Source organism: Microvirga lotononidis (assembly GCF_034627025.1).
Classification (GTDB): Bacteria; Pseudomonadota; Alphaproteobacteria; order Rhizobiales; family Beijerinckiaceae; genus Microvirga; species Microvirga lotononidis.
This window is the reverse complement of record NZ_CP141048.1, coordinates 3,933,893-3,990,931: the sequence shown is the minus strand read 5'-3', so window position 1 is coordinate 3,990,931 and position 57,039 is coordinate 3,933,893. Positions and strand designations below refer to the sequence as shown.

General features: G+C 64.7%; 50 protein-coding genes (2 of these 50 only partly in view). 31 read left to right on the top strand and 19 right to left on the bottom strand.

Features of this window, described 5'->3' with window-relative positions; translation table 11 throughout:
- The 8 genes from xylB to U0023_RS18835 all read left to right on the top strand — a co-directional run.
- Nucleotides 1–367: the final stretch of a xylulokinase gene (gene xylB / locus U0023_RS18870; RefSeq protein ID WP_009492587.1), read on the top strand. Its footprint begins 1,103 nt before the window's first position; the window shows 367 of its 1,470 coding nt (coding positions 1,104–1,470); the start codon falls outside the window, past its left edge; it ends in the stop codon at nucleotides 365–367.
- A gap of 248 nt (nucleotides 368–615) precedes the next feature.
- The gene (locus U0023_RS18865) at nucleotides 616–2,145 is read left to right on the top strand and encodes a sugar ABC transporter ATP-binding protein (RefSeq protein WP_009492586.1); all 1,530 of its coding nucleotides are present in this window, start codon (nucleotides 616–618) and stop codon (nucleotides 2,143–2,145) included.
- A 56-nt stretch (nucleotides 2,146–2,201) separates the two neighbouring features.
- Complete coding sequence (locus tag U0023_RS18860; protein WP_245273127.1) at nucleotides 2,202–3,173, top strand: ABC transporter permease subunit; 972 nt, start codon at nucleotides 2,202–2,204, stop codon at nucleotides 3,171–3,173.
- Between the two features lie 130 nt (nucleotides 3,174–3,303).
- The gene (locus tag U0023_RS18855) at nucleotides 3,304–4,239 is read left to right on the top strand and encodes an ABC transporter substrate-binding protein (protein ID WP_009492582.1); all 936 of its coding nucleotides are present in this window, start codon (nucleotides 3,304–3,306) and stop codon (nucleotides 4,237–4,239) included.
- A 79-nt stretch (nucleotides 4,240–4,318) separates the two neighbouring features.
- Entirely contained in the window at nucleotides 4,319–5,014 is a 696-nt protein-coding gene (locus U0023_RS18850; protein ID WP_009492580.1) for an L-ribulose-5-phosphate 4-epimerase, read from the top strand.
- Between the two features lie 48 nt (nucleotides 5,015–5,062).
- Nucleotides 5,063–6,664, top strand: coding sequence for a ribulokinase (locus U0023_RS18845; RefSeq protein ID WP_009492578.1), 1,602 nt, complete (start codon nucleotides 5,063–5,065; stop codon nucleotides 6,662–6,664).
- 63 nt (nucleotides 6,665–6,727) lie between these two features.
- Nucleotides 6,728–7,678 carry a carbohydrate kinase family protein gene (locus U0023_RS18840; protein ID WP_009492576.1) on the top strand — a complete coding sequence of 317 codons (951 nt, stop codon included), beginning with the start codon at nucleotides 6,728–6,730 and terminating at the stop codon, nucleotides 7,676–7,678.
- A gap of 17 nt (nucleotides 7,679–7,695) precedes the next feature.
- Complete coding sequence (locus U0023_RS18835) at nucleotides 7,696–8,952, top strand: AGE family epimerase/isomerase (RefSeq protein ID WP_009492574.1); 1,257 nt, start codon at nucleotides 7,696–7,698, stop codon at nucleotides 8,950–8,952.
- Here the strand turns inward: U0023_RS18835 and U0023_RS18830 are convergent.
- A complete protein-coding gene (locus tag U0023_RS18830; RefSeq protein WP_009492572.1) occupies nucleotides 8,943–9,878 on the bottom strand; it encodes a ribokinase in 936 nt (311 codons plus the stop codon). The two genes, U0023_RS18835 and U0023_RS18830, sit on opposite strands and share 10 nt — an antisense overlap.
- Nucleotides 9,879–10,290: 412 nt before the next feature.
- Between U0023_RS18830 and U0023_RS18825 the strand changes: the two genes are divergently transcribed.
- Nucleotides 10,291–11,025, top strand: coding sequence for a PhoH family protein (locus U0023_RS18825; protein WP_009492570.1), 735 nt, complete (start codon nucleotides 10,291–10,293; stop codon nucleotides 11,023–11,025).
- Nucleotides 11,026–11,291: 266 nt separating this feature from the next.
- On the opposite strand, the gene U0023_RS18820 is transcribed toward U0023_RS18825, so the two are convergent.
- Complete coding sequence (locus U0023_RS18820) at nucleotides 11,292–11,879, bottom strand: cold-shock protein (RefSeq protein WP_009492568.1); 588 nt, start codon at nucleotides 11,877–11,879, stop codon at nucleotides 11,292–11,294.
- Between the two features lie 224 nt (nucleotides 11,880–12,103).
- The gene (locus U0023_RS18815; RefSeq protein ID WP_040639418.1) at nucleotides 12,104–13,258 is read right to left on the bottom strand and encodes a zinc-binding metallopeptidase family protein; all 1,155 of its coding nucleotides are present in this window, start codon (nucleotides 13,256–13,258) and stop codon (nucleotides 12,104–12,106) included.
- Nucleotides 13,259–13,442: 184 nt separating this feature from the next.
- Here U0023_RS18815 and U0023_RS18810 point away from each other — a divergent pair, with 184 nt between their 5' ends.
- From U0023_RS18810 to U0023_RS18800, 3 genes are all read left to right on the top strand, one after another.
- The gene (locus tag U0023_RS18810) at nucleotides 13,443–13,571 is read left to right on the top strand and encodes a hypothetical protein (RefSeq protein ID WP_009492564.1); all 129 of its coding nucleotides are present in this window, start codon (nucleotides 13,443–13,445) and stop codon (nucleotides 13,569–13,571) included.
- Between the two features lie 508 nt (nucleotides 13,572–14,079).
- Entirely contained in the window at nucleotides 14,080–14,466 is a 387-nt protein-coding gene (locus U0023_RS18805) for a response regulator (RefSeq protein WP_009492562.1), read from the top strand.
- A 165-nt stretch (nucleotides 14,467–14,631) separates the two neighbouring features.
- A complete protein-coding gene (locus U0023_RS18800) occupies nucleotides 14,632–15,054 on the top strand; it encodes an SET domain-containing protein (protein ID WP_040639417.1) in 423 nt (140 codons plus the stop codon).
- Between the two features lie 191 nt (nucleotides 15,055–15,245).
- Here U0023_RS18800 and U0023_RS18795 read toward each other — a convergent pair whose 3' ends face one another.
- From U0023_RS18795 to uxaC, 6 genes are all read right to left on the bottom strand, one after another.
- Nucleotides 15,246–16,724, bottom strand: coding sequence for a mannitol dehydrogenase family protein (locus U0023_RS18795; protein WP_009492558.1), 1,479 nt, complete (start codon nucleotides 16,722–16,724; stop codon nucleotides 15,246–15,248).
- Between the two features lie 93 nt (nucleotides 16,725–16,817).
- Nucleotides 16,818–17,660, bottom strand: a complete 843-nt coding sequence (locus tag U0023_RS18790) for an ABC transporter permease (protein WP_009492556.1) — start codon at nucleotides 17,658–17,660, stop codon at nucleotides 16,818–16,820.
- Between the two features lie 5 nt (nucleotides 17,661–17,665).
- Complete coding sequence (locus U0023_RS18785) at nucleotides 17,666–18,577, bottom strand: ABC transporter permease (protein WP_009492554.1); 912 nt, start codon at nucleotides 18,575–18,577, stop codon at nucleotides 17,666–17,668.
- Nucleotides 18,577–19,662 carry an ABC transporter ATP-binding protein gene (locus U0023_RS18780; RefSeq protein ID WP_009492552.1) on the bottom strand — a complete coding sequence of 362 codons (1,086 nt, stop codon included), beginning with the start codon at nucleotides 19,660–19,662 and terminating at the stop codon, nucleotides 18,577–18,579. Before U0023_RS18780 ends, U0023_RS18785 begins: the two co-directional genes overlap by 1 nt.
- A gap of 35 nt (nucleotides 19,663–19,697) precedes the next feature.
- Entirely contained in the window at nucleotides 19,698–20,885 is a 1,188-nt protein-coding gene (locus U0023_RS18775) for an ABC transporter substrate-binding protein (protein WP_009492550.1), read from the bottom strand.
- Between the two features lie 54 nt (nucleotides 20,886–20,939).
- Entirely contained in the window at nucleotides 20,940–22,343 is a 1,404-nt protein-coding gene (gene uxaC / locus U0023_RS18770) for a glucuronate isomerase (RefSeq protein WP_009492548.1), read from the bottom strand.
- Between the two features lie 126 nt (nucleotides 22,344–22,469).
- On the opposite strand from uxaC, the gene U0023_RS18765 reads away from it, so the two are divergent.
- Both U0023_RS18765 and uxuA read left to right on the top strand, forming a co-directional pair.
- Complete coding sequence (locus U0023_RS18765; RefSeq protein ID WP_009492546.1) at nucleotides 22,470–23,198, top strand: GntR family transcriptional regulator; 729 nt, start codon at nucleotides 22,470–22,472, stop codon at nucleotides 23,196–23,198.
- Between the two features lie 68 nt (nucleotides 23,199–23,266).
- Entirely contained in the window at nucleotides 23,267–24,466 is a 1,200-nt protein-coding gene (gene uxuA / locus U0023_RS18760) for a mannonate dehydratase (RefSeq protein ID WP_009492544.1), read from the top strand.
- A gap of 193 nt (nucleotides 24,467–24,659) precedes the next feature.
- Here uxuA and U0023_RS18755 read toward each other — a convergent pair whose 3' ends face one another.
- The gene (locus U0023_RS18755; RefSeq protein ID WP_009492542.1) at nucleotides 24,660–25,808 is read right to left on the bottom strand and encodes an amidohydrolase; all 1,149 of its coding nucleotides are present in this window, start codon (nucleotides 25,806–25,808) and stop codon (nucleotides 24,660–24,662) included.
- A 504-nt stretch (nucleotides 25,809–26,312) separates the two neighbouring features.
- Here U0023_RS18755 and U0023_RS18750 point away from each other — a divergent pair.
- The 11 genes from U0023_RS18750 to U0023_RS18700 all read left to right on the top strand — a co-directional run bounded on the left by U0023_RS18750 (nucleotide 26,313) and on the right by U0023_RS18700 (nucleotide 38,133).
- Nucleotides 26,313–27,197: an SDR family oxidoreductase gene (locus U0023_RS18750; RefSeq protein WP_009492540.1), complete on the top strand. Its 885-nt coding sequence runs from the start codon at nucleotides 26,313–26,315 to the stop codon at nucleotides 27,195–27,197.
- 349 nt (nucleotides 27,198–27,546) lie between these two features.
- A complete protein-coding gene (locus U0023_RS18745; protein WP_009492538.1) occupies nucleotides 27,547–28,314 on the top strand; it encodes a FadR/GntR family transcriptional regulator in 768 nt (255 codons plus the stop codon).
- Entirely contained in the window at nucleotides 28,304–29,365 is a 1,062-nt protein-coding gene (locus tag U0023_RS18740) for an ABC transporter ATP-binding protein (protein WP_009492536.1), read from the top strand. Before U0023_RS18745 ends, U0023_RS18740 begins: the two co-directional genes overlap by 11 nt.
- On the top strand, nucleotides 29,362–30,462 hold the full coding sequence (locus U0023_RS18735) for an ABC transporter ATP-binding protein (RefSeq protein WP_009492534.1): 1,101 nt from the start codon (nucleotides 29,362–29,364) through the stop codon (nucleotides 30,460–30,462). Before U0023_RS18740 ends, U0023_RS18735 begins: the two co-directional genes overlap by 4 nt.
- 41 nt (nucleotides 30,463–30,503) lie before the next feature.
- Nucleotides 30,504–32,003 (top strand): ABC transporter substrate-binding protein, encoded by a 1,500-nt coding sequence (locus U0023_RS18730; RefSeq protein WP_009492532.1) that lies wholly within the window; start codon nucleotides 30,504–30,506, stop codon nucleotides 32,001–32,003.
- A gap of 76 nt (nucleotides 32,004–32,079) precedes the next feature.
- The gene (locus tag U0023_RS18725; protein ID WP_009492531.1) at nucleotides 32,080–33,027 is read left to right on the top strand and encodes an ABC transporter permease; all 948 of its coding nucleotides are present in this window, start codon (nucleotides 32,080–32,082) and stop codon (nucleotides 33,025–33,027) included.
- Nucleotides 33,024–33,899 carry an ABC transporter permease gene (locus U0023_RS18720; protein ID WP_009492529.1) on the top strand — a complete coding sequence of 292 codons (876 nt, stop codon included), beginning with the start codon at nucleotides 33,024–33,026 and terminating at the stop codon, nucleotides 33,897–33,899. The genes U0023_RS18725 and U0023_RS18720 overlap by 4 nt, the downstream gene beginning before the upstream one ends.
- Nucleotides 33,900–33,927: 28 nt before the next feature.
- Nucleotides 33,928–35,721 carry a gamma-glutamyltransferase family protein gene (locus U0023_RS18715; RefSeq protein ID WP_009492527.1) on the top strand — a complete coding sequence of 598 codons (1,794 nt, stop codon included), beginning with the start codon at nucleotides 33,928–33,930 and terminating at the stop codon, nucleotides 35,719–35,721.
- A 147-nt stretch (nucleotides 35,722–35,868) separates the two neighbouring features.
- A complete protein-coding gene (locus U0023_RS18710; RefSeq protein ID WP_009492525.1) occupies nucleotides 35,869–36,594 on the top strand; it encodes a DUF1028 domain-containing protein in 726 nt (241 codons plus the stop codon).
- Between the two features lie 170 nt (nucleotides 36,595–36,764).
- The gene (locus U0023_RS18705) at nucleotides 36,765–37,616 is read left to right on the top strand and encodes a sulfite exporter TauE/SafE family protein (RefSeq protein WP_009492523.1); all 852 of its coding nucleotides are present in this window, start codon (nucleotides 36,765–36,767) and stop codon (nucleotides 37,614–37,616) included.
- A gap of 46 nt (nucleotides 37,617–37,662) precedes the next feature.
- Nucleotides 37,663–38,133: an opioid growth factor receptor-related protein gene (locus tag U0023_RS18700; RefSeq protein WP_009492521.1), complete on the top strand. Its 471-nt coding sequence runs from the start codon at nucleotides 37,663–37,665 to the stop codon at nucleotides 38,131–38,133.
- Nucleotides 38,134–38,166: 33 nt separating this feature from the next.
- Here the strand turns inward: U0023_RS18700 and U0023_RS18695 are convergent, their stop codons facing one another.
- From U0023_RS18695 to U0023_RS18685, 3 genes are read right to left on the bottom strand one after another with little or no spacing between them, the layout of a single operon-like run.
- Nucleotides 38,167–39,888, bottom strand: a complete 1,722-nt coding sequence (locus U0023_RS18695) for an ABC transporter ATP-binding protein (protein ID WP_040639414.1) — start codon at nucleotides 39,886–39,888, stop codon at nucleotides 38,167–38,169.
- Between the two features lie 56 nt (nucleotides 39,889–39,944).
- On the bottom strand, nucleotides 39,945–40,751 hold the full coding sequence (locus tag U0023_RS18690) for an ATP-binding cassette domain-containing protein (RefSeq protein ID WP_040639413.1): 807 nt from the start codon (nucleotides 40,749–40,751) through the stop codon (nucleotides 39,945–39,947).
- A gap of 32 nt (nucleotides 40,752–40,783) precedes the next feature.
- Nucleotides 40,784–42,985, bottom strand: a complete 2,202-nt coding sequence (locus tag U0023_RS18685) for a TonB-dependent siderophore receptor (RefSeq protein ID WP_009492515.1) — start codon at nucleotides 42,983–42,985, stop codon at nucleotides 40,784–40,786.
- 559 nt (nucleotides 42,986–43,544) lie between these two features.
- Here U0023_RS18685 and U0023_RS18680 point away from each other — a divergent pair.
- Genes U0023_RS18680 through U0023_RS18670 form a run of 3 tightly spaced genes read left to right on the top strand, consistent with a single transcriptional unit; the run spans nucleotide 43,545 to nucleotide 47,521 of the window.
- The gene (locus U0023_RS18680) at nucleotides 43,545–44,447 is read left to right on the top strand and encodes an iron-siderophore ABC transporter substrate-binding protein (protein ID WP_009492513.1); all 903 of its coding nucleotides are present in this window, start codon (nucleotides 43,545–43,547) and stop codon (nucleotides 44,445–44,447) included.
- Between the two features lie 4 nt (nucleotides 44,448–44,451).
- Nucleotides 44,452–46,407 (top strand): Fe(3+)-hydroxamate ABC transporter permease FhuB, encoded by a 1,956-nt coding sequence (gene fhuB, locus U0023_RS18675; RefSeq protein ID WP_040639247.1) that lies wholly within the window; start codon nucleotides 44,452–44,454, stop codon nucleotides 46,405–46,407.
- 28 nt (nucleotides 46,408–46,435) lie between these two features.
- On the top strand, nucleotides 46,436–47,521 hold the full coding sequence (locus U0023_RS18670) for a siderophore-interacting protein (protein WP_009492509.1): 1,086 nt from the start codon (nucleotides 46,436–46,438) through the stop codon (nucleotides 47,519–47,521).
- 55 nt (nucleotides 47,522–47,576) lie between these two features.
- Here the strand turns inward: U0023_RS18670 and U0023_RS18665 are convergent, their stop codons facing one another.
- The 6 genes from U0023_RS18665 to U0023_RS18640 form a co-directional block, all read right to left on the bottom strand.
- Complete coding sequence (locus tag U0023_RS18665) at nucleotides 47,577–49,100, bottom strand: carboxypeptidase M32 (protein ID WP_040639412.1); 1,524 nt, start codon at nucleotides 49,098–49,100, stop codon at nucleotides 47,577–47,579.
- A 17-nt stretch (nucleotides 49,101–49,117) separates the two neighbouring features.
- Nucleotides 49,118–50,122, bottom strand: a complete 1,005-nt coding sequence (locus tag U0023_RS18660) for an ABC transporter ATP-binding protein (RefSeq protein WP_009492506.1) — start codon at nucleotides 50,120–50,122, stop codon at nucleotides 49,118–49,120.
- Nucleotides 50,074–51,093 (bottom strand): ABC transporter ATP-binding protein, encoded by a 1,020-nt coding sequence (locus U0023_RS18655; RefSeq protein WP_009492504.1) that lies wholly within the window; start codon nucleotides 51,091–51,093, stop codon nucleotides 50,074–50,076. The genes U0023_RS18660 and U0023_RS18655 overlap by 49 nt, the downstream gene beginning before the upstream one ends.
- Nucleotides 51,090–52,001 (bottom strand): ABC transporter permease, encoded by a 912-nt coding sequence (locus tag U0023_RS18650; RefSeq protein WP_009492502.1) that lies wholly within the window; start codon nucleotides 51,999–52,001, stop codon nucleotides 51,090–51,092. Before U0023_RS18650 ends, U0023_RS18655 begins: the two co-directional genes overlap by 4 nt.
- Nucleotides 51,998–52,972: an ABC transporter permease gene (locus tag U0023_RS18645; protein ID WP_009492500.1), complete on the bottom strand. Its 975-nt coding sequence runs from the start codon at nucleotides 52,970–52,972 to the stop codon at nucleotides 51,998–52,000. Before U0023_RS18645 ends, U0023_RS18650 begins: the two co-directional genes overlap by 4 nt.
- A gap of 153 nt (nucleotides 52,973–53,125) precedes the next feature.
- The gene (locus U0023_RS18640; protein WP_009492498.1) at nucleotides 53,126–54,706 is read right to left on the bottom strand and encodes an ABC transporter substrate-binding protein; all 1,581 of its coding nucleotides are present in this window, start codon (nucleotides 54,704–54,706) and stop codon (nucleotides 53,126–53,128) included.
- 96 nt (nucleotides 54,707–54,802) lie between these two features.
- Here U0023_RS18640 and U0023_RS18635 point away from each other — a divergent pair, with 96 nt between their 5' ends.
- The 3 genes in view from U0023_RS18635 to U0023_RS18625 are tightly spaced (each overlapping or abutting the next) and all read left to right on the top strand, a layout consistent with a single transcriptional unit that may run on beyond the window.
- The gene (locus tag U0023_RS18635) at nucleotides 54,803–55,879 is read left to right on the top strand and encodes a GntR family transcriptional regulator (RefSeq protein WP_009492497.1); all 1,077 of its coding nucleotides are present in this window, start codon (nucleotides 54,803–54,805) and stop codon (nucleotides 55,877–55,879) included.
- Complete coding sequence (locus U0023_RS18630; RefSeq protein ID WP_009492496.1) at nucleotides 55,876–56,571, top strand: creatininase family protein; 696 nt, start codon at nucleotides 55,876–55,878, stop codon at nucleotides 56,569–56,571. Before U0023_RS18635 ends, U0023_RS18630 begins: the two co-directional genes overlap by 4 nt.
- Nucleotides 56,571–57,039, top strand: the 5' end (the start) of a protein-coding gene (locus U0023_RS18625; protein WP_009492495.1) for a ketopantoate reductase family protein. It continues 548 nt past the right edge of the window; 469 of the gene's 1,017 nt are visible here — the first part of the coding sequence; its start codon is at nucleotides 56,571–56,573; its stop codon lies beyond the right edge, outside the window. The genes U0023_RS18630 and U0023_RS18625 overlap by 1 nt, the downstream gene beginning before the upstream one ends.

Below are 57,039 nucleotides of genomic sequence, written 5' to 3'. Positions count from 1 at the left end.
CATCCTCGAAGGGGTCGCCTTCAGCTTCGCCGATGCGAAGGAATGTCTCGCGCAGGCCGGTACGCCGCTGACTTATGCCGGCATGATCGGCGGCGGGTCGAGAAGCGTGTTCTGGGCCTCTATCTTCGCCAATGTGCTGGACGTTCCGATGGTGCGCTATCATGGCAGCGACAAGGGTCCCGCCTTCGGTGCGGCGCGGCTGGCGCGCCTCGCGACGACCGGTGAGATGCCGGAAGCGGTGTGCATGCCGCCCGCCGTGCTCGAAACCATCGAGCCACAGGCGCATCTCGTCGACCTCTACCGTCCGCGAATCGAGGCTTTCCGCGCGCTTTACCGAGCCTTGAAGCCGGAATTCGTGCGCTCCTAAGGGAAGCGCCAGAAATGAAACTCTGTATCAGCGCATCGGCCAGCTGAATTCTGCGGAAGGTGACGCCGCGCAACAAATGTTGTGGAGTGTGTTCCACGGTTCAAAGGAGGGATTGAAACCCGATTGAGTTGAAACATTTACGGCATCCACGATCTCTTCTGATCCGGTCCGAAATTTGGCATGATAGAGTCTTCAGAGTTCAAGGCTGAAAACGGCCGATCCAATAATACGCCTTTAGGGAAACGCCCATGACAGGATCCACCCCGATCCTCGAAATGAGAGACATCTCCAAGACGTTTCCCGGCGTCAGGGCGCTGACGAACGTCTCTCTGACGGTCTACCCAGGAGAAATCCACGCGCTGATGGGCGAGAACGGCGCCGGCAAGTCGACGCTGATGAAGATCCTCTCCGGCGCCTACCAGGCCGATCCGGGAGGAGAGATCCGGATCAACGGCCAACCTGTCGTGATCGACGGCCCGCTGACTGCGCGGCACCACGGCATTTCGATCATCTACCAGGAGCTCTCCCTCGCCCCCAACCTGACGGTCGCCGAGAACATGCTTCTCGGCCGGGAGCACAAATCCGGTCCCATGGTCGACCGGCGATCCATGGAGAAGGCCTGCAGGACGGTTCTCGAACGGCTGGGCGTTCAGTTCAAGGCGACCACGAAGGTCAGCGAATTGTCGATGGCCGAGCGGCAGCTCGTGGAGATCGCCCGCGCGCTCATCGCGAACTCCCGCATCCTGGTCATGGACGAGCCCACGACGTCCCTCTCCTCGCGTGAAACCGAGGCGATGTTCGCTCTGATCCGGCAGCTGCGGGCGGAGGGCCTCGCCATCATCTATATCAGCCACCGCATGGCCGAGATCTACGAGCTGGCCGAGCGCGTCTCGGTGCTCCGGGACGGCTCCTATGTCGGCACCCTGGTAGGCGACGAAATCTCGGCCGAGCGCCTCGTTCAGATGATGGTCGGCCGTGACCTGTCGTCCTTCTACAAGAAGGACCACGACGCCCATCAGAGCCGCGGCCCCGTGATGTTCGCGGTGCGCAACATGGGCGACGGCGTGCGCGTGCACGATTGCTCCTTCGAGCTGCATGAAGGGGAAGTCCTCGGCATCGCCGGCCTCGTCGGCGCGGGACGCACGGAGCTGGCGCGCCTCATTTACGGAGCCGATCCGCGCACCAGCGGCGAAGTCTTCCTCCAGGGCAACCGCCTTTCGATCGACGAGCCCGACGACGCCATCCATTCCGGCGTGGTCTACCTCACGGAAGACCGCAAGCATCTCGGTCTTTTTCTAGACCTGACCGTGCGCGACAACGTGAACGTGAACGTGCTGAGCCGGGATTCCCGCGCGGGTGGCGTGCTCAACATGAAAGTCGCCAAGCAGCGGGCCGCAGCCGCGATCCGGGCTCTGGGCATCCGTGTAGCAGGTGACGTTGTGCCGGTCGGTTCTCTGTCCGGCGGCAACCAGCAAAAAGTCCTTCTCTCGCGCCTGCTCGAGACGAAACCCAAAGTCCTCATCCTCGACGAACCGACCCGCGGCGTGGACATCGGGGCCAAATCGGAAATCTACCGCCTGATCGACAGCCTCGCCCGCAACGGTGTCGGCGTCATCGTCATCTCCAGCGAACTGCCGGAGGTCGTCGGTATCTGCGACCGTGTGCTGGTGATGCGCGAGGGGCGGCTCGAGGGCGAGGTCGGCGGCGCCGGCCATCCACCCATGACCCAGGAAAACATCATTGCTATCGCGACAGGCGTAAGGGAAGCGGCCGAATGACATCCCCGAATGAGACCAGCGCAGGCATGCAATCGACCGGGGTGAAGGGCGCCGATATGGCGTCGGAAAGCCTCCAGCGCCGTCTTGCCTGGCGTTCCACCCTCCAGGCTATCGGCATGTTGCCGGTGCTCATCATCCTCGGCATCGTGTTCGAGCTCATGTCGGGCCGGTTCCTGAGCTTCCAGAACCTCTCGATCGTGATGCAGCAGGCCTCGATCAATACAGTGCTCGCGGCTGGCATGACCTTCGTCATTCTCACGGGCGGCATCGACCTGTCGGTCGGATCGATCCTGGCCGCTGCCGCCATGGTGGCGATCCTGGCCTCGAAGATCCCGGATTGGGGCATGCTCGGCATCCCGGCCGCCCTGCTGATGGGCCTCGGCCTGGGCCTCGTGAACGGCGCGCTCATCGCCTACGCGAAGCTGCCGCCCTTCATCGTGACCCTGGGCTCCCTGACGGCGGTGCGCGGATTCGCGCGCCTTCTCGGTGAAGACACCACCCAGTTCAACCCGGAGCTGCCCTTCGCCTTCATCGGCAACGGCACCCTGTTCGGACTGCCCTGGCTGGTATGGATCGCTTTCGCGGTGGTCATCATCTCGTGGTTCATCCTGCGAAGAACGGTGCTGGGCGTCCACATCTACGCGGTCGGCGGCAATCCGGATGCGGCGCGCCTCACCGGCATCAAGGTCTGGGCGGTCCTGCTGTTCGTCTATGCCTTCTCGGGACTGGCGGCAGGCCTCGGAGGCGTCATGTCGGCAGCGCGCCTGTTCGCCGCGAACGGGCTGCAGCTCGGACAATCCTACGAGCTCGACGCCATCGCGGCCGTCATCCTCGGCGGCACCAGCTTCGTCGGCGGCATCGGGTCGATCTGGGGCACGCTGATCGGCGCGCTCATCATCGCCATCCTGTCGAACGGCCTCATCCTGGTGGGCGTCTCCGACATCTGGCAGTTCATCATCAAGGGGCTCGTGATCATCGGGGCCGTGGCGCTCGACCGCTACCGCCTCAAGGGATCGGCGCGCACCTGATCGAGAGATACCAGCGCCCGCCCCGGGCGCTCGTATGGACGCCCGCCCGGAAAGCAAGCACAGGCTCCGGGAGGCGTGGAGCACAAAGACACCTTGCAAAGGAACTTGCAAAGGACACTTGGAGGAACCAATGGCACTTTCCCGTCTTACGCTGAGCCTTGCCGTCGTTGCCGGCCTGGCCGCCCCAGCCTACGCCAAGGACGTCAAGAACGTCGGAATTTCGGTCGGCCTGCTGGGCAACCCGTTCTTCGTCGCGACCATCAAGGGCATCGAGGCCAAGGCGAAGGAGATCACCCCCGGCGCCAAGATCACGTCCGTCTCGGCTGATTACGACCTGAACAAGCAATTCACGCAGATGGACAACTTCACGGCGGCCGGAACGGACATCGTGATGATCAATGCGGTCGACCCGAAGGCCATCGAGCCTTCCGTCAAGCGTGCCCAGGCCGCGGGCCTCGTGGTCGCCGCCTTCGACGTGGCCGCGGCCGGAGCCGACGTCACCGTGATGACGGACAACGTCAAGGCAGGCGAGCTCGCCTGCCAGTACATCGCCGATCACCTGAAGGGCAAAGGCGACGTCCTGATCGTGAACGGCCCGCAGGTTTCGTCGATCACGGATCGCGTGAAAGGCTGCAAGAACGTCTTCTCCAAGTTCCCGGACATCAAGATCCTGTCGGACAACCAGGACGCCAAGGGCTCCCGCGAAGGCGGCTTCGCCGTCGGCCAGAGCCTGCTGACCCGGTTCCCGAAGGTGGACGCCGTCTTCGCGATCAACGACCCGACGGCCATCGGCATCAATCTGGCCGCCAAGCAGCTGAACCGCAACGAGTTCATCATCACGGCGGTCGACGGCGCCCCGGATATCGAGACCGAGCTGAAGTCCGGCAACTCCCTGATCAAGGCCTCGGCCTCCCAGGACCCGTACATCATGGCCGCTCAGTCCTATGAGCTCGCCGTCGGCATCGTGAACGGCAAGAAGCCCGAGAAGAACGTGATCCTTCTCGAGCCGAAGCTGATCACAGCAGACAACATCAAGGACTACAAGGGCTGGCAGGCCGTCCGCTGATTTCGTTTGACATCCGGCGGCCATGGCGCGAGCTGTGGCCGCCGTTTTCCGTTCATGGGCCTTTTTTGGGAAGAATCCGATGTTGAAGCAGCTGCGCGAGCAGGTTCTGGAAGCCAATCTGGAAGTGGTTCGCCGCGGGCTCGTTCTTTACACCTTCGGCAATGTCAGCGGCATCAGCCGCGAGGACAACCTCGTCGTCATCAAGCCGAGCGGCGTCCCGTACGAGCGCATGAAGGCCGACGATCTCGTCATCACGGACCTCGAAGGCAAGGTCGTCTGGGGTGAGCTGCGCCCCTCCTCCGACCTCGACACCCATATCCATCTCTACAAGGCCTTCCCGGAGATCGGCGGCGTGGTGCACACCCATTCGGAACATGCCGTGGCCTGGGCTCAGGCCGGACGTCCGATCCCGGCTCTCGGCACCACCCATGCCGACTATTTCTACGGCCCGGTTCCCGTCACCCGCGAGCTGACCGCGGACGAGATCAAGAACGATTACGTCCGCGCGACGGGTGTTGCCATCGCGGAAGCGTTCGGCAATCGCGACCCCATGGAAGTGCCGGCCGCCCTGGTCGCAGGACATGGTCCCTTCGCCTGGGGGCGGACCCCCGACGACGCCGTGCACAACGCCGTCGTCCTGGAAGCCGTCGCTCGCATGGCGATGTATACCTTCTCGCTGCAGCCGAACGCGCAGGGCGTCTCGCAGGCTCTGCTCGACCGGCATTATTTCCGCAAGCATGGCGCGGCGGCGACCTATGGCCAGTCCGAGAAATAACCTCCCGCCTCCTTTTCAACCGCACACGACCCGATTTGGGAGATACAGATGGCCGTTGTAGCAGGTGTCGATTTCGGCACTCTGAGCGTCAGGGTCACCCTCGTCGACGATCGCAAGGGACCGCTCGGCCTTGCGAAGGCGGAATACCCGCTTCACCGGAAACGGGAGAATCCCGCCTATGCGACGCAGGCGCATGCCGATCACATGGATGCGCTGACGCGCGCCATGCGCGGCGCCCTGGATTCGGCGGGCGTGAGAGGCGACGAAGTGGCCGCGCTCGCCATCGACACCACGGGTTCCAGCGTCGTGATGGTCGGAGAAGGCCTCGAGCCGCTCGACGAGTATTATCTCTGGTGCGATCACCGGGCGAAAACCGAAGCCGAGGAGATCACCCGGCTCGCGCATCAGGAGGGCCTCGAAGCCATCGAATGGTGCGGCGGCGTCTATTCGCACGAATGGGGCTTCTCCAAGCTCCTGCACTGGCTGCGCAACAATCCCGGCAAGCGCGACCGGCTGGTGACGGCCCTCGAACATTGCGACATGGTGGCCGCCACCCTCACCGGCGTCACGAATCCTAGACAGCTCAAGCGCAGTATCTGCGCCATGGGCCACAAATGGATGTGGAATCCCCGCTGGGGCGGCCTGCCCCCGCAGGAATTCCTCTCCAAGGTCGATCCGCTGTTCGACGGCATTCGCGAGAAGCTCGCGGGCGAATACGTCACATCCGACGTCGTCGCGGGCCGCCTCACCCCCTATTGGGCCGAGCGCCTCGGCCTGAAGGCCGGGATTCCGATCCCGGTCGGAGCCCTCGACGCCCATTGGGACGCCATCGGCGCCGGCTGCCGGGTCGGCGATGTGGTGAACGTGGTCGGCACCTCCACCTGCATCATCGCGATCGCCGATGAAACCAGCCTGATCCAGGGCGTCTGCGGTGTCGTGCCCGGCAGCGTCGACCCCAACCTCGTCGGCATCGAGGCGGGTCTGTCCGCGACCGGCGACATCTTCGAGGCGATTGCCCGGCGCGCCAATACCGCCATTCAGGATCTCTCCAAGGGACTGGAGCATTACCGGGCCGGCCAGACCGGTCTTCTGCGCCTGACCTGGGACAACGGCGACCGTACCGTTCTCGTAAACGCCGATCTCGGCGGCATCACCCTCGGCTGGAACCTGCTGCACACGGCCCAGGACGAATTGTTCGCCGCCATCGAAGGCACGGCCTTCCACACACGTATCATTCTCGAGCGCATGGCCGAGGGCGGCGTCCCGGTCGAGCGGGTCATCAATGCGGGCGGGATCCCTCAGCACAACGCGGTGCTGAACCAGGTCTACGCCAATGTGCTGGGCCGGCCGGTGCTGGTGCCCAACGGCATCCCGACGGGTCTCGGCTCCAGCATCTTCGCGAGCCTCGCCGCCGGATCGCATCCCGATCTCGACAGCGCGCGGGCGGCGATCTGCCTGCCCTTCAGGACTTTCGAGCCGGATCCGAAGGCGCATGCTGTCTATGAGCAGCTCTTCGCCCATTACAGGACGCTCTATTTCGGCTTCGGCGGTGTCTCTGGACCCGTTTCACTGGATCATATATTGCGCGATCTCAAACGGATCGCGGCTCTCCCCTCGGAGCCGGTTCCGCCCGATGCGATGCCCGCGTAAGCTCACGCGGATTGGGCCGGTCGGGGCCATGAATGTCATTGAGGTTTTGTCCGGAGGCTGTTCATGATCCTGGTTTGCGGCGAAGCCCTGATCGACCTCTTTATCGGGGCGGCGAGCCCGACCGGCTTTCCGGCGGAAGCCGTTGCCGGTGGGTCACCCTTCAACGTGGCCATCGGGATCGGCCGCCTCGGTCGCCCGTCGGCCTTCCTGTCGACCCTGTCGGACGACGTATTCGGCACCTTCCTGGCGGAAAAGCTCGCCGAATCCGGCGTGAGCGCCGCCTATCTTCGGCGTTGCCCGAACTATACGACCCTCAGCGTGGTCGCGACGAACGCGTCGGGGCAGCCGCAATATTCCTTCTATGCGCCCAATTCCGCCGACCGCGCCCTTTCGCCCGACATGCTCCCGGCCCAGCTGCCGAACGAGGTGAACGCCATCGCGGCCGGATCCTATGCCCTGGGCGTCGAGCCCATCGCCGGCGCCATCGAGGTGCTGCTTCGCCGCGAAGCGGGATCGCGCGTGATTTCCCTCGATCCCAATGTCAGGCCGCGGGTCGTCGGCGATCTGAAGGCCTATCGCGAGCGCTTCGAGCGCCTGCTTGCCTCTGCGGACATCGTGAAGGCGAGCGACGAGGACATCGAGCTTCTCTACGCCACCCACGACCTCGCCTCCGCGGCCCGTGCCTGGCTCGCGCTCGGGCCGAAGCTCGTGATCGTCACCCGCGGCGAGAAGGGTCCGCTGGCAGCCTTCGGCGATCGGATCGTGGAGCGCCGTGCCCCAGGAATCGACGTGGTGGATACGGTCGGCGCGGGCGACACCTTCCACGCCGGCCTCCTGTCCTGGCTCGATGCCAACAACCTGCTCACGCCCGCAGGGATCGCCGAATTGACGGAGGGGCAAGTCACCGGTGCCCTCGATTTCGCAGCCGCCGCGGCCGCCATCGTCTGCACGCGGCGGGGCGCCAATCCGCCCTCATGGGCCGAGGTCGAGCAATTCATCGCGTCACGCGCCTGATCACAACGGAACCTGTCATGACGATGTCCCAGCCTTTCCTCCCTCCCCTTGGCCCGACCTGGCGCTCGAACCGTTTTCACCGGCAATGGCTGCTCGATCAGGCGAATGGCCTCTTCGATTTTTTCCAGAGCGGCATCATCGATCCGGCCGGCGGCTTCTTCGATCTCGATGACGCGGGCCAGCCGATCGAGGCCGCCAATCCCGTGCGGCAGATCCACAACACCACGCGCATGGTGCATTGCTTTGCCATCGGCACCTTGCTCGGCCGCCCTGGAAGCGACGCTATCGTCGACCATGGCGTGAGCTATCTCTGGAATGCCCATCGGGATGCCCGGCATGGCGGGTATGTCTGGTCCCTGGACAACGACGGGCCGAAGGACGACACCAAGCAAGCCTACGGGCATGCCTTCGTCCTGCTGGCCGCATCCAGCGCAAAGGTCGTGGGACACCCTCTGGCCGACCGTTTGATCCAGGACATCACCCAGGTTCTGGAGGAGCGGTTCTGGGAAGAGCAGCATGGAGCCGTGACGGAGGAATTCTCCCGCGACTGGCAGCCCTTGAGCCAGTATCGCGGCCAGAACTCCAACATGCACCTGACGGAATCGCTGATGGCCGCCTTCGAGGCTACGGGCGACAAGGCCTATCTCGACAAGGCCGAGCGGATCGCGGGCCTGATCATCGGCCGCCATGCCGCCTCCCTCGGCTACCGGGTGGCCGAGCACTTCCATGCGGATTGGAGCCTCGACAAGGAATATCGCGGCTACGACGTGTTCCGCCCCTACGGAACGACGCCGGGGCATTGGCTGGAATGGGCGCGCCTCGTCCTCCAGCTCTGGGCGCTCGGCGGCAAGCGCCATGCCTGGATGCCGGAGGCCGCCCGTGAGCTCTTCCGCCAATCCATCGAGCTCGGGTGGGACAAGGCCAAGGGCGGCTTCTTCTATGCCCTCGACTGGGAAGACAAGCCGCGACTGCCGCAGAAGCTCTGGTGGCCCTGCGCGGAAGCCATCGGCGCTGCGGCATTCCTCAGTGACCACGATCCGAGCGATTACCACGAGCAATGGTACCGCACCCTCTGGGGCTTTGCCGACCGGTACCTGATCGACCACGAACACGGCGGCTGGCGCCCGGAGTTGTCGGAAGATCTGAAGCCGGGGACGACCCTCTTCGCGGGCAAGCCGGACCTCTACCACGCCCTGCAGGCCTGCCTGATCCCGCTCTTCCCAGCCACCGGGAGCCTGACCAGGGTGATCCCGGAGGCGCTCTCTCAAGCCTGAGCGAGGTGATGCTCCAGGGCCCTTCTCTGGGGCATTCCCGCCTGGGCACCCGCCGTCAGGCAGGACAGGGACGCCGCCGCGCAGGCCCGCTCCATGGCCGGACCGACCTCCAGACCTTCGGCAAGCCCGTTGGCGAGAACGCCCACGAAGGTGTCTCCCGCACCAGTGGTGTCGACCGGACGGATCGGGCGCGCGGTCGCGTGGATCTGGGCGCCATCCGGAGTGATGGCATAGGCGCCGCGCGATCCGGCCGTGACGATGCAGGTCGGCCCGAACAAGCGGGAAATATCGGCCCCGGCACAGAGAAAGTCGTCGTCCGCCCTCTCTCCGATGACGTCGGCGATGGCAAGCGCCTCATGCTCGTTGACGACGAGCACGTCGGTCACCGCCAGGAGTTCGGCAATGGCCGACCGTTCCTTGACGGCCGGCACCGGGGCGAAATTCCACACCAATTTGACTCCCGCCCGGCGTGCCCGTGCGGCAACTTCCAGGGAATCCGCGATCGGCACCTCCATCTGGAGCACCAGAACGGAAGCCTTGGACAGGAGGCTCTCGGGCAGGTCGTCCGAACGCAGCGCCATGTTCGCGCCGCTGGCGACCGTGATGGCGTTCTCCCCGGTCTCGTCGACGGTGATGAAGGCGCATCCGGTGGGCTCGTCCGTGACCCGGATGGTGCTCACGTCCACCCCGTTCTCGTCGAGGTTCTTACGGCAGGCTTCACCGAATGGATCGTTGCCGACGGCCCCGACCATGGCGACCCGCAGCGGACCGCCCTGGCTGACCCGCGCGGCTGCGACGGCCTGGTTGGCGCCCTTGCCGCCGAAGAAGCTGTCGGCCCTGCGGGACAGGACAGTCTCGCCCGGCCGGGCGATCCGCTGGACTCTGGCCACGAGGTCCATGTTGATGGAGCCGAAGATAACGATCATGCCGCGCTGCCCTTTTTCGAGGCGTCATCCTTACCATTGGGCAGGAGCGATTGGCGAGGGCCAGCCGTTTCGCCCACCCTGGAAGCAGCCTCAGAGCCATCCACAGCTATTTCTTCACTCCGTTTCACAGAGGGATTATGCCCGGGAACCAAGCAGGCTGCCTCAACATTTGACTCGCAGGTAGGCGTAGCAGCGGTAAACTGTCATCAGAATCAAAGATAGTTTGCCACTGGCAGATTGAAGAACAGGCTTTGATGGGCAGGCAGGTTGATCCTCACCGTCCGGATTGCGGAAATCCACCGCCAGCAACGACTCGCCCTCGCAAACAACCTTCTCTTGCAAGTTCCTCCAGACGCCTCTGCGCGGCGCCTGGATAGGTCTCCGTGCGCAGTTTCAAAACCGGAGTTGGTCATTGAGCAAGCATCATGAGAAGCAGAGACGCAAGACCCGCCGCTCCCATGAAACAGCGCAGGTCTTCGACCTCACCGGATCCAAGTTCCAGGCTGAGCGTAGCCTCCCTCCCATCAAACCGCTCAATGCAACACAGGATGATTATCTCGACGCTTTGAAGAACAGTGCCCAGGTCGTGGTTCTCGGGCCTGCAGGGACCGGAAAGACCTGGATCGCGGCGACCTATGCGGCGGACCTTTTCCGTCAGCGTCGCATCCGGAAGATCATTCTCACCCGTCCCAACGTTCCGAGCGGCCGCTCCCTCGGCTTTTTTCCCGGCAGCCTCGAGGAGAAGTTCGGCCCCTGGGCCGCTCCGGTCATCGAAGCCATCAAGGAGCGGATCGGTGCCGCCGCCTACGAAATCGCAATGAAGAACGGCGATATCGAGCTGGTGCCCTTCGAGGTCATGCGCGGACGGTCATGGCGCGACGCCTTCATCCTGCTGGACGAAGCGCAGAATGCCACCCCGGCCGAGATGAAAACGTTCCTGACCCGCATCGGGGAGGATTGCACGGTCGTGATCAACGGGGACGTGAGCCAGTGCGACCTGCGGGAGACCTCGGGCCTGCGCACGGTCATCCACCTGATCAAATCGCAGATGCTCCCGGTTCCGATCATCGAGTTCACGCTCAATGAAATCGTCCGGTCCGGTGTCTGCGAGATGTGGGTGCGGGCGTTCGAAGAAGTCCATTGCTAAACCGTCGCGCGGAAAAGCGGTCCGGTTTTTCGCGCCCAACGATGCGCCGGACTAGAGAAAAAGCAATGGAAGCAGTGGATAGGCCTGCTTCGGGAATCCACCCCTCCGCCGACCCATGAAAATCCGCTCCAAAGTGTCGTTCACTTTGGAGCCGGACCTGACATGGCCGGATGGACGGCCGTCCAACACGAAAAAACCCGGGCAGGTCTTCTCCACAGGGAGAAGACCTCAGACCCGAGGCAATTCACAAAGAAAGGCTGGAAGCCTTAGGCGAGCTCGATGGCGCCGACTTCGGGGCCCTTACGGCCCTCGACGATGGCGACACGGACGGCTTGGCCCTGCTCAAGCTGGCTGAGGCCCGCGCGCTCCACCACGGAGATGTGCAGGAACAGATCCTTGCTCTCTCCCTCGACGGACACGAAGCCGTAGCCCTTTACGGAATCGAACCACTTGACGGTGGCCGGAACTTCCGGCGGGCCGCTGACCGGACGGGAGCTCGGGCCGCCGCTCGGACGACCGAAACCGCCTCCGGACTGGCCGGGGCCGCCCGAACGCATCGGACGCGGACCGCGAGCGGCGCGCGGCGGCTCGGGCTCGGCCGTGCTGGCGTCCACGCTCACGATTTCCTGGACCTGCGGTCCCTTCTGGCCAGCGCCGACCTTGATGACCAGGGTCGTGCCGGATTCGAGCGCGGAATAGCCCGCCGCCTCGACCTGCCGGACGTGCAGGAAGGCCTCGCCCGATCCGTCGGTCATCTCGACGAATCCGAAGCCCTTTTCAGGATTGAACCATTTCACCCGTGCTTCGGTCTCTGGTCCCGAAGCGGGTGAGCCATAAGATGTCTGCTGCCGCATGGGCCGTTCATAAGATGTTGGAGGAGCGAAATCGCCCCAGTGATCTTCGGGTTGACCGCCAAATTGACGTCGGCGATCACGGTGATCATTTCCCCGGCCCATCAGGACTGCCTTCTAAAGTCTCAAGTTTCGTAAACGCTATAGGCGTAACGCCCTCAACCATTGAGGGCAAGACGATAACTACTCATACCTAGACATTTCACGCAAGGTCCCAAAAGGGCGTGTTATGCGGAATGTGGCGCTCCAATGCGAGAATTCAGCCCTCCGATCACCGCTTTGAGAACATGACAGCCGTCAGCTTCGCCCTGCCCCCGCCCGCTCCAGCTATGGATGCGCTCGTGGATGAAGGCCAGCTTGGCAATGACCGCCGGAGCGAGAACGAAGGGGTAGAGGTCCGGCTGGCCCATGCTGCGGTTCAGGGAATTGACGGCGAACGTCAGCGGCAGCCAGGCCGTGACCAGCCGGTTCAAATCGGTTTCCCGATGCGGATCGAAGTCGATCTGCGCCGCGAGTTCGGGGCCCCGGCCGATTCTGGGACGGACCGTCAGGCCGAAGGCATGGGCCGTCTCGAGCGTATCGACGATATGAAGATAGTGAGCCCAGGTTTCGGCAAAATCTTCCCAAGGATGCGAGGCCGCGTAGGAACTGACGAACTCTTCCTGCCAATTTTCCTTGGGCCCCTGGGCATAGTGGGCCTTCAGGGCTTCCCCGTAATCCTGCCGCTCATCTCCGAAGATCCGGCGGAAGCTCTCGAGGCTCGGATCGTTCCGGACCAGCACGTTCCAGAAATAATGTCCGACTTCGTGCCGGAAATGGCCGAGGAGGGTGCGATAGGGTTCTCCCATGCTATGCCGCCGCCTTTCCCGCTCCGCATCGTCGGCTTCGGCGATGTTGATGGTGATCAGGCCGTTGTCGTGCCCCGTCAGGATGGAGGGTCCTTCGGGAGAGTTCTCCGCCGGGTCGGCCAGGAAGTCGAAGGCGAGCCCCTGCGGATCCTCGGCCCGCGTCGCCAGCGGCAGGTCGAGCTTCAGCAAGGTATAGAAGAGACGGCGCTTGGCGGTCTCCAGGCTGCGCCACCGGACGAGATTCTGCTCAATGGACAGGTCCGGAACGGTGCGGTTATGCCGGCAGGCCCGGCAATAGGGGTTGGCGTCGTCTTCCGGGATCAGCCAGTTGCAGGCCTCGTACCGGGCGTTGGCGCAGAAGCGGAAAGACGTGCCGGGCAAGGCCAGAGCTTTCCAGTCCCCCTCCTCCGTCGGCTCCAGGGCGCTGATATCCTGGATGGACGGCAGACAGCCGAGCCGCCGGCCGCAGCTCTCGCAGCGGCTGTTCTCGAAGTAGAGCGGTTGGCCGCAGGCCTGGCATTCGAAAAGCTTCATGGATCGATCCCGCTGCTCCTGCGGCCCCATACGGCAACGGTCCTCGAAGCCGTTGGTTCGCAAGGCTTTGCGCCGTCATCCGCATGTCACTGCTCATAATTTAAGCTTCCCGCCGAGCGCCGCTCATTTCATCATGGCGGCACAACGGGCATGTGGCCCGGGCTCCCCATGAGGAGGATAACTCATGATCCGTATTGCCAAGCAGGCGACTCAGGACGGCACCTTCACGGTGTATCTCGGCAACCGACCGGTCGCGTGGGGCCTGACCAGCCATGCGGCCGATGCCCTGATCCAGAGGCTGCTACGGCCCTGATACCCACTTCCTGACTCCTTGGGAGACGGCAGCTGCCAATTGGCTCTCCTTGCAAGCCAAATGCATGGAAGGTCATTGGAAGGCGCTGCCGATACTCCTGACATGTCATCGAAGAATCCCACCACCTGATGCATTGGGACGTTCGCCCGATACGCATTGTCTCGAACCCTCACTTTACCGTGAGGCAGGCTCGCGGTCGGACGCGGTTCGGCGCCCCCTCGCGCGGTTGCTGACCTTGCGTCACATAGGCGGAGCACAGAGCCCGGCGGGATTCGCTGGACAAGGATTACTCAGTCCTGCGCGTAGAAATTGCATCCGGAGGATGCATTATAACCGCAGCGACCCAGAGTCTTTACTTTGTCCGGGCCCCGGCATTACCATGTCACTGTAAGTCATAATAACCTAAGATAGTGATGGCGTACCGAACCATCGACTATAGTTGTTGCAGCTGATTCGTTTTAACGACGCCGCAAGGCGCCATGCAGATGCAATCCGGCTTGGAGGGGCTATGTTCGAGGGTCGCAGGAAGCGTGTCCTGATCGTCGAGGACGAAGCGATGATCTCGATGCTGATCGAGGACATGGTTCTCGATTTCGGATGCGAGATCGTAGGACCGGCCGCACGGCTCGATCATGCCCTGACCCTTGCGCTGCAGGCCGATATCGATATCGGCATTCTCGACATCAACGTGGACGGATCGGTGGTATTTCCCGTGGCCGACGTCCTGCGCTTCCGGGGCATCCCGTTCATCTTCTCGACGGGGTACGATTTCCGCTCGCTGCCCGAGCGGTTCCGCGATTCGCCGACATTGTCGAAACCGTTCTCGTACGACAATTTCGCCGACACTCTGCGACGCGCTCTGGCGTCCGCCTCGGATCCATCGGAAGTCGTCTAGACGGCGTTCCATCGCAAGAGCGCGGCGGCGAGCATTTCCATGCTGCGGTGCCAAAAACTTGCGCTGAATCTGGAGAAGTTTCGATCCGGCCCCAATTTCATCGCTCCGGGTTTGTCGATAATACACCCGCATGAAAGTTTGCGTGCTTCGGAGTCCTCGCCTCAGATGAACATGAAACCTGCAGAAGGCCCGTTTCGCATTGGGCGATCGGAAACCGGCCTCGGCCTCTTTGCGACCGATGTGATCGAGAAGGGCACCTTCATCATCGAGTATGTCGGGCCGAAGATCACGAACGAGGAAGTCCAGCGCCGACGCAACACGCGCTACCTGTTCGAGATCAGCGACCGCTGGACCATCGACGGCTCGCCCCGCTGGAACACCGCCCGCTACATCAATCACGGATGCCGCCCCAATGCCGAGGCCACGGTGTCGCGCGGCCGGATCCGCATCAAGGCGATCAAGCGCATCAAGCCGGGTGACGAGATCACCTACAATTACGGCAAGAGCTACTTCGAGACCTTCATCAAGCCGATGGGCTGCCGGTGCAAATCGTGCGTGAGCAAGCGGGCGAAGCTGGCGGCCGAGTGAAGGTTGCCATCGCTTGGCTGAAAGTGCCTCCGCGGCTCTTCCCATGTCATCACCGGCCTCGTGCCGGTGATCTCGGTTTGAAAGGCGCTGTGTCTCACACAAGCGGGATGGCCGGCACAAGGCCGGCCATGACGTGAGAGGGTTCAGCCCCTACACGGCAGACTGCCATGATATGGCGGCGTATCGAGCCCCTACTCCGCTCCAAGCTCCGCAACCGTCCTCTTGGCGCCCTTCTCATGGAGACGCGCCAGATGCGCCGTCACGGGTTGCGTGAAGCGCGGGTCGTTCGCCAGGTCATCGCCGAAGATCTCGCGGATGCCGAACAGGGCATTCGCCAGGCTCCCGGCTTCGCCCCCTGCCCGGTCGGCCAGCTCCCGCAAACGCGCCGCCATGGGATCGCGGACGTCGATGGCGGAGCCCTTCTCGTCGACGCCCGTGACATAGCGCATCCAGGCCGCCACCCCGAGGGACAGGCGCGCGATGGAGCCGCCGTCGCGCAGGCGGTCGCGCACCGTGCCGAGGAGGCGTTGCGGCAGCTTCTGGGACCCGTCCATGGCGATCTGCCAGGTGCGGTGCTTCAGGGCCGGGTTCTTGAAGCGCTCGACCAGCGCGCGCTTGTAGGAGGCGAGGTCGGCGCCGGGCGGCATGTGGAGCGTCGGGGTGACCTCCTCGTCCATGAGCCCTTCGACGAGCCGAACGAAGGCCGGATCGGCCATGGTGTCAGCCACCGTCTCGTAGCCCGCGAGATAGCCGAGATAGGCGAGCGTCGAATGGCTGCCGTTGAGCAGCCTGAGCTTCATGTGCTCGTAGGGTTCCACGTCCGCGACGAACTCGGCCCCCGCGTTCTCCCAGGCCGGCCGCCCCTGGGGGAAGCGGTCCTCGATGACCCATTGGGTGAAAGGCTCGGTCACGACGGGCCAGGCATCTTCCACGTGCAGAGCCTCGCCGATGCGCTGCCGGTCCTGGTCGCTGGTCGCGGGCACGATCCGGTCGACCATGGTCGAGGGGCAGGACACCTCGTCCGCCACGAACCGGCCGAGATCCGGATCGACCAGTTCGGCGAAGCGCGTGAGAACCCGCTTCACCGTGCGCCCGTTGGAGGGAAGGTTGTCGCAGGTCAGAACCGTGAAGGGCGGCACGCCCGCCCGGCGGCGGCGGCGCAGGGCCTCTACGATGAAGCCCGGCGCGGAACGCGGCGTCTTCAGATATGCGAGGTCATGCACGATATCGGGATGGGCTTCGTTCAGGGTGCCGGTCGCCGGATCGTGGCAATAGCCCTTCTCGGTGACCGTCAGCGTGACGATCTTCGTTCGCGGGTCGGCCATCGCATCGAGGAGGTCGTCCGTGGCGCGCGGGGCGACGATGACCTGGCGGATGGACCCGATGATGCGCAGCGCCTCGCCCTCCCGCGAGCGCACGGAGAGGGTATAGAGCCCGTCCTGCGGCGCCAGCGCGTCGAAGGTATCGGGACTGCGGAGGCTCGCCGCCACGATGCCCCATTGAGGATCGAGCCCGAGCACGTCGTCGGTGTAGACCGCCTGATGCGCCCGGTGAAAGGCCCCGATCCCGAGATGCACGATCCCGGTCTTCACCGCCCGCCGGTCGTAGGCGGGACGCCGGATACCATCCGGCAGATCGGCAAGGGAATCTTCGTTCAAGCGGTCTGACATAGTGTCCTCGCGGTCCGGCCTGAAAAGGAAAGGAGCGTATTCCTCTCCCCACAAGGGGGAGGAGAGCCTGTCAGCGCCATATAAGTCAAACCCTCAATGCGCCGGCTGCTGCTTCGCGCGGGTGACGATCTGCGTCGGGTTGACGAAGCGCAGGGCGATGATGAGCCAGACGAGCGTCGTCACCATGTAGATCACCGCCATGGCGTCGATGGACTGAACGGCGCGCACGCCCGCGGCGAAGACCGCGTAGTAGAGCGCCACCACGAGCGTCTGGCTCGTCGGGCCCGCCACCAGGAAGGTCAGCTCGAACATGGCGATGGTGCGCACCAGCACCAGCAGCAGGGCCGCCAGGATGCCGGGCAGGAGCAGCGGCAGAAGCACGTGGATGAAGAGCTTGAACGTGTTGGCGCCGAACACCCGGGCGGCCGCCTCGATCTTCGGGTCGATCTGTTCGATGAACGGGATCATGACGAGGATCACGAAGGGAACGGTCGGCACGAGATTGGCCGCCACGACCCCCCAGAACGTACCTGCCAGACCGGTCTGGTAGAGCACGGTCGCCAGCGGGATGCCGAAGGTGATCGGCGGGATCATCAGCGGCAGCAGGAAGAGCAGGATGAGAAGCCGCTTTCCCGCGAATTCGCGGCGGGCGAGCGCGTATGCGGCCGTCACGCCGAGCGCGCCGGACACGAACACCACGGCGGCGATCACCTGGAAGGTCACGAGCAGCACGTCCCAGAGCTGGAACTCGCTCCAGGCGGAGGAATACCAGCGCGTGGTGAAGCCCACCGGCAGCCATGTGCCGAGCCACCGGGTAGCGAACGAGCTCGTCACCACGGTGGCGATCATGGCGAAGAGGTTGATGACGAAGAAGCCGACGAGGAACCAGATGGCCGCCGCCCAGAGCTTGGAGCCGAGTGTCGTATCGCGGATCATCGGCTTTACCCTTTCGCGCCGGAAGCGGGGCCACGGTAGAACAGGCCGCGCGAGGCGAGCACCGCCACCACGATGGCGAGCTGCACGAAACCCATGATCATGGCGATGGCCGAGGCCATGGAGTAGTCGTATTCCTCGAAGGCCGCCGTCGCCGCGGCAATCGAGATGACGCGGGTGATGCCTGCGGGCTCGCCCAGCAGCACCGCCGAGGGGAACACCGAGAAGGCCTGCACGAACGATAGGCAGAAGGTGATGGCGAAGCCCGGCATGAGCAGCGGCAGATAGACGTGGCGGAAGCGCTGCCACGCGCTGGCGCCGAGCGTCGCGGCCGCCTGCTCGAGCGCCGGGTCGATGCCCGTGACGTAGGAGAGCGTCAGCAGGAAGGTAAACGGAAAGCCCGTGATCACCAGCGAGGCGAAGACGCCCCAGTAGTTGTGGACGAGCTTCAGGGGCTGCGAGATCAGCCCGAAGGTCATGAGCGTGCGATTGAACCAGCCCTGCGGGCCGAGATAGTTCAAGAGCCCCTCGGCCACGAGGACCGTTCCCAGGGTGATCGGCAGGACGAGGATCGTGGTGAGCAGGCGCTGGCGCCGCATCAGGCGCACGCGGAAGGCGATCGGCACCGCCAGCAGCAGGTTGAGGAGCGTGACGGGAATCGCGAGCCGCAGCGTGTTGCCGATCGTGTCGTAGAGGAACGGATCGGAGAAGAAGCGCTTGTAATTGGCCAGCCAATCGCCGCCCGCCTTCGGCTCGAAGGACAGGATGAACCCGAACGCGAAGGGATAGACGAAGAGCAGCAGGCTGAAGATCGCCGCCGGGATGACGAGCAGGGTGACCGCGTCGAAGCCTCGCGCCGCGAGACGCTGGCGCAGGCTCGGGCCGTGCTCGACCGGGGCCGTGGGAGCAAGGGCGTCCATCAATGCCTCCCCTGGATCGGCTCCGCGAAGACGAGAACCCGCTGGTCGTCCGCCCGCAGGTGCACGTTCGATCCGGGCTCGACCGGCTGATGGGAGCGGAACACGAAATCGAGCCCGCCGGCCGAATGGGCGGTTCCGACGAATTCGCGGCCGCGATACTCGATGGTGTCGACATTGGCCGCAATGGCGTTCGGCCCGGCCTCGCCGACCATGAGATCGTCCGGGCGGATGGCCGCATAGGCGCTGGAGCCGGCCGAGAGAGTTTCCCGAGCGACGCCGCTGATCCGCGCGCCTTCCACGTCGAGAATGGCGCGGCCGCCCTCGGTTCCGACCACTTTGCCTTTCAGCTTGTTGCGGAAGCCCATGAAATCGGCCACGTCGAGATGGGACGGAGCCTCGTAAAGCTCCTTCGGGGTGCCGACCTGCCGCACTACTCCGTCGCGCAGCACGACGATGCGATCGGCGAGCGATAGGGCCTCGTCCTGGTCGTGGGTGACGTAGATGGTCGTGGCGCCGAGTTCGTTGTGGATGCGCCGGATCTCCGCGCGCATTTCGAGGCGCAGCTTGGCATCGAGATTCGACAAGGGCTCATCCATCAGCACCAGCGGCGGCTCGATGACGATGGCGCGGGCGATCGCCACGCGCTGCTGCTGGCCGCCGGAGAGCTGGCCCGGCAGCTTGTTCTCCTGGCCCTGGAGACGCACGAGGCTCAGGGCCTCGTCGACCTTGCGGTCGATCTCCGCCTTGGGCCTGCCGCGCATCTTGAGGCCGAAGCCGATGTTCTGGCGCACGTTGAGATGGGGAAAGAGCGCGTAGTTCTGGAACACCATCCCGAACCCGCGCTCCTCGGGACGCAGCGTGTCGACCCGGCTCTTGTCGAGCCAGATCGCCCCGCCGGTCACCGGCAGGAGACCCGCGATGCAGTTCAACGTCGTCGATTTCCCGCAACCCGAAGGCCCGAGCAGCGCGATGAACTCGCGCCGCCGGATCGTGAGGGAAACGTCGCGCAGAGCGTTGAGCGCCCCGAAGTCCCGGCTCACATGATCGAGCCGCACTTCGTCGAACTGGGAAAGGGCAATGGTCATCGCGGGTCCTTGTTCTTCGTCTTGTCTGCGCCGTCTTATTTGCGCTTGCCGCCGCCGACCTGCTCGTCCCACATGCGGAAGGCGACGACCATCTGGTCGGGCTGGAGCGGCAGTTCGATGGGGTTCTCGGCGATCCACTTCTCGTATTCGGGGCGACCGAACTCCTTGATGGCGGCCTGGCTTTCCGCAGGCGCCATGTCGAGGGTCACGCCCTTCACGGCCGGGCCCGGATAGAAGTAGCCCTCGTCGTAGGTGTAGGCCTGCTGCTCCTTGGTGAGCAGGAAGCTCATGAGGTCGAGGAGGACCGCGACCTTCTCGTTCGGCAGTCCCTTGGGCACGCACATGTAGTGGGCGTCCGCCACCCAGTGGAAGCCCTTGAGCGCCGCGACCTTCGCCTCCTTCGGCACGACGCCGAGAACGCGCGGGTTGATGTCCCAGCCGGTGGTCGACACGGTCATGTCGCGCGATCCTTCGCCCAGCTCCTTCATCACAGCGCCGGTGCCGGACGGATAATACTCGATGTTCTGCCCCAGCTCCTTCAGATAGGCCCAGGTCTTGTCCCAGCCCTTGGCCGGATCCTGCGGGTTGCTGTCGCCGAGGATGTAGGGCAGGCCCATGATGAACGTGCGGCCGGGGCCGGAATTCGCCGGACGCGCATAGAGGAAGCGGCCCGGATTGGCCTTGGTGTAGGCCAGGAGTTCCTCCGCCGTGGTCGGCACGGTCTTGACCTTGTCGGGCATGTATTCGAGGAGCGGGCCCGAGGGGTAATAGGTCACGACGACGCCCTGCCCTTTCGCCAGACCCTGCATCTTGGCGGCGGGCGCGAGGTAGATGTCGTCGAGCTTCGGCAGGGCATTCGCGTGGCCGGGGATCAGGTCGACCCAGAGCTTCTGCTCGATGCCGGCGGATAGCGCATCGGTGCCGGTGAGCACAAGGTCGATGTCGACCCGGCCCGCATCCTGCTGCGCCTTGATCTTGCCTGCGAGTTCCGGCGCCGTCGCCTTGGTGAAGGTGATGCGCGAAACCAGGTTGGGCTTCGCCTTGCGGTAGTTCTCGATGGCTTTCTGGGTCAGAGCCAGATTGCCGGCAACGTCGATGACGTTGAGGGTAACCGGGCTCGTGGGCAGGGTCGCCTGCGCGAAGGCCTTGCCGCCGAGGGTCGCAACGCCCGCGGCGCCGGCAACCCCGCCGACGAAAGTCCGCCTGGTGATCAGGTTCGTCATGTTTTCCTCCCGTTCTGTGCGACATGGCTCATCATGAGCCGGCCATGTCCCGTGTCACAGCTTGTAGGCCTCTTTCGCGAGGCGATAGGCGAGATCGTAGGCCACCTCGTGCGCTTCGTCCTCATCCAGGCGATGGGTCGTCACGAGATTGGCGAGATAGGCGCAGTCGACCCGGCGGGCGACGTCGTGCCGGGCCGGGATCGACAGGTAGGCGCGGGTGTCGTCGTTGAAGCCGACCGTGTTGTAGAAGCCCGCCGTCTCCGTGGTGAGCTCGCGGAAGCGGCGCATGCCCTCCGGGGCATCGAAGAACCACCAGGCGGGACCGAGCTTCAACGCCGGGTAATGGCCCGCCAGCGGCGCCAGCTCGCGCGAATAGCTCGTCTCGTCGAGGGTGAAGAGGATGAAGGTGAAGTTCGGCTCGTTGCCGAAGCGGTCGAGGAGCGGCTTAAGGGCACGGACGTAATCGGTCGCCAGCGGAATGTCGGCGCCCATGTCGCGGCCGAAGCGGCGATAGAGCGCATCATTGTGGTTGCGGAACGAGCCCGGATGCAGCTGCATCACCATCCCGTCCTCGACGCTCATCGCGGCCATTTCGGTCAGCATCTGAGCGCGGAACAGCTCCGCATCCTCGGGCGTCGCTTCTCCCGTCGAGACCCGGCGGAACAGGGCCTCCGCGTCGGCCTGCGCGAGGTCCGCCGTGCGCGCGGTCGGGTGGCCGTGATCGGTCGACGTCGCGCCATACCCGCGAAAGAAGGCGCGCCGCGTGCGGTGCGCGTCCAGATAGCCGCTCCAGGTCGAGGTATCGCATCCGGTGATCTCGCCGAAGCGCACGAGGTTCTGCCGGAAGCCTTCGAATTCGGGATCGACGACCGGGTCGGGCCGATAGGCCGTCACCACCCTGCCCGTCCAGCCGGATTGCCGGATGGTCTCGTGGTGTTTCAGCGGATCGAGCGGGCTTTCCGTCGTGGCGATGGCCTCGATGCGGAAGCGCTCGAACAGGGCGCGGGGGCGGAACTCCGGCGTGCGCAGGGCCGCGTCGATACGGTCGTAATAGGTATCGGCGTTCTCGGCCGAAAGTCGCTCCGTGAAGCCGAACAGGGTCGAGAAGGTATGGTCGAGCCAGAGGCGCGTGGGAGTGCCGCGGAAGAGGTGGTAATGCGACGCGAAGCGGCGCCAGATCGCCCGCGGATCGCGCTCGCCGGGAGAGCCGTCCTTCGCGGGAATGCCAAGGTCCTCCAGCCGCACGCCCTGACTGTAGAGCATGCGGAAGATGTAATGGTCTGGAATGACGAAGAGCGTCGCCGGATCGGGGAAGGGCTTGTTCTCGGCGAACCAGCGCGGATCCGTATGACCGTGCGGCGACACGATGGGCAGGTCGCTGACTTGCGCATAGAGCCTGCGCGCCACTTCGCGGGCGGCGGGCTCGACAGGAAACAGCCGGTCCGGGTGGATCAACATGGCGTACTCCCTCGACGCTTCGCCAGAGCCCTTTTTCCCGGGCCGGTTGCGAGCGCCTCACTGGCCGAACCTTAAGCCCATCCACGATCCTTTGCAACGGTCTACTAGTATGGTAGTGTGCCACTTATGACCAATAGACTTGCCCTCGCGAAGCTCGATATCAGCCGTGAACCCATGGCCCGGCAGGTCACCCGCGCCCTTCGCCAGGCCATCGTCAGCATGAGGATCGCGCCGGGTGAAATGCTTTCCGAGCAGGATCTGGCGCAGCGATTCGGCGTGAGCCGTTCTCCGGTGCGCGAAGCTCTGATCAAGCTGAGCGAGGCCGGGCTCGTGCGGGTCCTGCCGCAGCGGGGCACCCAGGTGGTCAAGATCTCGCGCGCAGCCGTCGAGGATGCGCGCTTCATTCGCGTGGCGGTCGAATGCGCCGTCGTGCGCGAGGCGGCCCTGAAAGCCCCGCCGGTGGTCCTGGCCGAACTGAACGCCAGCCTGACCCGGCAGCGCCGGGCCCAGCGCGCCACCTCGTCGGACGATTTCATGGCTCTCGACGAGGAGTTTCACCGACTTCTCGCGGAAGCGGCCGGACGGCCGGCCGCCTGGCGCATGATCGAGGACGTGAAGCCGCAGATGGACCGGGTGCGCTATCTCGACGTGAAGCAGGCGACCCCGCGCCATCTCATCGTCGCGCAGCACGCGGACATCGTCGAGGCCATCAAGGCCTCCGATCCCGTCGCGGCCGAGCAGGCCATGCATCAGCACCTGAGCGAGATCCTGCGCTCCCTGCCCGAGCTCGCCGCAAAGCACCCGGACCTGTTCGAGCCCGAGCCCGATGCATTGCCGGAGGTGCTCAGCGCGTGATCCCCAAGAGAGAAGAATTCGGAACTTCCGCCGCAGCCCCGGCTCGGCCCTTTATTTGAGAGGTAATCATGGAACAGACCTGGCGTTGGTTCGGACCCGAGGACGTCGTCCAGCTTTCCCATATCCGCCAGACCGGCGCGAGCGGCATCGTCACCGCGCTGCATCAGATTCCCTACGGCGTCATCTGGAGCGTCGAGGAGATCGAGAAGCGCAAGGCGCTCATCGCTGCCGATTCCTCCCTGGGGCTGCGCTGGAGCGTGGTCGAGAGCCTGCCGATCCACGAGCGCATCAAGATCGGCGAAGGCGACCTGACGAGCCTGTTCGACAATTACCGGCAGTCCATGCGCAACCTCGCGCAATGCGGCGTCACCACGATCTGCTACAATTTCATGCCGGTGGTCGACTGGACCCGCACGGAACTCGCCCATCCGCTGCCAGGCGGCGCGACGGCGCTGCGCTTCAACATCCATGAATTCGCGGCCTTCGACTGCTTCATGCTGGAGCGCCCGGGCGCCGAGGCGGATTATTCTCCCGAAGTGGTAAAGCGCGCGAAGGACTGGCATGTCCGTTCGTCGGAGAGCGACCGGCGCAAGCTTCTCACCAACATTATGGCGGGCCTTCCGGGGGCCTATGACCGCTACGACGTTCCGGGCCTGCGCGTCATGCTCGACCGCTACAAGGATATCGACGCCGGGGCCTTGCGCGAAAACCTCGCCCGGTTCCTGCGCGAGGTGATCCCGACGGCGGAAGAAGTCGGCATCCGGATGTGCATCCACCCGGACGATCCGCCGCGTCCGCTCATGGGTTTGCCCCGCATCGTGTCCAACGCGGACGACATCGCCTTCATCCTCGACGCCGTCGATGCGCCCGCCAACGGCCTCACCCTGTGCAGCGGCTCGCTCGGCGCCAATCCCATCAACGACGTTCCGGCCATCGCGAAGCGCTTCGCGGACCGCATCTGGTTCGCCCACCTGCGCAACGTTGCCAAGGACCCGGATGGCTCCTTCATGGAGGCGGACCATCTCGGCGGCGACACGGACATGGTGGCCCTGGTCACGGCGCTGCTCGAAGAGCAGAAGCGCCGGAAGGATGCGGGCGAGACGCACTGGCGCATTCCCATGCGGCCGGACCACGGGCACGAGCTTCTCGACGATGTCGGCAAACCCACCCATCCCGGCTACCCCGCCATCGGTCGCATGAGAGGTCTCGCGGAACTGCGCGGCGTGATGCAGGCCGTATCATCACTTCGCGGATTGCCGCTCCAGTAGGGGCTCGTGTCGCCCTCCGGGGTCGTCCGAACGAACGCCCACCACGTCATGGCCGGCCTTGTGCCGGCCATCCCGTTTTTATGAGGCGCCGTACCCTTCCGATCGAGATCACCGGCACGAGGCCGGTAATGACGTGGGAGGGTGTCATTCCCGGTTCGCCGTCAAACAATGCGGCTCAGCTCCAGTCGCGCCGCTACCCCAGCAGGTTCCGTAAAGTCCGCATGAACACGCGGACGCCGATGCCGATCAGGTCGTCCGGGAAATCGTAATCGGGATTGTGCAGGCTCGGATGGTTCTCTCCGGCCCCGAGGAAGAACATGGCGGCCGGCGCCCTCTGGCCGAAACGGCCGAAATCCTCCGAAGCGCGCATGGGCAAGTCGCCCCTGTCGTACGGCACGCTCTCCTCGTCGAGGGCGCGGCGGAGATGAGCGACGGCTTCCGGCGCGTTCTCGCAATGCGCGAAGATGTCGTCATAGGAGATTTCGGCACTGAGCTCTTTCTCCCGCGCTGCGTTCAGGACCAGATGCTCGGCGCTCACGCAGAGATCCTCCATCCCGGCATCGGTCAAGGTGCGCAAGGTCGCCCAGATCTCGGCGCGAGCCGGAGCCACGCCGAAGGCGGGCTCGCCGATCTTCGCGTGGGTGATCGTCACCATGGAGAAGCCATCGTCCATGGGACCGCCACGGCCCAAAGCCGTCAGCGCCGGCATCAGTTCGGCAACGACCGGGACGGGAGAGATCCCGGTCTCGGGCATCGATGCGTGAGCGGTCTTGCCGTTCAGGACGACGCGCATGCCCCGGGATGCGCAACTGACCGGCCCCTCCGCCAGCGCGGCCTTGCCGAACGGCAAACCCGGGAGATTGTGCAGGGCGAAGGCGAAGTCCGGGCTGATCTCGCGAAAGCGCGGATCGGCCACGACGGCGGCGGCGCCCGAGCCGTCCTCTTCCGCGGGCTGGAACATCAGGATGGCGCGCCCACGCTGCGGACGCTGGCGCCCGAGCGCGCGGGCGAGCCCCGCCAGGATCGCCATATGCCCGTCATGGCCGCAGAGATGCGCCTTGCCCGGTATCGCCGAGCGATAGGGAAGATCCGAGATTTCCTCGATGGGCAGCCCGTCGAGCTCCGCTCGGACCATGACCGTCGGTCCGGGCTGCCTGCCCTCGTAGACGGCCGCGATGCCATATCCACCGAGGCCCGTCATGATCTGGTCCGGGCGCGTCGCGGCCAGGAAGGCGCGGACATCCCGCGCGGTCTGCGCTTCCTGCCGCGAGAGTTCGGGCGTGCGGTGGAGCTTGCGCCGGAACGCCACCAGATCGACCACGTCCTCGTTGGTCAGAACCATGCATCGCCTCCACGCCGGAGCTTTTGGGAGCGGTAGAGCTCAACCGATGACAGCCCGGCCTGTTTCGGCCAGACGTTATGGACCCTGGAACAGGCTTCGATCAAGTCGTTGAACGGGAGACGCGGCCAAGTGAAACATACTTGCCGTCGTCATTCGGGGAGACCTGCGCTGTCAGTGCCGGTCCTCTCGATGCGGGAAGGGAACCATAGCTCAGCGCTTGAGCTCGGATCCCCTTCCCTCGCCTGCGGCTCGCCGGGGGTGACACCCGCAACGTCATGGCCGGGCCTGTCCCGGCCATCCTGACTTGTTGAAACGTCGCGCTCTTCCGATCGAGATCACGGGCACAAGGCCGGTGACGATATGGCGGGCCCATGTCGAAGCAGGTCGGATGTCGAGCTTCGACATTCGCTCCCGTCGCGAGAGTGAAAAAAACCGGCTCGCCTTTCGCGCGCGATGCGCTAGGGTCCGCCCGAGAACCCGCACTACACCGGTTATCCATTTCTCATGAACCTGTTCGTCTTTGGTCTCGGCTATTCGGTGCGCCAGTTCCTCAAGCTGCACGGCGCGCGATTCACGGAAATCAGCGGCACGGTGCGCTCGCCCGAAAAGGCAAAGGCGATGGAGGAGGAGGGCCTAGACACCTTCGTGTTCGACGGCACCGACCATGACCCGCGCATTCTCGACCGGATCGCCCGAGCCGATGCACTGCTCGTCTCCATTCCGCCCGCGAGCGAAACCGATCCGGTGCTCGCACATTTTTCCCAGGCCATCGCGTCGGCTCCGAGCCTGCGCTGGATCGGTTACCTGTCGACCGTGGGCGTCTACGGCCATGCGGACGGTAACTGGGTCGACGAAACGACGCCGCCCAATCCGGCGACCGCCCGGTCGCGTCAGCGCATCGCAGCCGAGCAGGCATGGCTCGCGCTCGGCGAGCGCGCATCCTTCGCCGTACAGATCTTCAGGCTGGCCGGAATCTACGGCCCCGGCCGCAACGCCCTGGTGAAAGTGGCGGACGGCACAGCCAAGCGCATCGTCAAGCCGGGCCAGGTGTTCAATCGGATTCACACGGCCGATATCGCGCAGGTTCTCATGGCCTCCATGGAGCGCCCGAGCCGCAACGCCGTCTACAACGTCGCGGACGACGAGCCGGGCCCGCCCCAGGACGTCATCGCCCATGCGGCCGAACTGCTCGGCCGCGAACCTCCCCCGGAAGTACCCTTCGACGAGGCCGACCAGACGCCGATGGCGCGCGCCTTCTATGCGGACAACAAACGCGTGCGGAATACGCGGATCAAGACTGAACTCGGCGTGGCGCTTCGCTACCCGACCTATCGCGAGGGCCTGCGAGCGCTTCTCGATTCCGGCGACGGGATCAGGCAGGAGCACTGAAGGTCGCGCTTTCCGGCATTGACGCGACATTGGCATCGCGACTTGGTTTGCGCCCTCCGAGGTGGTGTGCCTGGAGCCCGCGATCCCGACATTGATTGCACCACGGGCCTTAGACTTTCGTTGCGTAAACTTTAGGCAAATAGCGAAGGCGGGACAGAGGGCGGAGACCGCTTATCGTCTGTTCCTGGCTAATGAACCGGCATCCTGTGAACAGAGAACCAGCACCGAACCAGTTGCAAATTGGTTCGGCCTTGGGCTAGCCTTATTTCGCTGACGCCCTCGGAGACGAAACAATCGATCTCCCTCTGCGGACCGCCAGCAAGATTGGTTCAACCGCAGCCGGATCTCCATGGCCAACCTCGATCCATTGCCGGATAGCTCGAACTTCGCCCTCGGGCGTCTGCGAGCCCTGCTGGAAGGTGGCTCTTTCGACGAGGAGCAGCGCCTCCCGTCGGAGCGGGTTCTGGCGGCGCAGATCGGCATCGGCCGGCGCGCCCTGCGGCGGGCTCTCGAGGTTCTGGAGGCCGAAGGGCGCATCTGGCGCCACCAGGGGAAAGGGACCTTCCTCGGCCCTCGTCCGCCGGAGCAGCCGTCCAACGTGGAGGACCTGTCCCGTCGAACCAATCCGCTCGAAGTCATGGACGTGCGCCTGGAGATCGAGCCGGCGCTTGCCCGGCTCGCGGCCCTGCGCGCTTCGAACGGCGACATCGAGCGCCTCCTGCATCTGGCGGACAAGACCGCCTCGATGTCGGACGCCGATGGACGCGAGCTCTGGGACAGCGCCCTGCATCGCGCCATCGCCGAAGTGGCGGGCAATGCGCTCCTGCTGGCGATCTTCGACATGGTCGACCGGATCCGCCAGGATGCCACGTGGCGCCTTCTACGCGAGCGAGCCCGTTCAGGGGAGCGGCAGCAGGTCTACGTGGACCAGCACCGGCGCGTGATCGCGGCCATTGCCCAGCGCGAGGCCCATGCGGCGGAACAGGCCATGCGCGAGCACCTCGAACTGGTGCGCGACGGGCTGTTGAAAGTCATGACGAGCCCCCTGCCCGACGGCAAGGATCCCCAACAAGCAACATCTGAAAACACCGAGGATCAACGTCTCCATGGGACTTGAGGCAACGCAGCAATCGAGGACGCACATTCACGAGCCGGGCACGGTCGGGCTGGCCGCGGAGCCGCCGCTGCTCGACGTCCAGGGGCTTTCCGTCCGCTTCGACGGCGCACCCAAAGGCGTGAACGTCGTCGACGACGTGTCCTTCTCCGTGCGCAAAGGCAAGACCCTCTGCATCGTTGGGGAATCCGGCTGCGGCAAGAGCGTGACGTCGCTGGCCCTCATGGGCCTCCTGCCCACGCCGCCAGCCCGGATCGTCGCCGGCTCGGCCCGGTTCGACGGACAGGATCTGCTGACGCTCACCGAGCGCGAGCGGGCCGATCTGCGCGGCGACCGCATGGCGATGATCTTCCAGGAGCCGATGACCTCGCTCAACCCGGCCTTCACCATCGGTGACCAGATCGCGGAAGGAATCGTCCGCCACCGCAAGGTGTCCAAGGCCGAGGCCTGGGAACGGGCGCTCGACATGCTCAAGAAGGTGCGCATTCCGGCGCCGGAAAAGCGCCTGCGCGCCTATCCGCATGAGATGTCGGGCGGCATGCGCCAGCGCGTGATGATCGCCATGGCGCTCGCCAACGATCCGCAGCTCCTGATCGCCGACGAGCCGACCACCGCCCTCGACGTGACGATCCAGGCCCAGATCCTCATGCTCATCCGCCGCCTGCAGGAGGAGACCGGCACGGCCATGATCCTCATCACCCACGATCTCGGCGTGGTGGCGGAGGTCGCCGACGAGGTGGCCGTGATGTATGCGGGCCGCGTGGTCGAGAGCGGCCCCGTCGAGGCGATCTTCGAGGACCCGCAGCATCCCTATACCATCGGCCTCATGGGTTCGGTTCCGTCGCTTGGCAAGCGCCAGGGACGCCTGGCGACGATCAGGGGCACCGTTCCGCCGGCCGAACTGATGCCCAAGGGCTGCCGCTTCACCCCGCGCTGCCCCTTCTCCGACAGCCACTGCGCCAATGATCCGCCGCCGCTCACCGAGATCAAGCCCGGCCACAAGGCACGCTGCTGGTACGCCCCTCTCGAAATCCACCGTGGAGCCGCCCTATGAGCGTGATGCCCGCTGACGACATCGTTCTCGAGGGTGTCGGCCTGAAGAAGCATTTCGGCGGCGGCGGCCTTCTGTCGAAGCCGACGATCGTGCGTGCCGTGGACGGCGTGTCCTTGGCGATCCGCCGCGGCGAGACCTTCGCCGTCGTGGGAGAATCCGGCTGCGGAAAGTCCACCCTGGGACGTCTCCTCCTGCGCCTGATCGAGGCGACCGAGGGCGACGTGCGCTACGAGGGCCGCTCGATCGTGAAGCTCGGCAAGGGCGAGCTGCGCAAGCTGCGGCGCGAATTGCAGATCATCTTCCAGGACCCGTTCGCGTCTCTCAACCCGCGTATGAACGTGGGCGACATCATCGCCGAGCCCATCTGGCTGCACAACCTGGCGGGCGGGCGCGAGAAGCGCGAGCGCGTCGCGGACCTCATGCGCACGGTCGGCCTGCTGCCGACCCATGCGGACCGCTACCCGCACGAGTTTTCGGGCGGGCAGCGCCAACGCATCGGCATCGCCCGGGCGCTGGCCGGGGATCCCAAGCTGATCGTCGGCGACGAGCCCGTCTCGGCCCTCGACGTGTCGATCCAGGCGCAGATCATCAACCTGCTCGAAGACCTGAAGGACCGCTTCGGCCTGACCCTCGTCATCGTGGCGCATGACCTCGCCGTCATCCGCCACATGAGCGACCGGGTCGCTGTGATGTATCTCGGCGAGATCGTGGAGCTGTCCGAGACGGACGCCCTCTTCGAAAACCCGCTGCACCCCTACACCCAGGCGCTGCTCGCGGCGATCCCGATCCCGAGCCCGACGAACCGCCAGCCGAAGGCGCTGCTCCAGGGCGACGTGCCGAGCCCGGCCGCCCCTCCCTCGGGCTGTCGCTTCCATACCCGCTGCCCGCATGCCCGCGCGCTGTGCAAGGAGCAGCATCCGGCCCTCGAAGCGGCGCCGGACGGTCGGCAGGTGGCGTGCCACTTCTGGCGCGAAATCCAGGGCGCGGGCGCCGGCTCGATCAGCGCGCCGCCCCCGAGCGCAGCGCTCGCCAAGCGCCTCGCGCTCTACCGAACTTGGCGCGAACGGCAGGACAAGCCCGTCGCGACGAGCCCTTGAACTCAGAAGACGACATCCAGAGAACGATCGGAGGACTTGGAATGAAGACGAGACTACTGCTAGCTTTGGCCGCGGGGCTCCTGGCGACCACCGCCGCCTCCGCGCAGACCCTGCGCATCGGCCTGAACGAAGACCCGGATGTGCTCGATCCGCACCGCGCGCGCACCTTCGTCGGGCGCATCGTGTTCACGTCGCTGTGCAACAAGCTGGTCGACATCACGCCCGACCTGAAGTTCACGCCCGAGCTCGCCACCGAGTGGAGCTGGAGCGACGACGGCAAGTCGCTGACCTTCAAGCTGCGTCCGGGCGTCAAGTTCCATGACGGCGAGCCGCTGAACGCCGCCGCCGTGAAGGCCAATCTCGACCGCGCCCGCACCCTGCCGGACTCCCTGCGCAAGAGCGAGCTGACCTCGGTGGACAATGTCGAGGCCGTCGACGACCTGACCGTGAAGGTCAACCTCTCCCGCGCCGACGCCACCCTGCTCTCCCAGCTGTCCGATCGCGCCGGCATGATCATGTCGCCGAAGGCGCTCGGCAACGCGGATTTCGGCCAGAAGCCGGTCTGCTCGGGTCCCTACAAGTTCGTCGAGCGCGTCCAGAACGACCGCATCGTGCTCGAAAAGTTCGCCGATTACTGGGACGCGAAGAACTACAACTTCGAGCGCGTCGTGTTCCAGCCCATTCCCGACACGACCGTGCGCCTCGCCAACCTGCGCTCCGGCAACCTCGACCTTCTCGAGCGTCTCGCCCCGAGCGACGTTCCGGCTGTCAAGAGCGATTCCAGCCTGGTCTTCGCACCTGTCTCGGGCATCGGCTACCAGGGCCTGACGATCAACACCAACAACGGCGAGCGTTCCAAGACCCCTCTCGGCCAGGACAAGCGCGTCCGGCAGGCGCTCGAACTCTCCATCGATCGCAACGTCATCAACGAAGTGGTCGGCGCGGGAATCTATCCGCCCGCCGGTCAGCCCTTCCCGGAAGCGAGCCCCTACAACAACCCGAAGTTCAAGGCCAACCAGCGTGACGTCGCGAAGGCCAAGCAGCTCCTGAAGGAAGCCGGCGTCGACCGCGTGAAGCTCGAACTGACCTTCGGCACGGGCACGACCGCGCAGCAGATCGCCGAGATCATCCAGGCCATGGCGGCCGAAGCCGGTTTCGACATCTCGCTGCGCCCGACCGAGTTCGCCGCCATGCAGAAAGAAGCCCAGGCGGGCAACTTCGACGTGAACGTAATCGGCTGGTCCGGCCGCGTCGATCCCGACGGCAACATCCACCCCTTCGTGTCCTGCAAGGGCGCACTGAACGACGGGAAGTACTGCAACGAGCAGGTCGACAAGCTCCTGAACGACGCCCGCGTGACCAACGACGAGGCCAAGCGCAAGCAGCTCTACGATGCCGCTCAGGAGATCCTGAAGCAGGATCTGCCGATCATCTACACCTACTACCAGCCCTGGCCCTTCGTTCACACGAAGAAGGTCCAGAACTTCAAGCCTTATCCGGACGGCATGATCCGCCTGAAGGGCGTGAAGTTCGCCTCCTGAGCTGCCTGAAAACCAGCGTGCCCGGTCCGACGACCGGGCACGCCCTGCCCTTCCTCGATACGGGTTCCACGAGCGGATGCTGCGCTACATCGGACGACGAATACTGATTGCCATCCCGACACTGATCATAGTGTCGCTCTTGGTCTTCGCCCTGCAGAAACTCCTGCCCGGCGATCCGGTCCTCACCATGGCGGGCGAGGAGCGCGATCCCCAGGTGCTCGCTTTCCTGCGCGAGAAGTACCGCCTGGACGATCCCATCCCGGTCCAGTATTTCGCCTGGATCGGATCGGCCCTCACCGGCAATCTCGGGATCTCGCTGCGCACCGACATTCCGGTGCTCGACCTGATCATGAGCAAGCTGCCCGTGACCCTCGAACTCGCCATCATGGCGATGATCGTCGCGCTCGCCATCGGCATCCCGGCCGGCATCATCTCGGCCGTGCGGAAGGGAACGGCCGTCGACTACACGGCCAATGTCATCGCGCTGTCGGGCCTGTCCATTCCCAATTTCTGGCTCGGCATCATGCTGATCATGCTGATCTCGGTGCGCTGGAAGCTCCTGCCCGCCTCCGGCTATGTGCCGCCGACCGAGGACCTGTGGCTCAACATCAAGACCATGCTCATGCCGGCCTTCGTGCTCGGCACCGGCCTTGCGGCGAGCCTGATGCGCCACACCCGCAGCGCCATGCTCGGCGTCATGCGTTCCGACTATATCCGCACCGCCCGCGCCAAGGGCCTCCTGTCCAGGAAGGTCATTCTGAAACACGCGCTGCGCAACGCACTTGTGCCGATCGTGACCCTGTCCACGCTGCTCTTCGGCGAGCTTCTCGCCGGCGCCGTGCTCACGGAGCAGATCTTCACGATCCCGGGCTTCGGCAAGCTCATCGTCGATGCGGTGTTCAACCGTGACTACGCGGTGGTGCAGGGCGTCGTCCTGTGCACGGCCGTCGGCTTCATCTTCATGAACCTGCTCGCCGACGTCCTCTACGTTCTCGTCAATCCCCGCCTGAGGCACGCCGCATGACCGCCACAGCCGTTATCGCCGACGAGGCCGCACTGCCCAAGAAGCGCAGCCGCGTCCTCGCCAAGTTCATGAAGAACAAGAGTGCCGTTCTGGGCGCTGCCATCGTGCTGTTCTTCGTTCTCGTCGCGCTCATCGGCCCCTACTTCGCCCCCTACGATCCGGTCAAGCCGAGCTTCACGAGCATCCGCAAGGCACCGTCGGCCCTGTTCTGGTTCGGCACCGACGAACTCGGGCGCGATCTTCTCTCTCGCATGCTCTGGGGCGCCCGCGCGTCCATCATGGCCGGCGTGGTCTCGGTCACCATCGCCATCGTGCTCGGTGTGCCGTTCGGGCTCATTTCCGGCTATTTCGGCGGCTGGGTCGACGCCGCGATCTCCCGTGCCACCGACGCCATGCTGGCGATCCCCTTCCTGATCTTCGCCATCGCGCTGGCTGCCTTCCTGGGACCGAGCCTCACCAACGCGATGATCGCCATCGGTCTCTCGGCGATGCCGATCTTCATCCGCCTCACCCGCGGACAGGTGCTGACCGTCAAGGCGGAAGATTACGTGGAAGGCGCGCGCGCCATCGGGCTTCCGGATTTCTGGATCCTGGTGCGCTACGTGTTTCCGAATGTCCTGCCGCCGATCCTGGTCCAGGGCACGCTGACCATCGCGACCGCGATCATCGCGGAAGCGAGCCTCTCGTTCCTCGGCCTCGGCCAGCAGCCCCCGAACCCCTCCTGGGGCTCCATGCTCAACACCGCCAAGAACTTCATGGATCAGGCTCCCTGGATGTCGATCTTCCCCGGCTCCGCGATCTTCCTGATCGTCCTCGGCTTCAATCTCCTCGGCGATGGCCTGCGCGACGCGCTCGACCCCCGCGAACAGTAATAATAACGCCAACCTCGGATAAGACATCATGTTTACGACCCGGCCAGAGATCCTCGGCACCTTCGGCATCGTCACCTCGACTCATTGGCTCGCGTCCGCCGCCGGCATGTCCATGCTCGAAAAGGGCGGCAATGCCTTCGACGCCTGCGTTGCCTCGGCCTTCGTGCTGCAGGTCGTCGAACCGCATCTGGTAGGCCCGTCGGGCGAAGTGCCGGCCGTGTTCTATTCGGCCAAGACGAAGAAGGTCGAAGTGCTCTGCGGCCAGGGCACGGCTCCGAAAGCCGCCACCATCGCGCATTACAAGAACGAGGGCCTCAAGCTCATTCCCGGCAACGGCCTGCTCGCCACGGTGGTGCCCGGCGCCTTCGACGCCTGGATGCTTCTCCTGCGCGATCACGGCCTGCTCTCGCTCAGGGAGGTGCTGGAGCCCGCGATCTATTACGCCGAACAGGGACATCCGCTGCTGCCGCGCGTAGCGGATACTATCAAGGGCCTGAAGGACTTCTTCGAGACGGAATGGCCCACGACGGCGGCCGTCTTCATGCCTGGCGGCGAGGTGCCGAAGCCGCGCCAGCTCTTCCGCAATCCGCAGCTCGCCGACACCTGGAAGCGCATCATCCGCGAGGGCGAGGCCAGGGGTGGCGACCGCGAGGCTCAGATCGAAGGCGCACGGAACGCCTTCTACAAGGGCTTCGTGGCCGAGGCCATCGACGCCTTCGTGCGCAAGACGGAGGTCATGGACCAGAGCGGCTCGCGCCATCGCGGCGTGCTGACCGCCGACGACATGGCGAACTGGTCCGCGACCTACGATGCGCCGCAGACCTACGACTATCACAATTACCGGGTGAACAAGATCCGCCCCTGGGGCCAGGGTCCGGTCTTCCTTCAGACCCTCGCGCTCCTGAAGGGCTTCGACATCGCCGCCATGGGTCCGACCAGCGCTGAGTTCATCCACACGGTCACCGAGGCCAAGAAGCTCGCTTTCGCCGACCGCGAGGCCTATTACGGCGATCCCGATTTCGTGGACGTGCCGATCGAGACGCTCCTTTCGGACGCCTATAACGACGAGCGCCGCAAGCTCATCACCGACAAGGCCTCGTTCGAGCTGCGCCCGGGCCGCATCGAAGGCTACGAGACCCAGGTGGAGCGCACCCTCGAGGCGCTGCGGAATCTCTCGACGACGAACCGCGAAGTGACCGGCGGCGAACCGACCCTTCAATCCATGCGCTCGGCGCGCCGCGGCGACACGGTGCATATCGACGTGGTGGACCGCTTCGGCAACATGATCGCCGCCATGCCGTCCGGCGGCTGGCTGCAATCCTCACCGGTCATCCCGGAACTCGGCTTCATGCTCAATTCGCGCGCCCAGATGTTCTGGCTCGAAGAGGGCCTGCCGGCGAGCCTCGCGCCGGGCAAGCGTCCGCGCACGACGCTCACTCCGACCCTCGCGGAGAAGGACGGCGAGCCCTACATGGTCTTCGGCTCTCCGGGCGGCGACCAGCAGGAACAATGGCAACTCCTCCTCTTCCTGCGCCATGCTCATCACGGCCTGAACCTGCAGGAGGCCATCGACCAGCCGATGTCGCACACGGCGCATTTCCCGTCCTCGTTCTATCCTCGCGAGCAGAAGCCCGGCCACCTCATGGCCGAGGAAACCTACGGCGCGGACGTGCTCGACGATCTGCGGGCGCGCGGCCACGAGGTCGAGGTCGCTCCTGCCTGGACGGTCGGCCGCCTCGTGGCGGCGAGCCGCGACAAGGACGGCCTGCTGCACGGCGCCGCCACGCCGCGGCTCATGCAGGCTTATGCGGTCGGCCGCTAGTACATCGCGCGGAAGAGTGGACCCGGTTTTCGCTGACGCGGCTCTCCGGGTCCGCATCAAGCGACGCACCAGCCAAGAGGAACAGCATCGGATCAATCCCAAAAGTGGCATCCACTTTTGGGGCCGATGCGATAAGGAGCCTAAGACATGACATGGTCGATCATCGCCAAGGATCCCGAGACCGGCGCCTTCGGCGTCGCGGTCACCACCAAGTTCTTCGCCGTGGGGGCGCTCTGCCCCTATGGCGCAGCACGGATCGGTGCGCTTGCCACGCAGGCCCTGGTCAATCCGCTTTACGGCACGGACGGCGTGCGCCTCCTGGCCGAGGGACGGAGCGCAGAGGAAATCGTCGCGATCCTCACGGCCCAGGATCCCGGCCGTGGATCGCGCCAGCTCCAGGTGATCGACCGGGACGGCCGAACGGCCGCCCATACGGGGTCGGACTGCATCGACTGGTGCGGGCATCTGACCGATGAGGGCGTCTCCGTCGCCGGCAACATGCTGGCCGGTCCAACCGTCATCGAAGCGACCCTCGAAACCTACGGGCGTCGCAGGGATCTGCCTTTCGCGGATCGTCTCATGACGGCGCTCGACGCCGGTCAGGCGGAGGGCGGCGACAAGCGCGGCAAGCAATCGGCCGCGATCAAGATCTGGCACGACGAGCCTTATCCCATGCTCGACCTGCGCGTGGACGATCACGCGGAACCGTTGGACGAGCTGCGCCGCCTGTACGGCATCGCCCATGAGCGTTTCCTCGCCTTCATGGACGCCATGGCGACGCGCGGCAATCCCGGCGGCATCACGGACCGGTCCTGGATCGACGAGAGAGCGCGCGAGTATCAGGAGCGACGAGCTGCGAGCTCCAGGCGATAAGAGACAGAACTGTTCGGTGAAGATCATCCGGTCCGCCGAAAAATGCGATCCAGCAAAGAACAGAGATGATTCCGCGCACGGGAAAACAGCTCTGACCCCTGCCATAGTGTAGCTTGCCGGTGGATCGAAAAGATCCTACGGCGAGCTGCTTCCCTTCGATGGACCCTCCGATGTTTGGCATTCCCCTGTTCGATCTGGCTTGGCTCGTGGTTGCTCTCCTGGCGGCCGGCGCGATCACCGGCTTGCTGGCCGGCGTCTTCGGCGTCGGCGGCGGCGCGGTCGCCGTGCCGATTCTCTACGAGCTCTTCCGCATCCTGGAGGTGCCCGAGGAGGTGCGCATGCCGCTCTGCGTCGGCACCTCGCTTGCCATCATCATCCCGACCTCGCTGCGCTCGTTCTCAGCCCACAAGGCCAAGGGCGCGGTCGACATGAGCATCCTGCGGGTCTGGGCCGTGCCGGTGGTCCTCGGCGTCGGCGTCGGCAGCATCATCGCCCGTTACGCCCCGGCCGACCTGTTCAAGACCGTGTTCGTGCTGGTGGCCGGCATCTCGGCCATTCGGCTCCTGTTCGGCAAGGATACGTGGCGCTTCGGCCTCGACATGCCGGCGAAGCCCATCATGGTCGCCTATGGCGGGCTCATCGGCATCCTCTCGGCGCTCATGGGCATTGGCGGCGGACAGCTCTCCAACCTGTTCATGACCTTCTACAACCGCCCCATCCATCAGGCGGTGGCGACCTCGTCGGGCCTCGGCATCCTGATCTCGATTCCAGGCGCCATCGGCTACATCTATGCCGGCTGGCCGCACATGGCCGATTACCCGAACGTGCTCGCCTTCCAGCCGCCGCTGGCCCTGGGCTATGTCTCGCTCATCGGCCTCCTGCTGTTCATCCCCACCAGCACCTGGATGGCACCGGTCGGCGCACGTCTCGCCCACAGGCTTTCCAAGCGCCGGCTCGAGGTGGCCTTCGGCATCTTCCTCCTGCTCGTCTGCGCCCGCTTCTTCTTTAGCCTTCTGGCCTGACGCCGTTCGAGGCTTTAAGCTGTGCCTCTCAACCAGAGGCACGGCCATGGCTCACTCCACGACGGGACCTCTTCATGCCTTTCTGGCCGGAACCGGGCGCGATGGCCGGGGACGCCTCGCATCCGATGTGCTGGCCCTTTCCGACGAACGGCTGGAGGAGGTGCACGACTACATCCAATGGCTGTTCCCGCTTCCGACCCGCAGCGCCGCCCAGCCGGGAGCGCCGGTTCTGACGCAGCCCGAGATCGACGCGATCCGGACGGACGAAGCGGCGCAGCGCACCCTTGCACGGGCGACCGACCGGATGCTCCAGTTCTATCGGGATACGCCTTGGTGGCTCACCGGCTACGATCACAATCATCTGCGCATCACCCGGATCATCCATAGCCTGAGGATCCTGACCGAGCCCGACGAGGCACGGTGCTTTCACGAGGCGATCCTTGCGCTGAACAAAGCGGCGGGATCGCCCGTCAATGCCCGCAGCCGCGCGTTCTGGTCCGACGCGGCCGGCGCCTGACGTTAGAGCTGCTTCCGCTTCGCCGGGAATGCTCTAGGCGAACTGCGCCTCGCTCAGCCGCCGGTAGATGCCGTCTCGGGCGAGAAGCTCCCTGTGGCTGCCCTGCTCGGCGATGACGCCATGGTCGATGACGGCGATCCGGTCCGCGTTCACGATGGTGGCAAGGCGATGCGCGATCACCAGGGTCGTGCGCCCCTGCGACAGTTCGGCGAGGGCCTGCTGGATCGCCCGCTCTGTTTCCGTATCGAGGGCCGACGTCGCCTCGTCGAGGATGAGGATCGGCGGGTTCTTGAGGAAGATGCGCGCGATGGCGAGGCGCTGCTTCTGTCCCCCGGAGAGCTTGACGCCGCGCTCGCCGATGACCGTATCGAGGCCGGCCGGGAGCGAGGCGATCACCTCGTCGAGCCGGGCCCTGCGGGCCGCCTCCAGAACCTCGGCGTCGCTCGCTTCGAGCCGGCCATAGGCGATGTTCTCGCGGATGGTCCCGGCGAACAGGAACACGTCCTGCTGCACGATGCCGATCTGGCTGCGCAGGGAGCGAAGCGTCATGTCGCGGATATCGATCCCGTCGATGGCGATGAAGCCGCTGTCGACCTCGTAGAAGCGCGGCAGCAGGGAGCAGATGGTGGTCTTGCCCGCACCGGACGGGCCGACGAAGGCGATGGTTTCGCCGGCGCGGATCGTCAGGTCGAGCCCCTTGAGGATGGGGCGGCCGGGAGCGTAGCCGAACTCCACGCTCCGGTACGCGATGTCGCCGTTGAGCTTGCCGACGTCCCGGGCGCCCGGCCGGTCGGCGATGTCGGGGCGCGTATCGAGGAACGTCATGTAGCGCCTGAAGCCGGCAATCCCCTTCGGATAGGTCTCGATCACCGAATTGATCTTCTCGATCGGCCGGAAGAACACGCCCACGAGCAGCAGGAATCCGACGAAGCCGCCTGCGCTGAGTTCGCCCTTGAGCACCAGGTAGCTGCCCGCCACCATGACGACCATCTGGATCAGGCGCATGCTCAGGTAGCTGAGCGAGGTCGAAGCCGCCATGATGCGGTAGGCTTCCAGCTTCGTCTTCCGATAGCCCTGGTTGTCGACGGCGAACAGGCGCCGCTCGTGATCCTCGTTGGCGAAGGCCTGGACCACGCGAATGCCGCCGACATTCTCCTCGATGCGCGCGTTGAAATCGCCGACCTTCCCGTAAAGCGCCTGCCAGTTGCGCGTCATGCGGCCGCCATAGCGGGTCGTCACCCAGGCGGTGAGCGGCACCACGAGAGCCGTGATGAGCGCAAGCTGCACATTGACCGTGAACATCAGGATGAACGCTCCCACGAGCGTCATCAGCGCGATGAAGAGATCCTCCGGCCCGTGATGGGCGACTTCGCCGATCTCCTCCAGGTCCTTGGTGAGACGCGCCACGAGATGCCCGGTCTTCTGGTTGTCGAAGAAGCCGAAGGAGAGCTTCTGGAGGTGATCGAATGCCTTACGCCGCATCTCCGTCTCGATGTTGATGCCGAGCATGTGCCCCCAATAGGTCACCGTGGCCATCAGGCCCGCGTTGAGGACGTAGACTGCGAGCAGCAGCGCCGAGGCGAGCGTGATGAGCCCCCACTGGCCAGTGGGGAGCAGCGTGTCGATGAACAGCTTGACGGCAATCGGAAAGCCGAGCTCGAGCAGGCCCGAAACGACCGCGCAGGAGAAGTCGAGCACGAACAGGCCGCGATGCGGCTGGTAATAGGCGAAGAAGCGTTTGAGCAGGGGGCGCATGACGGAGAGGTACTTCCGGCCGCCGTCGAGGGCAAGCCGGACCATGAAACATTGGGTCACCGGACGAAGCTGACAGGCTCTCCGTTGAAGGGATGGGGGATGACGTCCATGGCGATGCCGTAGATCGACTGCAGCCGGGGCGGCGTCATGATTTCCACGGGCGTGCCGCGGGCGATCAGCCGCCCCGCCTTGAGGGCCAGGATCTCGTCGCAGAACCGCGCGGCCATGTTGATGTCGTGCAGGACCACGACCACGCCGAGCCCACGTTCGTGCGACAGGCGCCGGACGAGCGCCAGCACCTCCACCTGATGGGTGACGTCGAGCGCCGAGATCGGCTCGTCGAGGAGCAGGAACTGAGCATCCTGCGCCACCAGCATCGCGAGCCAGACCCGCTGGCGCTCACCGCCGGAGAGCGTCTCCACCAGACGGTCGGCGAAAGGCTCCACGTCGGCGAGCGCCATCGCTTCCCTCACCTTCTGGCGGTCGGCAGCACTGACGCGGCCCAACGGGCCATGCCAGGGATAGCGGCCGAGGGCCACGAGTTCCCTGACGAGCATGCCGGACGCGGGCGGCGTCTGCTGCGGCAGATAGGCGACCCGTCTCGCGAAAGGCCGCTCGCCCCAGTCCGACAGGGCCCTTCCCTCGAACGAGAGCGTGCCGCCGCTCGCCGGCTGCTGGCGGGCCAGAAGCTTGATGAGCGTCGACTTTCCCGAACCGTTGTGGCCGATCAACCCGATCACGCGCCGCCCCGGCAAGGTCAGGCTGAGCGGATGCAGCAGGGTTCGCTCCGGAATCGCGAAGCTCACATCCCGCAGCTCGAACAGCGGAGCACCGGTGGCCTGAACAGGCTTCGGCCCCGGCATGAGGGCGCCATAGCGAGACGGCGCCTCGGACCTCACCATTTGTAGCTCGCCTTCAGCGTCGCGACGCGGCCTGCGCCGTAATTGCAGGTGTATTGCGTGTCGCAGGACGAGACATACTCGTTGTCGAACAGGTTGTTGACGTTGAGTGCAACCGTGAAGTTGTCGCGCGTGTAGCGGATGGCGGCATCGAACACGGTGGCGGCAGGCACCTTCAGGGTGTTCTCGTTGTCGACATAGGAGAAGCCGACATAGCGAACGCCTGCGCCGAAGCCGACCCCTTTGAACGTGCCGTCCTGGATCGTGTAGTCGAGCCAGCCTGAGGCCAGGATCTCCGGCACCACGTTGGGACGCTTGCCGATCAGCAGGGGATTGGAATCCTCGGTGATCTCGATGTCGTAGGCCGTGAAGGCGGCGACCGCCTTCAGACCCGCCGTGATGTTGGCCTGTGCCTCGACTTCGAAGCCGCGAGACCGAACCTCACCCAGCTGAGCCTCGAAGAAGAGATGCTGAGGATCGGACGTAAGGACGTTCTGGCGGGTGAGATCGAACAGCGAGGCGGTGATCAGACCGTCGAAGAATGTCGGCTTGTACTTGACGCCGACCTCATATTGCCGGCCAATCTCCGGCTCGAAGCCCTCACCGAAGAAATCAGCCCCGATGAGCGGATTGAAGGAGCGCGAGATCGCGATATAGGGTGTCACGCCGTTGGCGAATTCGTAGCCCAATCCCAGGCGCCCGCTGAACTCGCCGGCTTCCTCGCTGAAATTGGCCGCGCCCACCGCATCGGTGCTCTTCGTGGAGACGCGATCGTAACGACCGTTCAGCGTCGCGATCCAGCCGCCGTAGCGGATCTGATCCTGGGCATAGAAGCCGACCTGGTTCATGGTCAGATTCTGGTCGAGATAGGGAACGGACGGCCCCTGTGGAACGCCGTAGATCGGATTGACCGGGCCGATCGGCGTTCCGCCGCCGGACGCCTGGACGTGATCGATGTCGTAGTACTTGTAATCCAGGCCGAGGAGCAGCGTGTGATCGAGCGGTCCCGTGCCGAACTTCGCCTCCGCCTGATTGTCGATGGAGAGAGTGTTCACGACCGTGTGGTGATCGAACCCGATGCGGTAGAGCGGGAAGTTCGGCCCGACGGGCACGGGGCCCGGAAAGCCCGTTGCGGAATCGAGATAGCCGTATGGATAGGGACCACGCTCCTTCGAATTCGTGTGCGCATAGCGGAAATTCTGCCTGAAGGTCCAGACATCGTTGATCGCGTGCTCGAACTCGTAGCCGATCATGGATTGGTCGCGGCGGTAGAGATCGATATCGGGTTCGCTGTAGTAGAAGCGGCGCGAGATGCGGCCATAGGGCGCGGGAACGACCGTGCCGACATAGGGCAGGAATCCGCCCGTGTGCATGAGATCCATGTTCTGATAGGACGCGAGCACGGTGAGTGCCGTTTCCCCATTGGGCCGGAACGTCAGGGCCGGCGCAATCACGCCGCGAAAATCGTCCGCTTTCTCGGTCTCCCAGCCACCGCCGGAGACTTTTCCGGTCAGGCGGTAGGACCAGATCCTGTCCTTGTCGAGGGCGCCGCCGAAATCGAAGGCGGCATAGCCGTTGCCCCATGAGTTGATGCCTGTCTCCACATAGCGCAGCGGCTCGGTCGTCGGCCGCTTGCTCACGAGATTGACGAGACCGCCGATGGACGAACCGCCATAGAGAGCCGCAGACGGTCCCTTGAGCACTTCGATGCGCTCCAGAACGAACGGGTCGATGTAAAACCCGCCGAAGGCATATTGATAAAGCGGCAGGCTGTTCAGGAAGACGCCGGTCTGACCCGCATCGAAGCCCCGGATGTAAAACCAGTCCGTATCCGAATCCACTCCGTAGGGCTGTGCGTAGACGCCAGCGGTGTAGCGCAGGGCCTCGTCGACCTTCTGCGCCTGACGATCCTCGATCTCCTCGCGCCCGATCACAGAAACCGACTGCGGTATTTCCTCGATGGGCGTATCGGTCTTGGTGCCGGTTGCGGTGCGATTGGGAACATAGCCGTTCACTGGCCCGGTCGCGCTGCCGCTCTGCCCTTCGACGGTGACCGTCTCCAACGCGATCTCACCGGACACTGATTGTGACTGGGCCAGGGATGAGCCGCTCGAGGCCCCCATCACGGCAAGCGCGACAAGGCTCACCCCCAAACTCAACGCGTAACGACGATTCATGGATGCCCCCAAGGCGTTCATTCGCAGGAAGTCCGTCCCGACCTCACATGCATGGGCAATCACCAGATTACCGCTGCGCCTCCCCTATTGATTCCATGAAGTTAAATCAAGAATTATGTTTTTCAATTACTCTAAACTGCAGTTTAGAAGGATTATAATCAGCTGATACATTCTTTATAATCGCTATAATCTATTATCTACCTAATCGAACTCCATATGGCCGGTGACAACCGGAATCGCCTTGCCGAACCCAGAGGCTTACGATTTTCGGACTGTTCGGACGGTCAGTGATGAGGCCGAAGCCGCAGCTCCGCCATGACGATTTTCATTTTTGAATTGTTCTAATATACTGAAATGAATAGAATTTTCTCAAACTCGTATTGACGTCTCCTTATTCGCGGTCCATCAAGCCGCCCTTAGGCAAAGATCAAGCGCAACCTATCAGTGGCCCAGGGCGGACGAAAATTGCAGGAAACTGGGATGCAGACGAAAACCTGGTCATGGAAGTAATAAACTCAAATACTTAAGTAATAAACTCACTCCGAAGTCCTTCAAGAGCATACCGGTATCGCGAACGCCCATGCAGCTCACCTCCGCACGAAACGCATTCGCTTTGACCCGGCGCAGGCTTCTTGGAGGCGGGCTCGGCTCTCTCATCGTCGGCAACGTCCAGGCGGACCCATTCCGCCGCGTTGCCGTTCTCGACTGGGCCATGTTCGAGACCTTGCTTGCACTGGATATCGTGCCCGTCGCGGCAACCGAACTGGTGCAGTTTCACAAGGTTGCAGTCGAGCCGCCGGTGCCGTCGCAGGTGGCCGATCTCGGCCTTCGCGGCTCACCGAACTTCGAAATGCTCCTTCTCACCCGTCCCGACCTGATCGTCAGCTCGGGTTGGTACGCGTGGGTGAAGGACAGCCTGGAACGGATTGCTCCTGTCGCGTCCTACTCGGTTTACGAAACAGGCCGGCCTCCCTACGCACCGGCCGAGCAGGTCACGTTAGCCCTCGGCAACGATCTCGGACGAAGGCCGCAGGCGGAGGCCTATGTGGCCGCAGCGTCCGATGAGATCGGTCAGGCGAGCCGGCGCATTGCCGATAAGGCGCGTCCCGTCTTCCTGATCAACCTCGGCGATGCGCGCCACTTCCGGGTCTTCGGTCCCGACAGCATGTTCGGCGACGTACTTCAGCGACTGGGCTTGAAGAATGCTTGGCCCAACCCCACCAGCTATGCGGCGGCGGCGGCGATGCCTCTCGAAGCTCTCGCCGAGGTGCCGGAAGCGATCATCGCCATCGTGTCTCCCGTTCCTCCGGATGCCCACCACACTCTCGACGCCAGTCCATTGTGGAAAGCCATTCCGGCCGTTCGCGAGGGGCGCGTCATGACACTGCCACCCGTCAATCCGTTCGGTGCACTGCCTGCCGCGCGGCGTTTCGCTCGCGTCTTCAGTGAAGCGCTCTCGATGCCGGGGATCGCGGATGGTTAAAGCCATGACGGCGAGGCCGTCTGCCCTCGTATGGCTCATGGCAGCGCTCCTCGCCATGAACCTGTTCGCGTATCAGGTCCTGAGCCTGCTGCCCTGGTCGGGCGAGCAAATCTTCGACTTCAACCGTGTTCTCCTCCTGAACAGCGTTCTCCCCCGTGCGGCGGTCGCATTGCTGTCCGGGGCCGCGCTTGGGCTCTGCGGTGCCCTGTTGCAGCAGGTGCTGCGCAATCCCATCGCAGATCCTTCGACCCTCGGCATCTCGGCGGGTGCGCAGTTCGCCATGACGGCCGCAACCCTGTTTGCACCAGCCTTGATGGATACCGCGCGCGAGACGGTCGCGCTGATCGGCGGATTGACCGTCGTCGCCATCCTCTTGTCCCTGACCTGGAAGCACGGGCTCGAACCGGTCACGGTCGTCCTCGCCGGGATGGTGATCTCCCTGATCGCCATGGCCTTGAGCGCGGCGCTCATTCTTGCGAACGGCGAATACATGATGTCCCTGCTCATCTGGGGCAGCGGCTCGCTCACCCAGCAGGGATGGGATCATGCACAGGCGATTGCGCTCACGCTCGGTCTTTGCCTTGCCGCAGCCTTCCTGCTGATCCGTCCCCTGGAAATCCTCGGCCTCGACGACGCGAGCGCACGCGGTCTCGGCGTCAACCTCCTGCTCCTGCGCCTGCTGGCTCTGGCCATCGCCGTGTGGCTCGCGACAACCGTTACGGCGGAGGTCGGTATCATCGGCTTCGTCGGCCTCGCAGCACCGACTTTCGCCAGGCTATGCGGCGCACGCACGCAGCGCGAGATCTTTGCATCGGCACCGCTCGTCGGAGCGACGATCCTGTGGCTCACGGATGGTCTCGCGCAGCTCGTAGCGAGCGGATCGGCCAGGACGGTGCCGACGGGGGCCGCCACGGCGCTCCTCGGAGGACCGCTGCTCCTCTACCTGCTTCCGCGCCTCCGGTTCGCTCATCGTGCCTCCACTCTCGCGCCGGCTGAAGCCACGCGACGGATCGTCAAGCCGGTCGCTCCTCTGTTCGCCATCCTTTTGCTTGTCCTGGGCATGATCGCGCTGGCCGTCCTCGTCGGGCGGGGGCCTGACGGGTGGAGCCTCGCAACGGGGCAGATTCTCGGCGATCTCCTCCCGTTCCGCACCCCGCGCGTTGCGGCGGCAGCTTCGGCCGGAGCCATGCTGGCCGCGGCTGGCATGATTCTGCAGCGGACGACCGGCAATCCCCTCGTGAGTCCGGAAGTGCTCGGCATCAGCGCCGGCGCTGGTGTCGGCCTCGCCGCGATTCTCTTCACGATACCCGCGCCGACCATGAGCATACGGCTGACCGGCGCGGCGATCGGCGTCTTCGTGGCCCTGCTGGCTCTGCTCTGGGTCGCCGGTCGGCAGGAGAAGAACGCCGAACGTCTGCTGCTCGGTGGTCTGGCTGTCGGAGCATTCTGCAACGCCCTCGTCAACGCCGCCATGATCACGGGCGATGCGCGCGCTTTTCAGCTCCTGGCCTGGATCAGCGGCTCGACGGCTCATGTCACCTCGACCGAGGCGTGGATCGCCATGGCGGCGGCTATCGTCCTCCTGGGTCCTCTGCCTCTCATGATCCGCTGGCTCGAGATCCTCCCGCTGGGAGCCGAACAGTCCCGCGCGATCGGCGTGCCGCTTCATGCAAGCCGCATGACGCTGACCCTGTTCGCCGCAGGTCTGACGGCCGCGGCGGCGCTCATGGTCGGCCCGCTGAGCTTCGTCGGACTCGTCGCCCCGCACATGGCCCGGCTCGCCGGATTCAGCCGGGCCCATCAGCAGCTCGCGGCGGCCATCCTGATCGGTGTCGGGCTGATGACGGGAGCCGACTGGCTGTCACGGGTCGTTTCCTTCCCCTATCAGCTCCCGCTGGGTCTTTTCGCTTCGCTCATCGGCGGACCGTATCTGATCTGGCTCCTGCGTCGAAGCCGATAGGCGAAACGCCATCGTCATGGAATCTACGATGACATCATCCCTCCTTCGTGCCGAGGCCAAAGTTGACCTCGCTGGTCCCATGCAGGTCATGGACAAGCTCTGCGCGCACTTCGTCGAACACGGCCACGTGGATCGCTCCGGGCGTTCCGCCCGCGTGACCTTCGTTTACGGCAGCGCGTCCGTCGAAGCGGATGACGACAGTCTCCGCCTTCAGGCCGAAAGCGCTGACGCGACCGGCCTTGCCTATGTCAAATGGAGTCTCGCTGAGCACATCCTTGGCTTTGCCGAGGGTGTGTCTCCCCGCATTTCGTGGACCGGCGATGGAGCCGCCGGTTCGCCTTTGCCATACTTCCGCGAAATGCGTGTCGTGAGCGCCACCAACGTGACGCCACGCATGCGCCGGGTGCGGCTCAAAGGCTCGGATCTTGCGCGCTTCGCCACCGGCGGCATGCATGTCCGGCTGCTGTTTCCTCCCAAGGCAGGGGTCGTACCGCAATGGCCGGTGACGGGCGAAGATGGGCGGCCGGTTTGGCCGAAGGGCGAGGACCGGCCGGTAATGCGGATCTATACGATCCGCTCGATCGATGTGGCGCGTGGCGAGATCGAGATCGATTTCGTCCTGCACGACGGTGACGAAACGCCCGGTTCGACCTGGGCTCGGCTGGCCCGCCCTGGGGACATCGTGGGAGCCATGGGACCGGCAGGGGGCGAGCTTCCGGACGCGGATTGGTATCTTTTCGTCGGCGATGAAACCGCGCTGCCGGCCATCAGCCGGATCCTAGCGGAGCTCCCGGCGGAACGCCGGGCCACCGTGCTGCTCGAAGTAGCCGACGCGAGCGAGGAGCAGCCGCTCCGCTCGTTGGCGGCGCTGGAGATCCGCTGGATGCACCGCAACGGTGCACCGGCGGGAACGACGTCCCTGCTCGAGGACGCTCTTCGCGGGATCGCCATGCCGCCGGGCGCGGCACGCCGCTTCATCTGGGCCGGATGCGAGCAGAGCAGCTGCCGATGCCTGAAGCGACTCCTGCGCAAAGAGTGGAAGATTCCGACCTCGGAACATCAGGTCGTCGCCTATTGGCGCGCAGGCCATTCGGCCGATCAGGTCGAGCACTGACAATGCCGCAGCGAATACGCTCGCTGCGGCATGGTCCGAGGGACCTGGACAAACCTTAAGCCGCGTACTTGTCCCACAGATAGGCAAGGTAAGGTGCCGGATCGAGGCCTCGGCCCGTTTCGCGCCGCAGCAGTTCGTCGCGTTGGAACCGGCGTCCGTGCTGCCAGATCCGGGTGCGCAGCTCTTCCGCCAGGGCCGAATACTCGCCGGCCTGGATGGCTGCATCGAGGGACGGCTTCTGCCGGCGCAGGCTGTCCATCATCTGGGCGCCCATGACGTTGCCGACGGTATAGGTCGGGAAGGAGCCGATATAGCCGGTCGACCAATGCACATCCTGCAGGACACCCTTGGCGTCGTTCGGCACCACAAGATCGAGATCGCGCTTGATCGCCGCGTTCCAGGCATCCGGCAGGTCGGCGACGGGCAGCGAGCCGTCCATGAGGGCGCATTCGATGTCCGCCCGCAGCATGATGTGGAAGTCATAGGTGAGCTCGTCCGCCTCGACCCGGATGAATCCCGGCTCGACGCGTGTCACCGCGCGGTAGAACTCTCCCGCGCTTACATCGCCGAGCTGATCCGGGAAGTGCCTCTGCAGCTCCGGAAAATGCAGCTGCCAGAAGGTGCGGCTGCGCACGATATGATTCTCCCACAGGCGCGACTGGGATTCATGGGCGCCGAAGCTGGTTCCGCCGACCGCATAGAGTCCCACGAGATCGGTTGCCAGCGTGGTGCGGGTATAGGCCGGGTCGACGCCCTGCTCGTAGAGCCCGTGTCCGACCTCGTGGGCGGTGCCGAACATGGAGGCAGGAAGGTAGTTCCGGTTGTAGCGGGTGGTGATGCGCACATCGTTGCGGGTGAACGACACCTCGAACGGATGCACCGTCGTGTCCAGGCGCCCGCGCTTGAAGTCGTATCCGAGCTTTTCGGCGAGGCTCAGGCCGAAAGCACGCTGCCCTTCTTCCGGATAGTCGCGGAACAGGAAGTCGGAACGGGGCTGAGGCCGCGACCGCGCGACATCGAGAATCGGAAGGAGCCGGGCGCGCAGTTCGCCGAACAGGGATTTGAGGCTCGCGGCCGTCTCGCCCGGCTCGTAGATCGACACCATGGCGTCATAGGGATGCTCGCTCCAGCCGATGCAATCGGCATAGGCACGGGACAATTCGACCGTCTTGGCGAGGTGGGGCGAGAAGATCGAGAAATCGCTCTTCGAACGCCCTTCGATCCAGGCTGCCTGAGCGACGGTGCGAAGCGCCGCGCGCTCCTGGATCAGGGATGCGGGCACCCGCTTGTGGTGGTCCACCGCATGCCGCGTCTGCCGCACCATGCGCCGCTCGGCCGAATCCTCACCGAGCCCCTCGACCGCCCGCTCCGCCGCCTCGAGCGCCTTCTCGGTCTCCGGTGCGAGCAGCAGGTCGCGTGCGAGCCGGGTCAGCGTTGCGATTTGATGACCGCGCGTTTCCGCTCCACCCGCAGGCATCATGGTGCGGGAATCCCAGGTCAGGACGGAGGTTGCGTTGAGCACGTCGTTGACGGCGGCGATGCGCTCCTGGAGCGCCACGAGAGAGGCTTTATGGGTCATGGTGTTCATCGTTCCGATCAATCCGTGCCGCCCGTGTTGAGATGGCAGGCGGAGAAGCGGCCGGGCGCTATGCCGGTGAGCGGAGGCGTTTCCCGCTTGCAGCGCGGTCCGGCGAAGGGGCAGCGCGGATGGAAGTGGCATCCGCTCGGAGGATGAAGCGGTGAAGGAATCTCGCCAGCGATCGGGCGGAAGCTCTTCTTGCCCACGCCGATGCGCGGAACGCTCTCGAAAAGGGCGCGCGTATACGGATGGTTCGGAGCCTCATAGAGCTCGGAGGTGGGCGCCAGCTCGACGATGCGGCCGAGATACATGATCGCGACCCGGTCGGAGACGTGCCGCACCACGCCCAAATCGTGGCTGATGAAGATGCCGGTAAGATCGAGATCCTGGCGCAGATCCATGAACAGGTTGAGGACCTGCGCCTGGATCGACACGTCGAGGGAGGCCACCGGCTCGTCGAGCACCAACAGGTCCGGCTTCATGGCGAGCGCCCGGGCGATGGCGATGCGCTGGCGCTGCCCGCCGGAGAACTGATGGGGAAAGCGCCTGCGGTAGCTCGGATCGAGCCCGACGCGCCCGAGCAGATCCGCGACGTAGGAATCCGCGTCGCGCCCCTTGACGATGTTGTGAGCCACCGGTCCCTCGGCCACCGTGTCGCCGATGCGGATGCGCGGATTGAGGCTGGCGAAGGGATCCTGGTGGATCATCTGCACGCGGGTCGTCAGCTTCTGCGTCCGCCGTCCCTGCGACTTGGCCACGGGGACCTTGTCGAACAGGATCTTGCCGTCGCTCGGCGTGTAGATGCCGGCGATCATGCGCCCGAGCGTCGACTTCCCGCAGCCGGATTCGCCTACGAGGCCTACGACCTCGCCCTTGGCGACCGACAGGCTGACATCGGTCACAGCGCGCACGGTCTCGGCCTTGGGCCCGGCACCCAGCAATCCGGCGATACGCTCGCCGAGATTGGGCTGCTTTACGAAGCGCTTCGATACGTGGTCGATGTCAAGGAGAGCGGCTGGCATGAAACGGGCTCGATCGGATAATGGCATAGGGCGGTGCGTCCGTCCTCGAAGGTCTGGACGGGCGGCGTCGTGGTGCAGGCGGGTCCCGCCTTGGCGCAGCGGGGCGCGAAGGCGCAGCCCGGTGGGAGGTTGGCCAGGGACGGCGTCGATCCGGGCACCTGCGGAAGCTTCGCCCCGGGCTCGTGCTCAGCCGGAACGGAGGCGAGGAGGCCTGCGGTGTAGGGATGGCGCGGCGATGCGATCACATCGGCGGCCGGGCCGCTTTCCACGACCCTGCCCGCATACATGACGCAGATATCGTCGGCGAGGCTCGACACGACGGCGAGGTCGTGCGTCACCCACACGAATGCCGTGCCGGTGTCGTCCGCAAGGCGTCGCACCTCGGCCAGGATCTGGCCCTGGATGGAGACGTCGAGCGCCGTCGTCGGCTCGTCCGCGATGATGACGGCCGGGCTGTGCAGGAGAGCGATGGCGATGGCCACGCGTTGGCGCATGCCGCCGGAGAGCTGATGCGGATAGGCGTCGAGCCGCTCCTCGGGGCTGGGGATACCCACCTTGGCGAGCGCGTCGCGCGCCCTCGCACGGGCCACCTTGCGCGAGACCTTGTCGTGCGCCCGGACGGCCGCGATCATCTGCGTTCCGATCTTGAGGACCGGATTGAGGGTCATCATCGGATCCTGGAAGACCATGGCGATCTGGGCGCCGCGGACCTTCCGCATGGCTTCGCCCTTCAGGCCGGTCAGGTCCTTGCCGTTCAGGAGAACCTCGCCGCCGGCGATCCTGCCGGGCGGCTCGATCAGGCCGAGGATGGAATAGCCCGTCACGCTCTTGCCGGAACCGGATTCGCCGACCAGACCCAGAATGCGGCCGCGGCCGACCTCGAAGCTGACGCCGTCGACGGCCTTCAGAACGCCGGCCCTGGTCTGGAACTGCGTCTGAAGGTCTTTGACACGAAGAACCGCTTCGCTCATCGGCTGCGCCTCGGGTTCAGAACGTTGCGGACCTGATCGCCCACCAAATTGATGGCGACAACCGTCAGCATCAGGGCGATGCCGGGATAGATCGAGATCCAGTAGCGGCCGGACAGCAGGAACTGGAAGCCGTTGGAAATGAGCGACCCCAGCGAAGGCTGCGTGATGGGAAGGCCGAGTCCCAGGAACGACAGCGTCGCTTCCAGGGCGATGGAGTTTGCCACCTGAACCGTCGCCACCACGATCAGGGGTGGCAGCGCGTTGGGGAGCAGATGCTTGAACAGCACGTGGCGCGCAGGCAGAGGCGTCGAGAGCGCCGCTTCGATGTAGTCCTTGCGCCGCTCCGCACTGGCCGCGCCATGGGTCGTGCGGGCGAAGTAGGCATATTGCGCCGCCACGAGAGCGGCGACGAGCTGCATCAGCCCCTGCCCCAGCATCGCCACGAGGACGAGCGCAAGCAGGATCGCCGGCAGGGAGAGCTGCAGGTCGATGATGCGCATGATGAGTGCCTCGATCCGGCCGCCGTAATAGGCCGCGATAAGGCCGACCGTCGTGCCGAGCACGAGCGCCAGGCTGCCTGCCATGACGCCGACGATCAGGCTCGTACGCAAGCCGTAGAGGATGGCCGAGAATAGGTCGCGACCGGCTGCATCCGTGCCGAGCCAGTGAACATAGCCGCCGGAGCCGATCTCGCCGGGCTCGAGGCGGGCATCGAACAGGTCGAGCGCTTCCTGGTTATAGGGGTCCTGCGGAGCGACGAACGGCGCGAAGGCCGCCATGAGCACCACGGCCGCGACGACGACGAGCGCAGCCACCGCGACCGGGCTCTGGCGATAATCGGCCCAGAAATTGGAGAGCCGACTCCAGCCGGTCTCGGCCGGCAAGGGGAGAGCGGGAGAACTGCTCATGAGGCCGCCTTCACGCGAATGCGCGGATCAAGCTGGCCATAGACCAGATCGACAATGAGATTGATCATAACGAAGAGGAAGACCACGAGAATGAGGTAGGCGACCATCACGGGACGGTCTAGGACGGTGATGGAGTCGATGATGAGCTTGCCCATGCCGGGCCAGTTGAACACCGTCTCCGTCACGACTGCAAAGGCGAGCGTCGAACCCAGCTCCAGGCCGAAAACGGTCACGATGGGAATCGAGATGTTCTTGAGAACATGAAGGCCGACGACCTTGCCCTCGGAGAGCCCCTGGGCACGGGCGAAGCGCACGTAATCCGAGCTCATGACCTCCGCCGTGCCCGCGCGTGTCAGGCGGATCAGCAGGCCGAGCTTGAACAGGGCGAGATTGAAAGCAGGCAGGATGATGTAGCTCCAGCCCTCGAGCGATGTGATCGACAGGTTCATGCCGAGCACCTGGGTGGTCGGACCGCGCCCGCCCGACGGCAGCCAGCCGAGTTCGACCGCGAAAGCCATGATGAGGAGCAGCCCGACCCAGAAGCTCGGCACGCTGAAACCGAGAACGGAGAAGGCCATGATCGCCTTGGCCGAAAACGATTCAGGCTTGTAGCCGGCCCAGAGGCCGAGCGGAATGCCGAGGCCCGTGGCGATCAGCATGGCGGTCAGCGCGAGCTCCAGGGTCGCCGGAAAGCGCGACCAGATCAGGTTCAGCACCGGCAGGCGATAGATAAAGGACTCGCCCAGGTCGCCGTGCAGCATGTTGTTCATGAACACGAAGTACTGCTCGTAAAGAGGGCGATCGAGGCCGTAGCGGTGGATCAATGCCTCGCGCAACGCCTGATCGGACGCCGGATCGATCATCACGTCGATCGGATTGCCGATGGCGTAGACGCCAAGGAACACGATGATCGACATCGCGATGACGACCATGAGCGCCTGCAAAACGCGCTGAATAAGAAAACCAATCATGCTGTCTCGTGCATGGTGTCGAAAGGCCAGGGTGCTGGGGCGAAGCGGCCCATACTCCCGGACATCCATCAATCCGAAAACCGGAGGGAAAGGAACTTCCCTCCGGGAGAGAAACGGGCCGGACTCAAACGCCCCGGCCAGTCATCGACAGGATCAGCTCTTCGGCTTGATCTCGTAGGCCAGGGTCTCCTGGTCAACGCGAGCCGGGATCGTAAGCATGCCCTTCTTGGCGGCCCAGACCGTCTGGATCTGAACGGTCGGGATCAGCGCACGATCGTTCATGGAGACCTCCGTCACCTTCTCGAAGAGAGCGCGGCGCTTCGGATCGTCCATGGTGCGGGCCCCTTCCTGAAGCAGCTTGTCCACTTCGGGATTGGAATAACCCTGCTTGTTGAAAGCGCCGAGGCCAATCGACGGATCCGCCGTGTGCACGAGCGAACCATAGGTATAGCTCGCCTCGCCCGTCAGCGTGCCCCAGCCGCTCATCCAGAGCGAGAACTCGCCCTTCTGCTGAGCCGGGAAGAACACCGTGCCGTTGAGCGCGTTGGCGTTCACCTTCAGGCCGGCGCGGGCCCACATCTGGGAGAGCGCCTCACACACCGCACCGTCGCCCGGCAGGCGATTGTTGGTGCAGTGGAAGTCGATCTCGAAGCCCTTCGGGTAGCCGGCATCGGCGAGCAGCTGCTTCGCCTTGGCCAGATCATAGGGCTTCTCGGGCAGGTTCTTGTTGCCACCGAAGAAGTTGGACGGCATCAGCTGGTTGGCCGGGCGTCCCAGGCCTTCGAGCACGACGCGAACGAGCGTCTTGCGGTCGATGGCGAGATCCAGCGCTTCACGCACCTTGGGATCGCGCAGCGGGTTCGCGTCGATTTCCTTGCCGTCGACCTTCGCCTTCTTCGGGAGGGTCTCCTTCACGTTCGGCGTGATGTTCAGGAAGTACACCGAGTCGGCCACGAACGTGTCGACCGACTTGTCCTTCTGCATCGCTGCGTAGTCGGTGGCCGGCACGTAGTTGACGAGATCGACCTGACCGGATTTCAGGGCTGCCATGCGGGCCGGGTCGCTCGGAATCTCCTTGCGGACCACCTTCTGCCACGGCTGCTTGCCGCCCCAGTAATTGTCATTGCGCTCGAGGACGAGATCGCCCTTCGGCTCCCAGGAGACGAACTTGTACGGGCCAGTGCCGATGGCTGCCTTGCCGGAGTTGAACTGCTCGTTACGAGCTTCCATGCCGACGCTCTTCGACACGACGAAGAGGCGGATGAAGTCGTTCGGCAGCGTCGGCGCGGGCGACTTCGTCTTGACGTGCAGGGTATACTTGTCGGCGACCTTCGTCTCCGCGACCTGCTTCGTGTAGATGGTCATGCTCATGGGGCCGGTGACGACCGGGATGCGATCGATCGAGAATTTCACGTCCTCGGCGGTCAGTTCCGAACCGTCATGGAATTTCACGCCCTCGCGGATCTTGAATTCCCAGGTCGTATCGTCGATCGGCTTCCAGGACGTGGCGAGACCGGGCTTCAGCCCCAGGTTTTCGTCCGACATCACGAGCGTATCGAAGATGTGGCGCAGGGCTTCCGCCTGGCTGCCGAGCGTCGACCAATGCGGGTCGATCGAGTCGGGACCTGCGCGCAATCCCATGGTCAGCGTCTGCGCGGAAACCGATCCGCAGAGCACCGTTCCGAGAACGAAAGCTGCAACGAGCGATCCACCAAGTTTGAAGTTTTGTTTCACTTCACTTCCCCTCTTGCTAAGACCCTGGCTTTTCGTCCAAGGTGTTCTTATCGATTAGAACGGTAGGTCACTCGGTTAAGAAAAGTCAACAGCGCCGTGCCTAAACCTGAACCAACATCTGTCGCTTATGAAGGCACCCGTTATAAAGAAGCGGAACAGACGCCCGACGAGCGCATCGTTGCCAATCTCGCGGCAGCACTCGACCGCTCTCTCCCGGTGCCTCTCGGCATTCAGCTGCGCGGCCTGATCGAGTTCGGCATCGCACTCGGCGAGTTGCCTACGGGTCAGCGCCTGCCGTCGGTGCGCGAATTGGCCGAGCGCGCCGGGATCGCGCACATGACCGTCGCAACGGTTTATCGCGAATTGCGCGAGGCGGGACTCATCGAGTCGAAGCCGGGGGCCGGCACCTATGTGGGTGACGGGCACAGCAGCGACGGGCTGCGTTCCTCTGCGATCCGCAAGATCCAGAACCGAATCGAAACTCTCTTCAACGAAGCCGAGCAACTCGGGCTCGCACCCTCCGTCGTCTCGTCGCTCGTGAATGCCCGCGCCGCGCGGGGCCCGACGCCGTCGCGCGCCCTTCGCCTCGTGATGGTCGGCAACTTCGTCGACACGACACGGCAATATGCCAACAGGATTCAGGAATATCTCGGCGCGGGCGACACCATCATGGTGACGACGGTCGACGCCCTCCATGCGGGCGAGACCTTTCCCCTGCCCTGCGATGTCTGCGTCACGCTCGCCCACCGTCGCGGCGAGGTCGAGCACCTCGTTCCCACCGGCATTCCCGTTGTCGGTCTGAGCTTTATTCCGGCGGAAGAGACCAGGGCGCAACTCGCCATGATCGACCCGATGGCCCGCATCGGCATCGTGTCGATCTTCCCCGAATTCACCGCCCTGATGAAGCCCGGGGTGCTGCGCTTCGCGCCGCATGTGTCCGATGTGGACGTGCGCCTGATCACGGCCCCTGACCTGGGAGCCTTCCTGTCTCAGGTCGACGTGGCGATCTATGCCAGCGGCGCCGAAGCGACCGTCAGGAAGATGCTGCCGAAGAACCGGCAGGCCATGGAGTTCCGCTATGTGCCGGATCCCCATGCCATCCGCGCCACCCTGCTCCCCGTGCTGGAGCGACTGCGCTCATCCATCGTTACGCAAGAGGAAGACCCTTCATGAAAATCAGTGAGATGAACTGGCTTCAGGTCGAAGAATACCTGAAGACGGATGATCGCGCCGTCGTTCCGCTCGGCTGCACGGAGCAGCACGCCTATCTGAGCCTATCCGTCGACAGCATCCTGGCCGAGCGCGTGGCCTCCGAGGCCGCCGCACCGACGGGCGTGCCGGTCTTCCCCGTGCAGGCTTATGGGATCACGCCCTATTTCATGGCTTATCCGGGCACCATTTCCCTGAAAGCCGACACCTATCTCCGCATCATCACGGACATTCTCGAATCCTTGAAGCGCACGGGCTTCCGCCGGATCCTCTTCGTCAACGGCCACGGCGGCAACACGCCTGGGCAGACTGCCGCCATCGAATGGATGGGCGAGAACCCCGATTGCCGCGTGAAATTCCACAACTGGTGGAATGCTCCGCGCACCTTCGAGAAGGTGAAGCAGATCGATCCGGTCGCCTCCCATGCCTCCTGGATGGAGAACTTCCCCTGGACCCGACTGCCGGGCATCGAGCAGCCGTCCCACCAGAAGCCGATGGTCGATCTGGACCGCATGCGCACCTTCGGTCCGCAAGGCGTCCGCGAGATCCTCCAGGAAGGCAATTTCGGCGGCCATTTCCAGCGCTCGGACGAGGACATGAACGCCATCTGGGCCGTCGCCATCGAAGAAACCCGCGCGCTGATCGAGAACTGGTAATGAACGAGAACACCATTCTGATCTGGGGCGCCGGCGCCATCGGCGGAACGCTCGGCGCCTATCTCGCCCGCGCCGGCGAGGACGTGCTGCTCGTCGACATCGTCGAGCCGCATGTGGACGCCATGAACCGCGACGGCCTCTTCATTGAGGGACCGGTCGAGACCTTCCGGCAGGCCGTGAAGGCCGTTCGCCCTGATGAGGTCGAAGGGCAGTTCCGGCGCATCATCCTGGCTGTCAAGGCGCATCACACCCGCGACGCGGTGCGCGCCCTGAAGCCGCACTTGGCCCAGAACGGCACCGTGCTGTCGGCGCAGAACGGGCTGAACGAGATCGTCATCGCGGAAGAGATCGGCGCCGAACGCACCATCGGCTGCTTCGTCAATTTCGGCGCCGACTGGCTCGAACCCGGCCGCATCCTGTTCGGAAACCGCGCCGCGGTGGCCGTCGGCGGGCTTGACAGGCAGACGA

Excerpts from the sequence above, each read along its gene's own strand:
- U0023_RS18840 (WP_009492576.1), top strand. The coding sequence starts at position 6,728 with ATGATCCTGGTTTGCGGCGAAGCCCTGATCGACCTCTTTATCGGGGCG.
- U0023_RS18690 (WP_040639413.1), bottom strand. The coding sequence starts at position 40,751 with ATGCCGGGGCCGAAGCCTGTTCAGGCCACCGGTGCTCCGCTGTTCGAG.
- U0023_RS18805 (WP_009492562.1), top strand. The coding sequence starts at position 14,080 with ATGTTCGAGGGTCGCAGGAAGCGTGTCCTGATCGTCGAGGACGAAGCG.
- U0023_RS18820 (WP_009492568.1), bottom strand. The coding sequence starts at position 11,879 with ATGCGGCAGCAGACATCTTATGGCTCACCCGCTTCGGGACCAGAGACC.
- U0023_RS18735 (WP_009492534.1), top strand. The coding sequence starts at position 29,362 with ATGAGCGTGATGCCCGCTGACGACATCGTTCTCGAGGGTGTCGGCCTG.
- U0023_RS18810 (WP_009492564.1), top strand. The coding sequence starts at position 13,443 with ATGATCCGTATTGCCAAGCAGGCGACTCAGGACGGCACCTTCACGGTG.
- U0023_RS18655 (WP_009492504.1), bottom strand. The coding sequence starts at position 51,093 with ATGAGCGAAGCGGTTCTTCGTGTCAAAGACCTTCAGACGCAGTTCCAG.
- U0023_RS18725 (WP_009492531.1), top strand. The coding sequence starts at position 32,080 with ATGCTGCGCTACATCGGACGACGAATACTGATTGCCATCCCGACACTG.
- U0023_RS18765 (WP_009492546.1), top strand. The coding sequence starts at position 22,470 with ATGACCAATAGACTTGCCCTCGCGAAGCTCGATATCAGCCGTGAACCC.
- U0023_RS18650 (WP_009492502.1), bottom strand. The coding sequence starts at position 52,001 with ATGAGCAGTTCTCCCGCTCTCCCCTTGCCGGCCGAGACCGGCTGGAGT.
- U0023_RS18645 (WP_009492500.1), bottom strand. The coding sequence starts at position 52,972 with ATGATTGGTTTTCTTATTCAGCGCGTTTTGCAGGCGCTCATGGTCGTC.
- U0023_RS18845 (WP_009492578.1), top strand. The coding sequence starts at position 5,063 with ATGGCCGTTGTAGCAGGTGTCGATTTCGGCACTCTGAGCGTCAGGGTC.
- U0023_RS18850 (WP_009492580.1), top strand. The coding sequence starts at position 4,319 with ATGTTGAAGCAGCTGCGCGAGCAGGTTCTGGAAGCCAATCTGGAAGTG.
- U0023_RS18700 (WP_009492521.1), top strand. The coding sequence starts at position 37,663 with ATGGCTCACTCCACGACGGGACCTCTTCATGCCTTTCTGGCCGGAACC.
- U0023_RS18680 (WP_009492513.1), top strand. The coding sequence starts at position 43,545 with ATGCAGCTCACCTCCGCACGAAACGCATTCGCTTTGACCCGGCGCAGG.
- U0023_RS18745 (WP_009492538.1), top strand. The coding sequence starts at position 27,547 with ATGGCCAACCTCGATCCATTGCCGGATAGCTCGAACTTCGCCCTCGGG.
- U0023_RS18800 (WP_040639417.1), top strand. The coding sequence starts at position 14,632 with ATGAACATGAAACCTGCAGAAGGCCCGTTTCGCATTGGGCGATCGGAA.
- U0023_RS18755 (WP_009492542.1), bottom strand. The coding sequence starts at position 25,808 with ATGGTTCTGACCAACGAGGACGTGGTCGATCTGGTGGCGTTCCGGCGC.
- U0023_RS18750 (WP_009492540.1), top strand. The coding sequence starts at position 26,313 with ATGAACCTGTTCGTCTTTGGTCTCGGCTATTCGGTGCGCCAGTTCCTC.
- U0023_RS18705 (WP_009492523.1), top strand. The coding sequence starts at position 36,765 with ATGTTTGGCATTCCCCTGTTCGATCTGGCTTGGCTCGTGGTTGCTCTC.
- U0023_RS18790 (WP_009492556.1), bottom strand. The coding sequence starts at position 17,660 with ATGATCCGCGATACGACACTCGGCTCCAAGCTCTGGGCGGCGGCCATC.
- uxaC (WP_009492548.1), bottom strand. The coding sequence starts at position 22,343 with ATGTTGATCCACCCGGACCGGCTGTTTCCTGTCGAGCCCGCCGCCCGC.
- U0023_RS18740 (WP_009492536.1), top strand. The coding sequence starts at position 28,304 with ATGGGACTTGAGGCAACGCAGCAATCGAGGACGCACATTCACGAGCCG.
- U0023_RS18630 (WP_009492496.1), top strand. The coding sequence starts at position 55,876 with ATGAAAATCAGTGAGATGAACTGGCTTCAGGTCGAAGAATACCTGAAG.
- U0023_RS18815 (WP_040639418.1), bottom strand. The coding sequence starts at position 13,258 with ATGAAGCTTTTCGAATGCCAGGCCTGCGGCCAACCGCTCTACTTCGAG.
- U0023_RS18660 (WP_009492506.1), bottom strand. The coding sequence starts at position 50,122 with ATGCCAGCCGCTCTCCTTGACATCGACCACGTATCGAAGCGCTTCGTA.
- U0023_RS18775 (WP_009492550.1), bottom strand. The coding sequence starts at position 20,885 with ATGACGAACCTGATCACCAGGCGGACTTTCGTCGGCGGGGTTGCCGGC.
- uxuA (WP_009492544.1), top strand. The coding sequence starts at position 23,267 with ATGGAACAGACCTGGCGTTGGTTCGGACCCGAGGACGTCGTCCAGCTT.
- U0023_RS18860 (WP_245273127.1), top strand. The coding sequence starts at position 2,202 with ATGGCGTCGGAAAGCCTCCAGCGCCGTCTTGCCTGGCGTTCCACCCTC.
- U0023_RS18730 (WP_009492532.1), top strand. The coding sequence starts at position 30,504 with ATGAAGACGAGACTACTGCTAGCTTTGGCCGCGGGGCTCCTGGCGACC.
- U0023_RS18685 (WP_009492515.1), bottom strand. The coding sequence starts at position 42,985 with ATGAACGCCTTGGGGGCATCCATGAATCGTCGTTACGCGTTGAGTTTG.
- U0023_RS18855 (WP_009492582.1), top strand. The coding sequence starts at position 3,304 with ATGGCACTTTCCCGTCTTACGCTGAGCCTTGCCGTCGTTGCCGGCCTG.
- U0023_RS18715 (WP_009492527.1), top strand. The coding sequence starts at position 33,928 with ATGTTTACGACCCGGCCAGAGATCCTCGGCACCTTCGGCATCGTCACC.
- U0023_RS18670 (WP_009492509.1), top strand. The coding sequence starts at position 46,436 with ATGACATCATCCCTCCTTCGTGCCGAGGCCAAAGTTGACCTCGCTGGT.
- U0023_RS18835 (WP_009492574.1), top strand. The coding sequence starts at position 7,696 with ATGACGATGTCCCAGCCTTTCCTCCCTCCCCTTGGCCCGACCTGGCGC.
- U0023_RS18665 (WP_040639412.1), bottom strand. The coding sequence starts at position 49,100 with ATGACCCATAAAGCCTCTCTCGTGGCGCTCCAGGAGCGCATCGCCGCC.
- U0023_RS18695 (WP_040639414.1), bottom strand. The coding sequence starts at position 39,888 with ATGCGCCCCCTGCTCAAACGCTTCTTCGCCTATTACCAGCCGCATCGC.
- U0023_RS18710 (WP_009492525.1), top strand. The coding sequence starts at position 35,869 with ATGACATGGTCGATCATCGCCAAGGATCCCGAGACCGGCGCCTTCGGC.
- U0023_RS18865 (WP_009492586.1), top strand. The coding sequence starts at position 616 with ATGACAGGATCCACCCCGATCCTCGAAATGAGAGACATCTCCAAGACG.
- fhuB (WP_040639247.1), top strand. The coding sequence starts at position 44,452 with ATGACGGCGAGGCCGTCTGCCCTCGTATGGCTCATGGCAGCGCTCCTC.
- U0023_RS18795 (WP_009492558.1), bottom strand. The coding sequence starts at position 16,724 with ATGTCAGACCGCTTGAACGAAGATTCCCTTGCCGATCTGCCGGATGGT.
- U0023_RS18830 (WP_009492572.1), bottom strand. The coding sequence starts at position 9,878 with ATGATCGTTATCTTCGGCTCCATCAACATGGACCTCGTGGCCAGAGTC.
- U0023_RS18785 (WP_009492554.1), bottom strand. The coding sequence starts at position 18,577 with ATGGACGCCCTTGCTCCCACGGCCCCGGTCGAGCACGGCCCGAGCCTG.
- U0023_RS18780 (WP_009492552.1), bottom strand. The coding sequence starts at position 19,662 with ATGACCATTGCCCTTTCCCAGTTCGACGAAGTGCGGCTCGATCATGTG.
- U0023_RS18720 (WP_009492529.1), top strand. The coding sequence starts at position 33,024 with ATGACCGCCACAGCCGTTATCGCCGACGAGGCCGCACTGCCCAAGAAG.